Origin of the sequence: Streptomyces sp. NPDC057474 (assembly GCF_042802555.1) — a bacterium.
Classification (GTDB): domain Bacteria; phylum Actinomycetota; class Actinomycetes; order Streptomycetales; family Streptomycetaceae; genus Streptomyces.
The window spans coordinates 1-44,261 of sequence record NZ_JBHVDX010000059.1 but is presented as its reverse complement, the minus strand read 5'-3'; the positions used below and the strand labels follow the sequence as shown (position 1 = coordinate 44,261).

The window sequence follows — 44,261 nt, the reverse complement described above, 5'->3', positions numbered from 1 at the left end:
GCCCGGCGCGGGGGGGGGGGCGGGCGCGCCCGGGGGGGGGGGCGGCGGCGCTGGCGGGGCCGGGTGCGGGTAAGTGGGGCTTCTCGCGCAGTTCCCCGCGCCCCTGAAAGACCAGGCCCCGCGGGCCTGAAAGACCAGGCCCCGCGGGACTGAAGGACGACGGCGCTGCGGGCCGAAAAGCTCGGGGCGCAGCCCCTGCTTTTCAGAAGCGCGGGGAACTGCGCGAGCAACCACGAACCCTCCGCAGTCGCCCGATCGCAGTCACCCCCGAGCTATGAGGCGCCCGGTCACAAATTGCCCCTCTTCTCCTGCTCCCTCTCGATCGCCTCGAACAGCGCCTTGAAGTTGCCCTTGCCGAAGCCCATCGACCCGTGCCGCTCGATGATCTCGAAGAAGACCGTCGGCCGGTCCTGCACCGGCTTGGTGAAGATCTGCAGCAGATACCCGTCCTCGTCCCGGTCCGCGAGGATCTTGAGGTCGCGGAGGGTGTCGACGGGGACGCGGGTGTCGCCGACCCACTCCCCCAGCGTGTCGTAGTACGAGTCGGGCGTGTTCAGGAACTCGACGCCGGCCGCCCGCATCGTCCGTACGGTGCGGACGATGTCGTTCGTGTTGAGCGCGATGTGCTGGACTCCCGCGCCGCCGTAGAACTCCAGATACTCGTCGATCTGGGACTTCTTCTTGGCGATGGCGGGCTCGTTGATGGGGAACTTGACCTTCAGGGTGCCGTCCGCCACGACCTTCGACATCAGCGCGCTGTACTCGGTGGCGATGTCGTCGCCCACGAACTCCTTCATGTTCGTGAAGCCCATGACCCGGTTGTAGAACTCCACCCACTCGTTCATGCGCCCGAGCTCGACGTTGCCCACGCAGTGGTCGATGGCCTGGAAGGTGCGCTGCGCGGGCGGCTCGACGATGGGGTCGGCGGCGACGTAACCGGGGAGGTACGGGCCGTCGTAGCCGGTGCGCTCGACGAGGGTGTGCCGGGTCGTGCCGTACGTGGCGATCGAGGCCAGGACGACCGTGCCGTGCTCGTCCTTCACCTCGTACGGCTCGGCGACGGAACGCGCGCCGTGCTCGATGGCGTAGGCGTACGCGCGGCGGGTGTCCGGGACCTCGATGGCGAGGTCGACGACGCCGTCGCCGTGCTCGGCGACGTGCCCGGCGAGGAAGTGACCCCAGGTGGTGGCGGGTTTGACGACCGAGGTGAGGACGAACCGGGCCGAGCCGTTCTCCAGGACGTAGCTCGCCGTCTCGCGGCTGCCGGTCTCGGGACCGCAGTAGGCGACGAGGCGCATGCCGAACGCGGTGGAGTAGTAGTGGGCGGCCTGCTTGGCGTTGCCCACGGCGAAGACGACCGCGTCCATTCCCTTGACCGGGAAGGGGTCTGCCTGCCGTGCGGTGTCGGGGATGTGGCGTGTGTGCGCGGAGGTGGCTGCCATGGCCGCAGACTCCTCCCGTATCCACAAGCTGCGCAACAGTTGGCGCTTCTGCTGGACAATCTGACCAGTAGAGAACCCATACTCCGGCTTGTTCTGTACAGGGTGACCATCCCGGGAGGCCTCATGGCGATCGATCATCTGGACGGGCGGCTGATCGTCCTGCTCGCGCGCGAGCCGCGGATCGGGGTGCTGGAGATGTCGCGGCGGCTGGGGGTCGCGCGGGGCACGGTGCAGGCCCGGCTCGACCGGCTTCAGTCGAATGGAGTCATCCGCGGGTTCGGGCCCCAGGTGGATCCGACCGCACTCGGCTACCCGGTCACGGCGTTCGCGACGCTGCAGATCAGGCAGGGGCAAGGGGCGGACGTACGGGCGCATTTGGCGACCGTGCCGGAGGTGCTGGAGCTGCACACGACGACCGGCAGCGGGGACATGCTGTGCCGGCTCGTGGCCCGTTCGAACGCCGACCTCCAGCGGGTGATCGACCGGGTTGTCGGTTTTGATGGCATCGTCCGGGCCGCCACGGCGATCGTCATGGAGAACCCCGTTCCGCTGCGGATCATCCCGCTGGTGGAGCAGGCGGCGGCGGACCGGGAGACGACGATGTAGCCGACCCTGGGGGTACGTGCCGGTGAGCTTCTGGGAGTACGTGGGCAGCTACCACGAGAAGCTGCTGTTCGACGCGTATCAGCACGCCAGCGCGGTGTTCCAGTGCATGGTCGTGGCCACGGCCCTCGGGGTGCTGATCGGTGTCGCCACCTATCGGAGGGAGTGGGCCGCCGGGCTCGCCACGACCACCACCGCCACCCTTCTGACCATCCCCTCCCTCGCCATGCTCGGCCTGCTGATCCCGGTGGTGGGCCTCGGCGTGGCCCCGACCGTGATCGCACTGACGCTGTACGGGCTGCTGCCGGTCGTGCGGAACGCGATCGTGGGCCTGCGCGGGGTCGATCCGGCGCTGGTGGACGCCGCCAAGGGCATCGGGATGTCCCGGTCGCTGCGGATGTTGCGCGTCGAACTGCCGCTCGCCTGGCCGCCGATCCTCACCGGGATCCGGGTCTCCACGCAGATGCTGATGGGCATCGCCGCGATCGCCGCGTACGCCTCCGGGCCGGGCCTCGGCAACGAGATCTTCCGCGGTATCGCCTCACTGGGCAGCGCGAACGCGCTCAACCAGGTGCTCGCGGGCACGCTCGGCATCGTCGCCCTCGCACTGCTGTTCGACGCCGCGTATGTGCTGATCGGGCGGCTGACGATTCCCAGGGGGATCCGTGGCTGACACCGGCACGACGAGCACGACGAGAGCGACCGGGGCGACGGGGGCGACGATCGAGTTGGTCGACCTCAGCAAACGGTATCCGGGCAGTCGGCAACCGTCCGTCGACAGCGTCAACATGTGGATCAATGCCGGCGAGACCGTCGTCCTCGTCGGGCCCTCCGGGTGCGGCAAGTCGACGACGCTCAAGATGATCAACAGGTTGATCGAGCCGTCCAGTGGTTCCATCCGGATCAACGGTGAGGACGTCACCCGCATCGATCCGGTCAAGCTGCGGCGCAAGGTGGGCTACGCCATCCAGTCGTCCGGCCTCTTCCCGCACATGACCGTCGCCCAGAACATCGCGCTCGTGCCGAGAATGGTCGGCTGGTCCGCGTCCCGAATCAAGGCGCGGGTGGCGGAGATGCTGGACCTGGTGGGGCTCGACCCGGGCGAGTTCCGCGACCGGTATCCGCGTCAGCTCTCCGGGGGCCAGCAGCAACGCGTGGGCGTGGCACGGGCGTTGGCCGCCGATCCGCCCGTCCTGCTGATGGACGAGCCGTTCGGGGCGGTGGATCCGATCACCCGCGACCACCTCCAGGACGAGCTGCTCCGCCTCCAGCGTGAGCTGCACAAGACGATCGTGTTCGTCACCCATGACTTCGACGAGGCGATCAAGCTCGGCGACCGGATCGCGATCCTGCGGGAGCGGTCGCACATCGCGCAGTTCGACACCCCGGAGGCGATCCTCGCCGGCCCGGCCGACGACTTCGTCTCCGGCTTCGCGGGCGCGGGCGCCGCCCTGAAGCGGCTCAACGTGACGCGCTTACGGGATGCCGAGGTGACCGACTGCCCGACGGTCGACGTGGGCGACCCGCCGCAGCGGATCCTCGACCGGCTGCGGGCGAGCGGCACCGACGAGGTGCTGCTCCTCGACCGGCGCGGGCGGCCCTTCAAGTGGCTGCGGCGCGGCGACCTGACGGGCGCCAAGGGGTCGCTCGCGCGGGCCGGCACCCCGGTGGGCACCGTGACCGGGGGCGCCACCCTGCGGGACGCGCTGGAGGCCGTGCTGACCGACAGCGCGGGGCGGGTCGTCGTCACCGGGCGGCACGGGGAGTACACCGGCGTCGTGGACGTGGAGACCCTGCTCAACTCCGTCCGCGGGCTCCTGGAGGCCGATCGCCTGGACGCGGTGGAACACCAGCACGAGCTGGAGGAGGCCCGCACCGGGCAGACGCAAGCCGAGCAGGAGGGCGGCGGAGCGGAGGGGCCGGCGTGACGCCCGCCGAGATGGGCTCCACGACCGGGACGGACTCCACGGCCGGGGCGACCGCCCCCGGGGCGGATTCCGCGACCGGGGCAGCCACGGCCGCCGACACCGGATCCGCCGAGCGCGCCGAGGCGGGCTCCACGACGAGGGCCACCGCCACCTCCACCGAGACGGACGTCGCGACCACGCCGGTCGACGTCTCCGAGCCGGGCTGCACCTCCTCGTCGGCCGCCCCGCCCGCGCCGGGTACGGCCCCTCCCGCCGACGGGACCCCTCCGCCGGGCAGGCCCCCCGCCCCCAGGGTGACCTGGCAGAAGCTGACGCTGCTGCCCTCCGTCCTCGTGGTCGTCCTCCTCACCACCTGGATCTGGTTCCAGCAGGCCGAGCTGGACGCGATCTCCGCGAACGCCCTGTCGAACGGGCAGGTGTTGCAGGCCCTGTGGCAGCACATCCAGCTGACCGCGATCTCCACCTTCTTCGTACTGATCATCGCGATCCCGCTGGGCGTCCTGCTGACCCGGGAAGCGTTCCGGAAGGCCACTCCGGTGGCCATGACCGTCGCCAACATGGGCCAGGCCGCCCCGGCCATCGGCCTCCTGGCCCTGCTGGTGATCTGGCTCGGCATCGGGCGCACAGCGGCACTGATCGGCATCATCGTCTACGCCGTCCTGCCCGTCCTCTCCAACACGATCGCCGGCCTGAAGGCGAACGACCCGACCCTCCTCGAAGCCGCCCGGGGCATCGGCATGTCCCCGGCGGAGGCGCTCGCCCGCGTCGAACTCCCCCTGGCCGTACCGCTGATCCTCGCGGGTGTACGCACGGCCCTCGTCCTGAACGTGGGCACGGCGACCCTCGCCACCTTCGGCGGGGGCGGCGGCCTCGGCGTACTGATCACGACCGGGATCACCAACCAGCGCATGCCCGTCCTCGTGCTCGGCTCGATCCTCACCGTCGCCCTGGCCTTGCTGGTCGACTGGCTCGCCTCGCTGGCGGAACTGCTGCTGCGGCCGCGGGGGTCGGAGGCGGATTCGTGAGCCGGCGCACGCCTCTCCTCCTGGCGGGACTCCTGGTGGCCGGCTGCGGGCTGACCAGCGGCTCCCCGATGACCGACGACGTGCTGCCGGGCTCGGTCGGGCAGGGCCGCCCGCTCAGGGGCGCCGAGCTGACCGTCACCTCCAAGGACTTCACCGAGAACCTGATCCTCGGCGCCGTCATGGGCATCGCCTTCCAGGCGGCCGGCGCGGAGGTGCTCGACCGCACCGGCATCCAGGGGTCGTTCGGCGCCCGGGAGGCGGTGCGGAGCGGGGACGCGGACGCCATGTACGAGTACACGGGCACCGCCTGGATCACCTACCAGGGCAACAGCACCCCCATCACCGACCCGCGACGCCAGTGGGAGGAGGTGCGCGACGCCGACCTGAAGAACGGCCTGACCTGGCTGCCGCCCTCCGCGCTCAACAACACGTACGCCCTCGCCCTGAACCGCGCCAACTCCACCACGTACGCCACGAAGACCCTCTCCGACGTGGCCCTGCTGGCGGCGAAGGAGCCCAAGAAGGTCACCCTGTGCGTGGAGAGCGAGTTCGCCAACCGCGCGGACGGGCTGCCGGGCATGCAGAAGGCATACGGGATGAGCCTGCCCACCGGGAACATCACCCAGATGGACAGCGGGATCATCTACACCCAGGCAGCCAAGGGGAGTTGCCTGTACGGGGAGGTCTACACGACCGACGGGCGCATTGAGTCGATGAAGCTCGCGGTGATGGCCGACGACCGGAGGTTCTTTCCCAACTACAACGCGGCCCCCGAGATCAACTCCGCGACGCTGAGGGAGTGGCCGGAGATCGCCGACGTCCTCGCGCCCATCACGAAGAAGCTGAACAACGACGTGGCCCGCGAGCTGAACGCCAGGGTGGACGTGGCCGGCGAGGATCCGCACCGGGTGGCATTGGAGTGGATGGTGGCGGAAGGGTTCGTAGCTGCTCGCCAAGGAGTGCGCATGAGGCCGAATTAGCTCGATCGCGTGATGGTCGGCTTCCGGGCTGGCGCTGCCCTGGTCCGTTCGGGTTGGCGTGATCGTGCGATCTGGGACGCCGGGTACGGCGTCAGCGTGCGGGGCCCCTGTTTCACCGGTGTGATGGTTCAGGGCCTCCCCGTCGCCTCTGGCCATACCCATCTGGCCAGGTCGCGCAGGGCTGTGTCCATCAGCGCCTCCGGCCGCGGGGGCCTCCCGGGCCCGGGCCCGGACCACGCACAGGATGCGTGTCGCCACCCGCGGTCGAGTACGCCGGGGACCAGCTCGCCCAAGACCGTTCGGGGCGCGCGGCTGAACGGACTCACTCCCGCTCAGTCCACAGGAACGGTTCGTGAGGGAGGGCTGAGCGCCTGCCGACTCTGCCGGTCGGCGGCTGTCAGTCGGCGGCTGTCAGTCGGCGGCTGTCAGTCGGCGGCTGTCAGTCGGCGGCTGCCGATCAGCAGCCGGGTTCAGCAGCTGGGTACGGAACCCTTGCCCGTCTCCAGCGCCACGAGCGAGCCGACCGCGCCCTTCAGGGTCGTCACCGGGATGAGGCGCAGCCCCTTGGGCAGTTCGGTCTGTGCGTCGGAGCACTCGGCCTTGGGGACGAGGAAGACGGTGGCCCCGTCACGGCGGGCCGCCTGGGTCTTGAGAGCGACTCCGCCGACCGCGCCGACCTGGCCGGCCGTGTCGATGGTCCCCGTACCGGCGATGACGCGGCCGCCCGTGAGGTCGCCGCCGCTGCCGTCGCCGTCGAGTTTGTCGACGATGCCGAGGGAGAAGAGCAGACCCGCGCTGGGGCCGCCGACGTCGGCGAGACGCAGGGTGACCTCGATGTCGCCGGAGTCCTCGCCGAGGTAGGCGAGGGCCGCCTCGGTGGCCGTGTCCTGGGACTCCTTCATCTCGGCCTCGTTGTACTCCTGGATCTCCTCGCTGGTGTCGCCGCTTGGGTAGACCGCGTCGCGCGGCATGACGGCCTGGTCCGTGCGGAACCAGCCGTCGATCACATCTCCGAGCCCGACGCGGGCGGCAGGCCCCGTCGCCTCGATCGTCGTCATCCGCAACTGCCCGCTGGTCCTCCGGGCCTCCGCGCCGCTGATCGTGATCACCGGCTCCCCCTTGTTCTCGCCCAGGACGTTCGCCGTCATCCCCGGCTGCGCCACGGAGAACGGCAACGGCGCGAACACCGCCGTGGCGAGCAGCCCCACCACGGGCAGGGCGCATACGGCTACGGCCACGGGACGCGAAAGGCTGGAGAGACGAGAGAGCACGGGATCAATCTAACGTGAGGGGTACTTCCGGCCAGGGGCCGGTGGTACCCGGGCCGGTGCTGCCCAGAGGCGGAAGCCGGTGCGGTGGGCCGACGGGCCTCAGTTGACGTCCACGTCCTCGAAGAGTTCGAGGAGATGCGTCAGCACTCGTACGCAGGCGTCGACGTCGGCCCCCGTCAGGTCACCGCTCGCCCGCTTCAGCAGCACACTCTCCCGGGCGACCAGCGCGTCGATGGTCGCCCGGCCGGTATCGGTCAGCCGGATCAGGGAGGACCGCTGGTGCGCGGGGTTCGGGATGGCCTCGACGAGGTCCCGCCCCGCCGCCTCGTTGACCATCCGCTGCACGAACTGCCTGCTCAGCGCCAGCGTCCGGCCCATCTGCGGCACGGTCATGGGCTGCCCGCTCATGCTCAACAGCTCCAGGACCGCGCGTACGCCGACGGGGAACCCCTCCTTGCGTTCCTTCAGCTCCAGCGCGCGGGTCGTCCGCCGGTAGAGGGGACCGAGGACGGCGAACACCTCGGACAGCCGCCCGGCGAGCACGTCGGGCGGCAGCGGCTCCTTGTTCTCTGTCACGGGCTCATTCTCTTCCACACCCCGCTCCGGGGCAGAATGACAACCAGGTTGTCATTCCGCCCCCAATATGACACCTTAGTTGTCATGACTGATGCCTCGCAGGTACTCACGTTCACGTTCCAGTCCGACGACGGTCCGCTCACCTATCAGGACGTCGGTTCGGGCAGCCCGCTCGTGCTGCTGCACGGCGGCTTCACGGACCACCGCATGTGGCGCGACCTGGTGCCCGCACTGGCGGCCGGTCACCGCGTCATCGCACCGGACGCCCGAGGGCACGGCTCCTCCGCCAACGCGAGCAAGCCGTTCCGCCTCACCGACGACCTCGCCGCGCTGCTGCGCCACCTGGACACGGGCCCGGCGGCCCTGATCGGCATGTCGATGGGCGGAGGCACGGCCGTCGACACGGCACTGGAGCATCCCGAACTCGTACGCGCCCTCGTCGTCAGCGGCGTCGGGACCAGCGAGCCCGAGCACACGGACCCCTGGACCAAGGACAGCGTCGCCCGCTACTACGGCGCGCTGATGTCCGGCGACATCGAGGGCTGGCTCGAAGTGGTCGGCGAGGCCGTCGCCGGCCCGCACCGCACGGTCGACGACGTGGACCCCGACATCGTGCGGCGCGTACGGGAGATGAGCCGCGCCACCGCCGCCAAGCACACCGTCGGCGAGACGGACTGGCACGTCCCGGTGACCGACACCTGGGCCCGCGCCACGACCATCACCGTCCCCACCCTCGCCATCAACGGCGCCCTCGACGCCCCCGACCTCATCGCCATGGCCGAACGCCTGGTCACCACGGTCGCCGGCGAGGGCCAGTCCATCTCCATCGAGGGCACCGCCCACTACGCCAACATGGAACAGCCGGACACCTTCAACAAGCACTTGCTGGACTGGCTGAACACGCTGCCATAGCCGTCTCAGCTGCGGGCCGGGCAAGCGACACCAACCGGTGTCACCGCAGCACGCACCCGGCGTCACCGCAACGCGTCGGCCACCTCTCGGGCCGCGTCCATGACACGCGGCCCGACCCGCTCCGGCACGGCATCGGCCAGCATCACGACTCCCACACTGCCCTCGACCCCCGTCACCCCGAGCAGCGGCGCGGCGGCCCCGCTGGCCCCCGCCTCCAACTCCCCGTGCGTGAGCGCGTACCCGGGCCAGTCCCCCGGCTGCTGCCGACCCGACAGAATCGCCCGCCCCGCGGCCCCCCGCTCGAGGGAGTGCCGAAAGCCGGGCCGGTAGGCCACGTGATAGTCCGTCCACGTCGGCTCGACGACCGCGACGGCCAACGCCTCGGTTCCGTCGACGAGCGTGAGATGGGCGGTCGCCCCGATGTCCTCGGCCAACGACCGCAACGCGGGCAACGCGGCCTCCCGCACCAACGGATGCACCTGCCGCCCGAGCCGCAGCACACCCAGCCCGACCCGGGCACGTCCGCCCAGGTCACGTCGTACGAGGCAGTGCTGCTCCAGGGTGGCGAGCAGACGGTACACAACGGTCCGGTTGACCCCGAGCTTGTTGGACAGCTCGGTGACGGTCAGCCCGTGATCGGTATCGGCCAGCAGCTTGAGGACACGCAGTCCCCGATCAAGCGTCTGAGAGGTCTCCGCGGTCACGACGCCCACTCCTTCTTGGTGAGGGCGGCGACCCCTGTCCTGTCACGGCTGATGCGCCACCGGTCCCGTTCGGCGACGCGCTACAGAGGCCGCCGATCGGCTGAACCCGGATGATCCGGGCGGAGTCGCTTCACGGCTGCGCTCCGCGGCGGCGCTGCCACGGGGCGTGTGCGTAGCGGGACAGTAGACGAGCCGGTTCGCTGAGCGGAAGACTCCGTCCAGAATCCGGTCAATGACCGGTACGGACTACTTCGATTTGTCGCGAAAAGTGCAGGCGGGCCTCACCCGGCGCGCACAACCCCACACCCAGCGCATACGTGAACACGCGCGCCCATCCGTCCACCGGCCCCACGCCTGCGCACGCCCTGAACCCTTCGCCCGCGCACATCCTGACCCCACGCGCCTGCGCCTGCACCTGCACCTGCACCTGCGCGTTCTGCGCCTGTGCCTGTGCCTGTGCCTGTGCCTGTGCCTGCGATCGTCCCGAGCCGGACGTCACTTCATGCGGGTGGCCCACTCCTGCACCTTGGCGATCCGCTGCCGCAGCTGCCCCGCCGTGGCCTCGGCACTCGGTGGTCCGCCGCACACACGCCGCACCTCGGTGTGGATGACACCGTGCGGCTTGCCGCACTGATGGGAGTACGCGCCGACCATACCGTTGAGCTGTTTCCGCAGCTCAAGCAGCTCCTTGTGGGTGACGACCGGCCGCCGGTCGGCCGGAAGCTCCACCAGATCGGCCTCGGCGTCCGGCTTCTTGCGGCTGTGTGCGATCTGCCGCGCCTGCCGCTTCTGGAGCAGCAACTGCACCTGGTCGGGCTCCAGCAGCCCCGGAATCCCGAGGTAGTCCTGCTCCTCCTCGCTCCCGGGGTGGGCCTGCATGCCGAACTCGGCGCCGTTGTACATGACCCGGTCGAACACGGCGTCGGACTCGAGCGCCTCGAACGGCAGCATGTCCTGGTCGCCGGTGTCCTCGTCCTGCTCCCTCTCCGCCTCCGCGAGGAGCTTGTCCTCCTCGGCGTACGGGTCCTCCTCGCCCTCCTTCTTCGGCTTGTCGAGGGCGTGGTCCCGCTCCACCTCCATCTCGTTGGCGAAGGTGAGCAGGTCGGGGATGGTCGGCAGGAACACCGACGCGGTCTCGCCGCGCCGCCGGGACCGTACGAAGCGTCCGACGGCCTGGGCGAAGAAGAGCGGGGTGGAGATGGTGGTGGCGTAGACGCCCACGGCCAGCCGGGGCACGTCGACGCCCTCGGACACCATCCGCACGGCGACCATCCACCGGTCGGTGCCGGCGCTGAACTCGTCGATACGGTTCGAGGCGCCCGAATCGTCGGAGAGGACGACCGTCGCGCTCGTCCCCGTGATCTCGCGGATCAGCTTGGCGTAGGCACGGGCGGAGTCCTGGTCGGTGGCGATGACGAGGGCGCCGGCGTCCGGGATGCCCTTCCTGACCTCGGTGAGCCGCTGGTCGGCGGCGCGCAGCACGCTCGGCATCCACTCACCGCGCGGATCGAGGGCCGTACGCCAGGCCTGGCTGATCGCGTCCTTGGTCATGGGCTCGCCGAGGCGCGCCTCGATCTCGTCGCCCGCCTTGGTCCGCCAGCGCATGTTGCCGCTGTAGGAGAGGAAGATGACGGGCCGCACGACGTTGTCGGCGAGCGCGTTGCCGTAGCCGTAGGTGTAGTCGGCGGACGACCGCCGGATCCCGTCCGTCCCCTCCTCGTACGCCACGAAGGGGATGGGGTTGGTGTCGGACCGGAAGGGCGTACCGGTGAGCGCGAGCCGCCGGGTGGCGGGCTCGAAGGCCTCCAGGCACGCCTCGCCCCAGGACTTGCTGTCCCCGGCGTGGTGGATCTCATCCAGGATCACGAGGGTCTTGCGCTGCTCGCTGCGATTGCGATGCAGCATGGGCCGCACGCCCACACCCGCGTAGGTGACCGCGACCCCGTCGTACTCCTTGCTGAGCGGCCCCGCGCTGTACTCCGGGTCCAGCTTGATCCCTATCCGCGCAGCGGCCTCGGCCCACTGCTTCTTCAGGTGCTCGGTGGGCGCCACGACCGTCACCTGCTGCACGACGTGGTGGTGCAGCAGCCAGGACGCGAGCGTCAGCGCGAAGGTCGTCTTCCCGGCGCCCGGGGTCGCGACCGCGAGGAAGTCCCGCGGCTGCTCCTGGATATACCTCTCCATCGCCCTCTGCTGCCAGGCACGCAGCTTGCCGGCGGTACCCCATGGGGCACGACCCGGGAAGGCGGGCGAGAGGTGGTGGTTCGAGGAGGCGGCGGTGGTAGTCACGGTCTCCGGTCTGGGGGTCGAGCGGCTCGGCGGGTAGCCCCGGGCGACTCGCGCAGCGACTCGGACACCTCGGCTACGTATGACAACCGGGCCACCCTACCGGCGACCCGGTTCCGTCAACGCGCGAACGGGACCGGGTCACCCGCAGATGGGACTCAGCTCACATCGGCTGCTCGGCAAGCTCCCGCAGAGCCTCGGAGATGACCTTGACCTCATCCATGTCACCGGTGGCCACGGCGATCACAAGGCGTTCGGCGGCGTCGATGTCCGGTCGGAGCTGCACGTCGTTCATGGCGAGGAAGACGACACAGGAGGTCCAGGCCGTGCGCTTGTTCCCGTCGACCAGGGGACGGTTGATCACGAGCGACTGCAGGAGTGCCGCCGCCTTGCCGAACACGTCGTTGTACGCCTCCTGCCCGAACATCGAGGCAGAGGGGCGGTGTACGGCGGACTCCAGCAGACCCACGTCCCGTACCACCACGTTCTGGTCATCGACGGCAAGCTCGGCGATGGCCAGGGCGTCCTCGGCCGACAAGTAGACGCAGGTCACTTGAGCCGCTCCAGCAGCTCGGCCCACTTGACGGTCTGCTCCTTGGCGGCCTTGCGGACCAGAGCCTCGTGCGCTGTCCTGGCCAGATAGTCGTCCACGGCTTTCAGCAGTATGGCGTGCATGCTGGTGCCCTCCTCCTCGGCGCGCAGCTTCAGAGCTTCCGTCTGGTCGTCGCGGAGACGCAGGTTCATAGCCATACCAAAACGGCACCAGATGGTGGGGTCAAAGCAGTACCACTTAGGGAGTAGCGGCCCGCAACCGCGTAGTCACCCAAGCCCCCACCAACGCCACCCCCGCCATCGGCAGGAACACCGCGACGAAGGCGGCCGGGTGCGAACCGGCGCCGGAGGCCGTGGTGGTGGTCGTATGGGCGACCGCGCCGCCGCCCAGTGCGGCGAAGGCCGCGCCGCCCGCCGCGAGGAGGAGGGCGTTGGAGAGGCCGTCGGACATCTGGAGGGCGGCGGAGTTGGTGCCGGCCTGCTCGGGGGCGGAGAGCTGAAGCAGAAGGACGCTGGTGGAGGAGATGACGAGCCCCATCCCGAAGCACCCGAAGGCCCACGCGACGGCCACGGTCCACACCGGGACGGAGTCGATCAGCGCACCCGGCAGCGTGGTGATCGCCGCCGCGACCAGCACCATCCCCACCGTCATCAGCCGCTCCCGGTACGGCTCCACCCGCGCCCGCGCCTGCACCCACGACCCCAGCGCCCAGGTCCCCCCACCCGCCGCGAGCGAGAACCCGGCGAGCGTCGGCGACAACCCCCGCTGCGTCACCAGCATCAACGGCACGAAGGACTCGGCCGCCACGAACGACCCCGCCGCCACCCCGCGCAACAACACCACCGACGGCAGCCCCCGCACCGCCCGATACGTCCCCCGTGGCAACAGTCCCAACACGGCCGGCACCAGCAGCCCGACCCCCACGACCGCCGGCACGAGCGACCCCCACCGCAGGTCCTGAGCCGCGTACTGCAACAGCCCGGCCCCGAGCGATATCCCGAAGGCGAGCCGGATGCGCCGACGGTCGAAGGAGGAGCCACCCGGCGCCACCGCCCCCTCCGCACCCGCACCCTCCACCGGCCCGGAAGCCTTACGCCGTATCTGCGGCAGCGCCAGCCCCAACGGCAGCACCACCAGCACCGGAATCCCCACGAACACCCAGCGCCAGCCCAGCTGTTCCGTCACCGCGCCCGAGGCGAGCGGGCCGACCACGGACGGGATGACCCAGCTCGCCGCGAAGGCCGCCATGATCGACGGCCGCAACCGCTCCGGGTAGGCCCGCCCGACCACCACGTACAACGCGACGATCACCAGCCCGCCACCGAGCCCCTGCACGGCCCGCCCGAGGACGAAGAGCCACATGGTCCCGGCGGTCCCCGACAGCACCAGACCGGCGGCGAAGCCACCGATCCCCGCCGTCAGCGCCCCCAACGGCCCCCGCCGGTCCGCCCACTGCCCCGCCAGCACCATCCCGAACAAGCTCGTCGTGAAGTACGCCGAGAACGCGAACCCGTACGCCGAGATCCCGTCCAGCTCCCGTGCCGCGACCGGCATGGCCGTACCGACCGCCATGGCCTCGAACGCGATCAGCAGCACGACCGAGACGATCCCGATACTGAGCCCCCGGTAGGAGCGACTCAGCACGCTCTGCTCGCCATCGGCGACAGCGGACGGGGCAGGGCTCTGCGTGACGCCTGTGCCACGCGGTTCGGAGTCGGCCATGCCCGCCAGCGTAAGGGGCACCACCGACATTCGCCCCTGTCCGAAGTCCCCCACCACCCGGGACCTTCGTCGTACGCCCAGCCATTCATGAACGGCGTATGGCAGTCCCGTTGCAGCGCCCCCGCACCACTTGAGCCCCACCCGGGCCCCGCCTACGGTCTACACATCGAGTCCGAAACGACAGGCACCACAACCCTGACGCTTTCGACCCGGCCGTGTGCCCGAGTGGTTTAGGGACTCGCCTGCAAAGCGAGTTACGTGGGTTCGATTCCCGCCACGGCCTCCAGCACGGGGGGATGGCCGACCGCTTTTCAGTGGTCGGCCATCGTCGCGTGCCCGGCACTTTCAGAGCCCCGCGCAGGCCTTGTTGCGCAGTGTCTCCACCCAGCAGCCCGTGGCTGTTCCCTCGCGCTTCTCGCGGTGGAGGAGCCAGAGGGTGAAGGCGAGGGTGGAGATGTCGGCGTTGAGGGGGCAGAGGGTCGACTCGGGCTCGCTCCAGTTGAGGATCGCGCCGGTGGTGCCGTCGACGACGAGGCTGTTGCCCTCGACGAAGTGGCCGAGTCGGATCAAGTGGGCGGTTCTGGCCGGGAGTTGCTCGGGGGCGAACTCTCCGGGGCGTTCGTTCGCGTAGTACTCGGCGAGGGTCGGCAGCGGGATGTCCGTGTCGAGCCGGAAGAAGCCGTGGTCCTCGGGCAGGCCCATGTCCCGCAGAAAGCGGCGGGTCGGCTCGTGGGTGAGCGTGGCCGGGAAGTCGAAGTCCTCGAAGCGCCACACCGTGCTCTGGCCGAACTCCTCGTCCAGCAGCCGGGCGGGCAGGTCCAGCGCCAGTCCGGAGCGCGTGGCCGGTCCCCCGGACAGCACCGCCAGGTCGTTCAAGTGGTTCAGGTCCTTCAGGTCCGTCAGGCCCATTGTCCCCATCGTCATTGTGCTCATGGCTCCCCCCGGCACATGGTTCGCAGCGTGCTTCCCCCAGCGGGGATCCCGCACCGCCGAGCGGCCGTCCTCCCCACTGCCAAGAACCATACGCCGCCCCACTGACAACGCCCGACGTGCGGGCGAACACGCACCTCAGGGCTACGTCAGCAGCTGCGTCAGGGGCTGTCTACGCCCCCGTCACCACCGCCGCCTGCGGCCGGATCGGCAGGCGGTTCACGGGACGGCCCGTGGCCGCCCGGACGGCCGCCGCGACGGCCGCCGGAGACGTGACCACCGGCACCGCGCTGGCCGCCTTCGCGCCGAAGGGAGCGATGACGTCCCGTTCCTCCACCAGTGTGACGATCTGGATGTCGGGGACGTCGAGGGCGGTGGGCAGGGCGTAGCCGGTGAGGTCGGGGTGGCGGATCAGGCCTCGGGGGGTGCGCAGGTTCTCCGTGAGGGCCACGCCCACACCCTGGGTGACGCCCGCCTCGATACGCGCGGCGAGTTGCGTCGGGTGGAGGATCCGGCCGACGTCCTGGGCGACGGCCAGTTCCACGACCCGTACGGAGCCGAGTTCGATGTCGACGTCCACGACCGCGCGGATCGCGCAGAACGCCAGGCCCACGAAGGCGTCGCCCTGGCCGGCGCCGTCCAGCGGCTCGGTGGGGTGCGGGCGGCACTGGGCCGTGGCCCAGAGTTCCTTGCCGTCCATCGCCTCCGCGACCGTGGTCGACAGGACACCGTCGTACGACGTGATCTTGCCGTCGGTGATCTGCAACAGCTCCGTGGACATGCCGAACTTGTGCGCGAGCGGTTGCAGCAGTTGCGTGCGGACCATCTTGGCCGCTCGTTCCACCGCGCCGCCCGAGACCCACGTGTGGCGGCCGCGGCAGCTCGGGCCCGCCGGCGGCTGGTCGGTGTCGACCTGGGCGATGTGGACCTCGTCGATGCCGAGGGTCTCCTGGACGATCTGCCGGGCGAGGGTGGAGAAGCCCTGGCCGGTGTCGACGGCCGCGCACAGCACGGTCGCGATGCCGTCGTGGACCTTCACGGTGGCGGTCGAGACCTCGTCCGCGCCCTCGGCGCCGAGCATGTGGACCATGCCGAGGCCGTAGCCGACGCCTCGGCGGACAGCCCCCGGCTCGCCCGCGCCCTCGGGGCCGCCCGGAAGGAGCCACTCCTCCTCGGGGGTGTCCTTGGGGAGGGCGGGGAGCGGGAACTCCTGGACGGCCTGGAGGAGTTCGGCGACCGGGGCCGGGCAGGTCACGGACTGGCCCGTGGGCAGCACGTCACCCGTGGACATCACGTTGCGCATACGCAGTTCCGCCGGGTCGATGCCCAGCTTCTTCGCCAGCTTGTCCATCTGGGCCTCGTACGCGGCGCAGACCTGCATGGCGCCCTCGCCGCGCACATGGCCGGAGGGCGGGTTGTTGGTGCGGACCGCCCAGCCCTCGATGAAGGCGTTCGGGACGACGTACGGGCCGCAGGCGAACGAGACGGCGGCGGCCAGCGCCTCCGACGACGTGTCGGCGTACGCGCCCGCGTCGAGCAGGATCTGCGCCTCGACCTTGATCAACTTGCCCTCGGCGTCCGCGTGGTGGCGGTAGCGCAACAGGGTGGGGTGCCGGTGGGCGTGGCCCAGGAAGGATTCCTCGCGGGTCGCCGTCAGCTTGACCGGGCAGCCCGTCTTCAGGGCCAGCAGACCGAGCGGGAGCTGGAAGCCCTGGTCCTCGCGGTCGGCGGTGGCGCCGGGGACACCGGTGACGACGATCTTGACGCGGTCGGGGGCCAGGCCGTAGCAGGCGGCGGCCGCGTCGCGGTCGGTGTGCGGGTCGGTGGAGGCCACGTACAGCTCGACGCCGCCGTCGGGGCGGGGCACGGCGAGGCCGGCCTCGGCGCCGATGGGGGCCGGGTCCGCGCGGCCGATGCGGTACTGGCCCTCGACGACGATCTCGCCGGCCGCGTTCGGGTCGCCGTGGCGCAGCGGGATGTGGCGGATCAGGTTGCCGTCGGGGTGCAGGGGCTCGGCCTCGAAGGCCTGTTCCGGGTCGATCACCGGGTCGAGTACCTCGTACTCGACGATGACGGCGGCGGCGGCCATCCGCGCGGTGTCGGGGTGGTCGGCGGCGACGGCCGCGATGGGCTCGCCGTGGTGGCGGACGACCTCGGAGGCGAACAGCGGCCGGTCGGCCTTGCCGCGGCCGTGCAGGGAGACGCCCGGCACGTCCTCGTGGGTGACGACGGCCCGTACGCCGGGCATCTCGCGCGCGTGGGACGTGTCGATGGACACGATGCGCGCGTGCGGGTGCGGCGAGCGGAGCACGGCGGCCCACAGCAGGCCCTCGGCCCACAGGTCGGCCGCGTACGGGAAGGTGCCCTCCGACTTGGCCCGGGCGTCGGCGGACGGCAGGGACACTCCCAGGCCGTGCGGCAGCTGCTCGGGGGCGGGCGCGGCCTCGCCGGGGCCCGCGGGCGTCGCGATGACGGTTTCGTTGCTCACGCCTGGCCTCCGTCCTGGCCGAACGACCGGCCCTGACCGCCGTACGAGTCGTCCTGACCGGCGAACGACTGACCTTGACCGCCGTAGGTGTCGCCCTGGCCGGCGAACGACTGACCTTGACCGCCGTACGAGTCGTCCTGACCGCCGAACGACTGGCCCTGGCCACCGTAGGTGTCGCCCTGGCCGGCGAACGACTGGCCCTGGCCACCGTACGAGTCGTCCTGACCGCCGAACGACTGGCCCTGGCCACCGTACGTGTCGTCCGGGCCGGTGAACGACAACCCCTGGCCGCCGTAGGACCGGTCGGGGTCGTGCGGTGCCGGTGGGGGTGCTCCCCGGGAGTCGTACGCCGCCGTGTTGACGCCGCCCGCGCCGGGGCCCGCCTGGTGCGGGATGCGGGCCTCGTCGGGATCCGCGGCGGCCTCGTTCTCGGCCGCCGTGTGCGCCTCGCGTCCGGCGACGACGTCGCGGACGGCCGCCAGGACGCCCCGGTAGCCGGAGCAGCGGCAGAGGTTGCCGCAGAGCGCCTGGCGGGTCTCCAAATCGGTGGGGGCGGGGTTGCCCTCGAGGAGGTCGTGCACGGTCATCGCCATACCGGGCACGCAGAAACCGCACTGCACGGCACCGCACTTGGCGAGGGCCCGCTGTACGTCCGAGGGCTGCCCGTCGGCGGCAAGGCCCTCGACGGTGCGCACCTCGCTGCCCGCGGCGGTGACGGCGGGCACCAGGCAGGACGCCACGAGCCGGCCGTCGACCTGGATGTTGCAGGCGCCGCACTCGCCCTGCGAGCAGCCGTCCTTGGCGCCCGCGAGGCCGAGCCGCTCGCGCAGCACGTAGAGCAGCGACTCGCCGATCCAGGCGTCGCTGACGGGCCGGTCGGTGCCGTTGACGCGCAGGACGTACGAGGCGAGGGGGTGGTCGTCGTGCGGGGGCGGGGTCGGGGCGGGCTCGTCGGCCGGGGCCGGGTCGTCCTCGGTGTCGGTCCCGTCGGTCGCGGCGACCGTCTCCGGCTCCTCCGGCCGCTCGGGGCCCGCGGCCTCCGCGTCGGCCTCGCCGATCGCCTCAGCGGGCTCCTGGGCGGCTTCCGGGGCCTCCCCGGGGGTCTCTGAGGCCGGATCCGCGTACGCCTCTCCAGAGGCCGCGGAGGGCTCCCCGGGGGCCTCCGCGGCCCCGCCTGCCGCGCTCTCCCCTGCCGTACGGTCCTCGGCCGTGTGCTCCTCGGCCCGGTCCGGGGGCGGCGGCGCGGTCCACGCCGTGCCGATCTGCTCGGTCGCCCAGGGCGCGGCGGCGCCGCCGGGAAGCGTGGCGGGCGGGTTGCCGCCCCACTGCTCGACGAGGGCCGACGTGCTGAACTCACCGGATTCGTCCGGAAGATCGCCTCCGGCGACCGGAATCGACCACTCGCCGGTCACATCGTGACCGGGAGCGACGCCCTCCTGCGCGGCCGGCTCCTCGAACGTCCACTGCCCGGTCGAGCCGGGGTTGTACGTGAAACCGTCCTGCGTCGGGGGCTGCGGCTGCCCGGCGTTCGGGTCGTGCCACTGGGCGCCCCCGGCCGGCATCGCCCAGTCGCCCGGGGCGGACGGGTCGGTTCCGGCGGTGTTGGCCGTGTCGGTGTTGTTGGCCGCTATCTGCGGCGGCACATAGCCGTGGCCGGGCGCGGCGAGCGGGCTGTCGGCGGCGAGGAGCGCGTCGATGCCCCCCTCGGGGAGCTGTACGAACGTGGTGGCGCCGTCGTCGTAGTCGCCCTGCGGCAGCCGCTCCCAGCCGCTCTGGCCCCCCTGCTGCGGGGTGCCCTCTCCGTGCTGGTCGTCGGTCACGACAGTGCCCTCCCCAGTGCTCGTCGGGCCAGCGCGGCGACGGTGCGCCGCAGATGCAGTACGGCGGGCGGAAGCGGTGGTACGGAGCCGTCGACCTCGGGGGCCGGGTCGGGGATGCAGGCGGCGGCGACGTACTCGCCGAAGGCCTGCAGTGCCTCGGGGACGAGGGTGCGCTCGCCGTCCCAGTCGATCAGCTGACCGACCCAGGTCTCGGCGTCCAGGGGCCGCAGCGGCATCGGCGCTATGGCTCCGACGGCGCACCGCACCCCGCGCCGGGCGGGATCGAGGACGAGGGCGACGGAGGCGGTCGCGCGGCCGGGGCCGGTGCGGCCGGTGGCCTTCAGGAAGACCTGGGGCGCGTGCAGCAACGGCACGCGCACGAAGCCGATGAGTTCGCCGGGGCGCAGCATCTCCATGCCGGCCAGCAGATGCGAGACGGGCATCTCACGGCGGGCCCCGCCCGGGCCCGCGATGATCAGTGTGGCCTCCAGGGCGGCCAGCACGGGCAGCGCGTCCCCGGTGGGGGCGGCCGTCGCGATGTTGCCGCCGAGGGTGCCGGCGTTGCGGATCTGTGGTGGTCCGGCGGCGCGCGCGGCGGCGGCGAGCGCCGGGATGAGCGCCGCGAAGTCCGGGCGCCCCATCCGGGCGTGCGTCAGTCCGGCGCCCAGCAGGGCGTGTCCGTCCTGGTACTGCCAGCCGCGGATCTCGCTGATCTTGCCGAGCCCGACCAGCGCGGCGGGCCTGAGCTGCCCGGAGTTGACCGCGGCCATGAGGTCCGTGCCGCCCGCCACCGGAACCGCCCAGGGCATGGCGGCGAGGGCCGCCACGGCCTCGTCCAGCGAGCCGGGCAGAGTCACGGCCTGCGCCGCCTGCGGTGCGTGCGTGGTCAAACCGGATGCCCCTTCCCGCTGCCCCACCTGGTCCGCCTGTGTTGCCGTACGGTACGTGCTGACAGGGCGGACGTGGCAACTCTGGCACATTCTCGCGAGGCCCGAACGCGGGGGTCCGCTAGGAGGCATTCGCCCACCTCACCCGAGAGATGGTCCGTTTTGGCGCGACATCACCAATAGGTACCGATTGCCACTTCCGGCGTCACGTGCCCCCTTGTGTCTCTTGTGTCTCTTGTTCCTCTGAGGCCACCGTCGCAGAACACGCGCTTCGGTCCTACGGGTTCGCCGTCGCCTCACACGTTCGGGGGCGTCCCCTCGATCGGACGTCCGAGCACGCCGGGTCGCCGCTGCCACGGGCGCGGCCCCGAAGGCGGCCGATAACCGACCCCCAAGGCGTCAAGTCGTGGGTAATGGGCCGCCATCCGGCGCTCGAAGTCGGCGAAGTCACGCTCGGCGGGGGCCGGCAGCCGGCTCCAGGCCACCTCGGCGAAGGCCACCAGACGCGGGAACGTCTGGTAATCCACGCGCGCGGGGTCCTCCATCACCTCGGTCCACACATTGGCCTGGGTACCCAGCACGTGCCGTGCCTCGTCGGGCGTCAACTCCGGTGGAACCGGCTCGAACCGGAAGACGTCCTGCAGGGTGCGTACGTAGCCGATGGGCACCGGCTCGTCGGGGCCGCCGTCCTGACGGTGGTCCAGATACACCTGCTGCTCGGGGCACATGACCACGTCGTGGCCCGCGCGGGCCGCTGTCACGCCGCCCGCGTAGCCCCGCCAGGACGACACGGCCGCCCCCGGCGCGAGGCTGCTGTTCGTCGCCTCGCCTCCGGGCGCTCCGATCCGCCCTTCGGCTCGGCTCCCGCCCTCCAGGATCTCGTCCCATCCGATCAGGCGACGCCCCCGCGCGGTCAGCCAGTTGCCGAAGTGCCGGATGAACCACGACTGCAACTCGTCCTCGTCCGCGAGCCCCAGCTCCCGGATGCGCGCCTGCGCGGTGGCCGACTCCTTCCACTGGTCCTTGGCGCACTCGTCGCCGCCGATGTGCACGAAGGCCGAAGGGAACAACTCCAGGACTTCCTCGAACACCCCCTCGTAGAAGCACAGGGTGTTGTCAGTGGGGGCGAGTACGTTCTTGTTGATGCCCCAGGTGTCCCAGACGGTGAGGGAGGTCGTGTCGATGACATCGGTGTTGCCCAGTTCCGGATACGCGGCGATGGCGGCCTGGCTGTGTCCCGGGATGTCGATCTCGGGGACCACGGTGATATGCCGCTCGGCCGCGTAGGCGACGATCTCACGGATGTCGTCCTTCGTGTAGTAACCGCCGTGCGGCTTCTCCTCCCAGAGGGGTGACGCGCGATGGCCGAATTTCGTGCGCGCCCGCCAGGAACCGACCTCCGTCAGCCTCGGGTATCGCTCGATCTCGATCCGCCAGCCCTGGTCGTCCGTCAAGTGGAAGTGGAGGACGTTGAGTTTGTGCGCGGCCATCAGGTCCAGGTAGCGGAGGACTCCGTCCTTGGGCATGAAGTGGCGGGCGACGTCCAGCATGAGGCCGCGCCAGCCGAAGCGGGGGGCGTCCTCGATCGTGACGTGCGGCACGGCCCAGGTGCGGTCGCGACCGAGCGGGGCCCTGCGGTACGCGTCGGGGCCGAGGAGCTGCCGCAGTGTCTGGGCGCCCCAGAAGACACCGGCCGCGCTGCCGCCCTCGATGAGGACGCCGGACGAATCGCTGACCAGGCGGTACTCCTCGGGACCGAGCCCGGGGTCGAGCTGGAGCCCGATGCCGTCCTCGTCGGTGTCGTCGAGCTCCCGCCCCTCGCGCAGAGGCAGGCCGGTGGCCTCCCGCAGGACGGTGCGCAGCCAGTGGCCGACGCCCTCCGTCGCGGTGTCGGCGTAGAGCTGGGAGTACTCCGTCAGCCGCACCTCGCCGGAGCCGGCGTCGACGCTGCGGGGCGCGGGAATCAGTTCACTCACGTCAGTCCTTGACCGCGCCGCCCAGTCCGGAGACCAGCCGTCGCTGTACGAGTACGAAGAAGATCAGCACCGGAACGGTCATCACCGTGGACGCCGCCATCACGCCGCCCCAGTCCGGCTCTTCGGGCTTGTAGAACACCAGGAGGGCCATCGGCAGGGTCGACTGCGACGTGTCGCTGATGATGAACGACTTGGCGAACAGGAAGTCGTTCCAGGCCGAGATGAAGGAGAAGACGCTGGTGGCCACCAACCCCGGGAAGACGAGCGGGAAAAGGATCTGCCAGAGGAATCGGGAACGGCTCGCCCCGTCGAGGTAGGCCGCCTCCTCCAGCGCTTCCGGTACCGCCTTCACAAAGCCGCGCAGCATCCAGATCGCGAACGGCAGCGAGAAGGCGATGTGAGGCAGGATCAGCGAACCCAGGGTGTTCAGTTGGCCGAAGTCCCGCATCTGGAAGAAGAGGGGGATGGTCAGCGCCTCCACGGGCACCATCTGGGCCACCAGGAACATGATCAGCAAGGTGGTCCGGAAGCGGAAGCGGAATCGGGTGACCGCCGTCGCCGCGAGAAACGCGATGAGCGCGGAGACAACCACCACGGTGCAGGCGACGACAAGGCTGTTGACGAAGTAGCGGCCGAATTCCTCCTGCCCGAAGACGCGGCGGAACGAATCCAGGGTCGGCGCGAGGGTCCAGGGCCGGGGCTCGGTCGACTCGATCTCCCCCGCCGGCTTGAAGGCGCTCAGCGCCATCCAGTAAAGCGGGAACGCCACCACGACGGCGATGACCAGGGCCGATGCCTCCGCGGCGAGCCGCCAGGGCCGCCGCGGGAAACCCGACGAATTCACAGCTCCTCCCCTTGCCTGCGCAGCAGTCGCAAATACACCAGGGTGACCGCCAGCAGCATGACCAGCATCACCACACCGATCGCCGAACCGAGGCTGTACTGCGAGGACGCGAAGGCCTTCTGGTAGGCGTACACGTTCAGTACGAGGTTCTGGCCCGCGATACCGCCGCCGCCCGTCATCACATAGATCTGGGTGAAGACCTTGAAGTCCCAGATGATCGACTGAATGGTGACGACGACGAGGATCGGGCGGAGTATCGGCGCGAGGACCGACCGCCAGATCCGCCACTGCGAGGCGCCGTCCAGGGCCGCGGCCTCCAGGACCTCGGAGGGCACGGAGCGGATGCCCGCGTAGACGGTCACCATCACGAACGGGAAGGAGCACCACACCACTTCGAGCAGGACGAGGAAGAAGGCGCTGTAACGCCCGTACGTCCAGGAGTGGTCCCCCAGTCCCAGGATCCGGTTGACCGGGCCGAAGTCCGGGTCGAACAGGAGCAGCCAGACCGTGGAGCCGGTGATCGCGGGGGTCGCCCACGCCCCGAGCGCCGCCAGCATCAGCGCGAGGCGCGGCACGGCCCGTACTCGTGTCAGCAGCACGGCCAGCGCGCACCCGACGGCGAGCGTGGACACCACACAGGCCCCCGCGAAGACGACCGTGGCCAGCAGAACCTGCCAGAACTCGGGGTCCCCGAAGAGCTCCGCGTAGTTCGCGAAGCCCTGGAAGCGGGTCGGTTCGCCGCCGCTGACCTGTGCCTGGGTGTACTCCAGGAGCGAGATCAGGCCGAGTTGGTAGACGGGGTAGACGAGGAGCCCGCCGAGGACGACGAGCGCGGGGGCGAGATAGACCCAGGGGGCCCATTCGCGTTTGCGGGGCGGGCGGGTCGCGGCTCTGGTGAGCGCGACCCGTCCGGCGGTCTTCTCGACCGTGTCGTGCGCCGCCATCGGTTCAGCCGGCGGAGCTGAACGCGTCGTTCATCTGCGTCGCCGCGTCCTTCGACGCCTCCGCCACGTCCTTCTTGCCGCTGACGACCTCCTGGAACATCGTCGGCAGCACCAGCGAGGCGTCGATCTGCGCCCACGCCGGGGAGGCGGGCACGAACTTCGTCCCGGACGACAGCGTCGTCACGAACGGCTCGATGAACGGCTCCTCCTTGGCAGCCTCGGCCCGTACGTCGGTGTACGTCGGCAGGAAGCCCATCGCGTCGAAGAGTTCGCCCTGGGTCTCCTTGGACGCCAGCCGCTTCATCAGGTCGACGGCGAGGGTGCGGTGCGTGGTGCTCTTCAGGACGCCGACGTTGTTGCCGCCCGCGAACGCCGGGGCCACCGAACCGGACTTCACGCCAGGCAGCGGTACCACCGCGTATTTGCCCTTGACCTTGCCGGCCTCCACGGCCGCGTGGCTGAAGTCGCCGCCGATCGCCATGCCCGCCTTGCCGGCGGCGAACGCGGTGACCGTGTCGTTGCCGCCCATGCCCGCGCACTTGGCGGCGGGGCAGTTGTCGTCGCCGAAGAGCGAGGTGTACGCCTCGATGCCCTTCTGGGCGGCCGCGCTGTCGATCGTGGAGGCGTACGAGCCGCCCTTGCCCTCGGCTATCTCGCCGCCGTTGGCCCAGACGAAGGGCATCGCGCCGTAGGTGTAGGCGCCGCCGACGACGAGCCCGTACAGGTCGGGCTTGGCCGCGCGGATCTTCTTCGCGGTGGCCGTCAACTCGTCCAGGGACTTCGGGGCTTGGAGACCGAGTTCCTCGAAGACATCGGTGCGGTAGTACAGCGCGCGCACGCCCACGAAGAAGGGCGCCCCGTAGATCTTGCCGTCGACCGTCACGGAGGTCTTGGCGGTCGGGTCGGAGTCCTTGGACTCGGACCAGTCGTTGAACGCCGTGGTGACGTCGGCGAGTCCGCCGTCCTTCACATAGCCGGCCGTGTCGGTGTTGCCGAACTCCATGAGGTCCGGGGCGCTCTTCGGGTCGTTGAAGGCGGCCTTGATGCGCTGGGCGCGGGTCTCGACGGGGATGTACTCGATCTTCACCTTCGCGCCGTCGTGCGCCTTCTCGAAGGCGTCGACCACCTTGTCGACGACCTTCTGCTTCGGCTCGTTGCTCACCTCCTGGAAGAGCCAGACACGGAGCGTGCCGGTCTTCTCGTCCTCCCCGGAGGAGGAGTTGTCGGAGGTCTGCGGGGCACAGGCGGTCAGCCCCGCGAGGGCTAGGGCCGCTACGGGCGCGGCGAGTCTGGCGGCGAGCTTCATGGAACGTCCTCCGAGGGGGGAGCGGAGCGTTGCAACATGCGCAACGAGCGTTTTGCTCTCTACAACACCCCGGAGGCTAGGGAGTACATGACAATGCCCACAAGAGGTCTCAACCACCTTGTGACCGGCAGAAGCACTCCGTGCAACGCAACCATGGCGGCCAGGGGCCGGGAATGCGGGAGTTCGGCGATCAACGGCCGAAATCGTTCTCTCTCGACCGCCGTCTGCGGCGAGCCTCGCGCCAGGACATGCCCGCCGGCCACGGCCGCACGACGCCGGCCAGGGAGACCAGGAACACCAGCCACAGGATCGCCTGGAACAGCAGACGCAGGTCCTCCGGGACGATCAGGGTGAGCACCCCGAAGGCCATCACCACGGCGGGCCACACCCATCCCACGACGGGCCGCGGCGCCCCCGGTGGACGCAACCGCTTCCTGCCCGTCCCGCCCGCCAGCTCCTTGGCCCGCTCGTACGCCGCCCGGCTCTCGGCGGACTTGGGTCCGTCCCGCTTGACCAACGCGTACCCGAGCGCCGCGTACGGCTCGGGCTCGTCCGGCGCCAGCCGTACGGCCATGCGAGCCGCCACGACGCCCTCCTGGTGCGTCGCCCTGCCCCGCAGGTGGGCGAAGGCGATCACCACATACGCACGCCAGAGCCCCTCCTCAAGAGCCAGCGCCCTGCGCGCGAGCGGCAACGCCACATACGGATCGCGGAGTTCCAGCAGCACCCGCGCGGCGAGCACCAGCTCGGCCGGGCTCTCCGGCTCGGTCTTCTCGACGAGCGCGCGGGCCTCGCGGTACCGGTGTTTCCCGGCCAGCCGCCACGCCCGCTCCAACAGCTCGGCGGTCTTGGTGCTCTCCTCGCCCGCCATCCCCCACCCTCACGCACGACGAGACCGCGGCACCCGCCCAACAGGCACCGCGGCCATGCTCAGCGAGCCGGCATCCCGCACCCGGGGGTACGTCCGGCCGGCCGGCTACTGCTTGCCGTCGCCCTTGCCGCCCTGGTCGCCGCCGCCGGCGCCGAGGGACTCGAAGATCTCCTTGCACATGGGGCACACGGGGTACTTCTTCGGGTCACGGCCCGGGACCCACACCTTGCCGCACAACGCCACGACGGGCGTGCCGTCGAGGGCGCTCGCCATGATCTTGTCCTTCTGGACATAGTGGGCGAAGCGCTCGTGGTCACCATCGCCGTGCGACGTCTGCGGCGTCGGCTCGACGAGGGTCCCCGTACCAGTACCGCGCTCGGGCTCAAGAGTGCTCATGACGCCAAGGGTACTGAAGCTCACAGGCATCAGTTGAGCGAAGGGTCGTCCGGGTACGTGGCCACCATCGCGAGATCGTTGCGCTGGCGGCGCAGGACCTCGCGCCAGAGTCTCTCCGGGCAGGGTGAGGAGACGTCGCCGGGTTCGGACTCGACGACGTACCAGGCCCCCTCAACCAGTTCGTCCTCCAACTGGCCGGGCCCCCAGCCCGCGTACCCGGCGAAGATACGCAGCGAGCCGAGCGCGGAGGCCAGCAGCTCCGGCGGGGCCTCGAGGTCGACGAGGCCGATCGCGCCGTGCACGCGCCGCCAGCCGAGCGGGGTCCGGTCCACGGAGCCGCCACCGGGTATCACCGCGATTCCGAGCGCCGAGTCCAGTTGCACCGGGCCCCCCTGGAAGACGACTCCGGGTTCGCCGGCGAGTTCCGCCCAGCCCTCCAGGATGTCGCCGACGCCCACCGGGGTCGGCCGGTTGAGGACCACGCCGAGCGAGCCCTTCTCGTCGTGGTCGAGGAGCAGCACGACAGCGCGGTCGAAGTTCGGGTCCGCCAGGGCGGGCGTGGCCACGAGCAGCCGCCCTGTGAGCGAGGACACCTCGGTCATGCCAGACATGATCCCGCATCCTGCCCGCGTGCGGGGAGCCAATGCCGGTAGCGGTGTGAATGCAGCTCACGCCACGGGGAAGCGACCGGGGCGCACGGCCGTGACGGTGACGGCGTGTTGCCGGTGGTGAACGGTTCGTGTTGTGGCAAACCCATGACGTGGCTGAGAGGCACTTGGGCTTACGGAAGGGGGGTGGGCGGCGATTACGCTAGCTCTCCGGCCCACGGCGCGCCGGTCCCGCACAACGGGTCCGCCGGCCGTCCGTCCACGCCGGAAAGCCTCTGCCCAACTCCACGGAACGCGAGATCCATGACCGTCAACGGCTCTGACGACGTACTGCTTGTACACGGCGGCACCCCGCTCAGTGGCGAGATCCGTGTCCGCGGTGCGAAGAACCTCGTACCCAAGGCCATGGTCGCCGCGCTGCTCGGCAGCGGTCCGAGCCGGCTGCGCAACGTGCCCGACATCCGCGATGTGCGGGTCGTACGCGGGCTGCTGCAGCTGCATGGCGTAACGGTCCGCCCGGGTGACGAGCCGGGCGAGCTGGTGATGGACCCGACGAACGTGGAGAGCGCGAACGTCGCCGACATCGACGCCCACGCGGGCTCGTCGCGCATCCCGATCCTGTTCTGCGGTCCGCTGCTGCACCGGCTCGGCCACGCCTTCATCCCCGGTCTCGGCGGCTGCGACATCGGCGGCCGACCGATCGACTTCCACTTCGAGGTGCTGCGGCAGTTCGGCGCGAAGATCGAGAAGCGGGACGACGGCCAGTACCTGGAGGCGCCGCGGCGGCTGCGCGGCACGAAGATCCAGCTGCCGTACCCGTCGGTGGGCGCGACCGAGCAGGTGCTGCTCACGGCCGTCCTCGCGGAGGGTGTCACGGAGCTCGCGAACGCGGCGATCGAGCCGGAGATCGAAGACCTCATCTGCGTCCTGCAGAAGATGGGCGCCATCATCGCGATGGACACCGACCGCACGATCCGCATCACCGGTGTGGACTCGCTCGGCGGCTACAACCACAAAGCCCTCCCGGACCGCCTGGAGGCCGCCTCCTGGGCGTCCGCCGCGCTGGCGACCGAAGGCGACATCTACGTCCGGGGCGCCCAGCAGCGCTCGATGATGACGTTCCTGAACACCTACCGGAAGGTGGGCGGCGCCTTCGAGATCGACGACGAGGGCATCCGCTTCTGGCACCCCGGCGGCCATCTGAAGTCGATCGCGCTGGAGACGGACGTCCACCCCGGCTTCCAGACCGACTGGCAGCAGCCTCTGGTCGTCGCCCTGACACAGGCCACCGGCCTCTCGATCGTCCACGAGACGGTCTACGAGTCCCGGCTGGGCTTCACCTCGGCGCTGAACCAGATGGGCGCGCACATCCAGCTCTACCGCGAGTGCCTCGGCGGCTCCGTCTGCCGCTTCGGCCAGCGCAACTTCCTGCACTCCGCCGTCGTGTCCGGCCCCACCCGGCTCCAGGGCGCCGACCTGGTCATCCCCGACCTCCGCGGCGGCTTCTCCTACCTCATCGCCGCCCTCGCCGCCCAGGGCACCTCCCGGGTCCACGGCATCGAACTCATCAACCGCGGCTACGAGAACTTCATGGAAAAGCTCATGGAACTGGGCGCGAAGGTCGAACTGCCGGGCAAGGCGCTCGGCTGAGGCCGAGAGCAACCACACAACCACCGCAGAAGGCCACCGCTGCTCCCGGCCGGGGTCCGGGGGTCACCCCCCGGATGAACACAGCATGGAACAGCTCATGGAACTGGGCGCCAAGGCCGAACTGCCGGGCAAGGCGCTCGGCCAGAGGCACAGCCGTACAGTCCGTACACACGCCGATGGGGCGGTTTCCCGACCGGGAGACCGCCCCACTGGCGTTACTGCGCCTCGCACGCCGGACGGCGTACGGGCGGCGGCGTCACTTGCCCTTGGCCGCTTCCTTGAGCTTGCTGCCCGCGGAGACCTTCACGCTGTAGCCGGCCGGGATCTGGATCGGGTCGCCGGTCTGCGGGTTGCGAGCGGTGCGAGCGGCCCGGTGGGTGCGCTCGAAGGTCAGGAAGCCGGGGATGGTGACCTTCTCGTCGCCCTTGGCGACGATGTCGCCGACGACCTCGGCGAACGCGGCCAGCACGGCGTCGGCGTCCTTGCGGGTCACCTCGGCGCGGTCGGCCAGCGCGGCCACCAGCTCACTGCGGTTCATGTTGTTACTCCCGTGTTCTTCTTGCCGTTGAGGCGGACCCGGGTCCGTCGTCAGACCCTCGCGCCCAGAAACGCATCCTGCACTCACCTGCGGCGGGAAAGCCAATCCGGCACCCCTGGGAGTCACACGAACACCCTTGGGAGTCACACGGAAAGCGCCACCATCGCCACGGTGGCGCGGCGTCCGCCCGCGGAGCGGACCGCAGGGCCCGGCAGGCCTGAGCTTGGCCGCCACACTAAAGGGCGGCAGAAGCCGTCCGGCCCCGCGACGCGCCGGTGACGCGGCGCCGTGGCAACCGTCACAGCGGGGCTCAGACCGACGCCGCCGCCTTCGCGGCCTCGCGCACCGCCCCGGCGACCGCGCCCGCGACCTTGTCGTTGAAGACGCTCGGGATGATGTAGTTCGCGTTCAGCTCGTCCTCGGTGACGACGTCCGCGAGAGCGGTCGCCGCGGCGAGCATCATCTCCGTGTTGACGGTGCGGGACTGGGCGTCGAGGAGACCGCGGAAGACACCGGGGAAGACCAGCACGTTGTTGATCTGGTTCGGGAAGTCGGAGCGGCCGGTGGCCACGACGGCCGCCGTCTGCCGGGCGATCGCGGGGTCGACCTCGGGGTCCGGGTTCGCGAGCGCGAACACGATCGCGTCGTCGGCCATGGCAGCCACGTCGTCGCCGTCGAGGACGTTCGGGGCCGAGACGCCGATGAACACGTCGGCGCCGCGCACGGCCTCCTTGAGCGTGCCCGTGAGGCCCTCGGGGTTGGTGTTGTCGGCGATCCAGCGCAGCGGCGAGTCGGTGGCGGCGTCGACGAGGTCGGCGCGGTCGCAGTGCACGACACCGTGGATGTCGGCCACGACGGCGTTCTTCACCCCGGCGGCGATGAGCAGCTTGAGGATGGCCGTACCGGCCGCGCCGGCGCCCGACATGACGACGCGGATGTCCCCGATCGCCTTGCCGGCGACGCGAAGTGCGTTCGTCAGGGCGGCGAGGACGACGATCGCGGTGCCGTGCTGGTCGTCGTGGAAGACGGGGATGTCGAGGGCCTCGCGCAGGCGGGCCTCGATCTCGAAGCAGCGGGGCGCGGAGATGTCCTCCAGGTTGATGCCCGCGAAGCCGGGGGCGATGGCCTTGACGATCTCGACGATCGCGTCGGTGTCCTGGGTGTCCAGGCAGAGCGGCCAGGCGTCGATGCCGGCGAACCGCTTGAAGAGGGCCGCCTTGCCCTCCATGACGGGCAGCGCGGCCTTGGGGCCGATGTTGCCGAGGCCCAGCACGGCGGAGCCGTCCGTCACGACCGCAACGGAGTTGCGCTTGATGGTGAGGCGACGGGCGTCCTCGGGGTTCTCGGCGATCGCCATGCAGACGCGGGCCACGCCCGGCGTGTAGATCATCGAGAGGTCGTCACGGTTGCGGATGGGGTGCTTGGACTGCATCTCGATCTTGCCGCCGAGGTGCATCAGGAACGTACGGTCGGAGACCTTGCCGAGCGTGACGCCCTCGATGTGGCGCAGCTGCTCGACGATCTCGTCGGCGTGGGCCGTGGAGGTCGCGGCGATGGTGACGTCGATGCGGAGCTTCTCGTGGCCGGAGGCGGTCACGTCGAGGCCGGTCACCGAGCCTCCGTGGGACTCGACGGCTCCGGTGAGCTGGGAGACCGCGGTTCCGCTCGCGGGCACCTCCAGCCGGACCGTCATCGAGTAGGAGACGCTGGGCGCCGTTGCCATGGCCGACTTCCTCTGCTTTCGCTGCTACTGCGTTTGCTGCGTTTTGCGGTCCGATCGTCGCACCTACCGCCGAGTAGGCGTTAGCCGTCCGGAGTTGCGAACGTTTTGTTCTCAACGAGAAGAGGTCCACGTCACATTCGACGTGGACCTCTCCCGTGTTCAGTGGCACCGACCCGCCATGCTCGCCTCGCGGCAAGTGGTCGCTCTGAGCGACGAAGGTTGGGCCCGGGGGCTTGGATCGAGCCGGTGCCACACCCAGGCTAACAAACAGATCCCGTAAGGCCATTCCGTACGGGAGTTGTTTTCGGGGCACCTTCGAACTCGGGGGGTCGGGGTGGTTCGGCGGGTGCGGGTGGCGTGTGGTTGCTCGCGCCACCCGCCACCCGCAGCCGACCGACTCTCCGGGTCAGTCCCTCAACAGGTCGGGTACACCCGTCTCGTCCGGCTCGTCCCGCTCCCCCGACACCAGGGTCAGCTGCTGGGTCGCCCGGGTGAGGGCGACGTACAGCACCCTCAGCCCCGCCGGGGACTCGTCGGCGATCTCCGCCGGTGAGACGACCACCGTCGCGTCGTACTCCAGGCCCTTGGCCTCCAGGCTGCCGAGAGCCACGACACGGTCTCCGAGCCCGGCCAGCCACCGGCGGGCCTCCTCGCGGCGGTTCATCGCGACGACGACGCCGACGGTGCCGTCGACGAGGTCCAGGAGGCGGGCGGCCTCCGAGCGGACCGTGCGGGAGAGGGTGTCGCGGGCGGCGGCGACGAAGCGGGGCTCGACGCCGGTGGAACGGACCGCCGAGGGGGACTCGGAGCCCGGCATGGCCAGCGCCAGCACCTTCGCCGCCAGTGCGGCGATCTCGGCGGGGTTGCGGTAGTTGACGGTGAGGGTGAAGCGGCGGCGGGGGCGGGTGCCCAGGGCCTCGTCGCGGGCCTCGGCCGCCTCGTCCGGGTCGGACCAGGACGACTGGGCGGGGTCCCCCACGACCGTCCAGGTCGCGTGTCGGCCGCGACGGCCCACCATCCGCCACTGCATCGGGGTCAGGTCCTGCGCCTCGTCGACGATGACGTGCGCGTACTCGGTCCGCTCCTGCGCCAGCCGCTCGGCCCGCTCCCGCTGGGTCTCCTCGCGTACGGGCATCAGCTCCTCCAGGCCCGTGAGCTGGTCCAGCGGGTCGAGGTCGCGCCTCTTCCTGGGGCGGGCCGGGAGGCCGAGGACGGCCTGGAGTTCGTCCAGCACGGCGACGTCGTGGACCGAGAGGCCCTCCCGTTTCAGGGAACGGGCGACACGGCGGACCTCACCCGGGTTGAGGATGCGCCGGGCCCAGCGGCCGAGGCAGCGCTCGTCGGCCATGGCCGCCAGCACTCCGCGCGGCGTCAGCTCGGGCCACCAGGCGTCGAGGAAGGCGATGAAGTCGTCCTCGCTCGTGATGTCCTCGTCGAAGGAGGAACGCAGCTCCGCGGCCAGCTCCGGGTCGCTGTGACGGCCGGCCGCCCCCGACCGGGCCCACAGGGCGTCGAGGAGGAGCTTTCGGGCGCGGGGGCGCAGGAGGTTGACGGGGGCCGTGCCGCCGAGCGCGTTGCGGCGGATGCGGTCGAGTTCGGGGGCCTCCAGTTCGAGGCGGCGGCCGAAGGCGACGACCCGGAGGCGGGTGGGCGCCTCACTCGACTCCAGCGCGCCCCGGGCGGCCTTCCGCAGCACCTTGAGCATGCGGTACGAGCCCTTGGCCCGGGCCACGGCCGGGGAGTCGTACAGCGTGGCCTCTACGCCGCCCGTGTCCTCGGCCAGTGAGCCGATCGCGCGGATGGCGACCTGGCCCTCCTCACCGAGGGACGGCAGGACTCCCTCGGTGTACGCCACCAGCAGCGGGGTCGGGGAGACGATCAGGATGCCGCCCGCGTACCGGCGCCGGTCCTGGTAGAGGAGGTAGGCGGCCCGGTGCAGGGCGACGGCCGTCTTGCCCGTGCCCGGGCCGCCCTCGACGTACGTCACCGAGGCGGCGGGGGCACGGATGACCATGTCCTGTTCGGCCTGGATGGAGGCGACGATGTCGCGCATGGTGTGGCTGCGGGCCTGGCCGAGGGCGGCCATGAGGGCGCCGTCGCCGATGACGGACAGTTCGCCGCCGTCGAGGAAGGCTTTCAGCTCGGGGCGCATCAGGTCGTCCTCGACGCCGAGCACCTGGCGGCCCTTGGAGCGGATGACCCGGCGGCGTACGACCCGGCCCGGGTCGACCGGGGTCGACCGGTAGAAGGGAGCGGCCGCCGGGGCCCGCCAGTCGATGACCAGTGGCGCGTACTCCGAGTCCAGGACGCCGATGCGGCCGATGTGGAGGGTCTCGGCGATGTCGGCGGTGCTGTCGGGGCGGACGGCGCCCTCCGCCGGCTCGAGGGCGGTGTACGCGCCGTCCGGGCCCTTCTTGCCGTCCTTGCCGAGGAGCAGGTCGATACGGCCGAAGAGGAAGTCCTCGAACTCGTTGTTCAGGCGATTCAGATGGACGCCTGCGCGGAAGACCTGGGCGTCCCGCTCGGCGAGCGCGCCTGGAGTGCCGACCTGACCACGCTGGGCCGCGTCGTTCATCAGGAACTCGGCCTCATGGATCTTCTCCTCGAGGCGCCGGTACACCCGGTCCAGATGTTCCTGTTCGACGCCGATCTCCTTCTCACGCACCGAGTCGTGAGCGGAGTCGAGCGTTTCCTGCTGAACCTGAGCGGCCACCCGGGCCCCCTTCTGACGTGCTGGGCAGCCGTCTACCGTACGCGAAAAGGACCCCGACAGGCTATGCGCCCGACCGGGGTCCGTTCACCACTCGCCTCGACGTGTCATGCCTTGACCGAAACGAGCTTCTTCCCGCTGAAGGTCAGGACCTCGAAGTGATCGATCTGGTCCGGGGTGAAGGCGGCGCCGCCGTGGACGTAGAGCGGGTTCCTGGCCTGCTCCGTCTTGGCGTTCTTGATGCCGTAGCCCCACTCCGGGACGGACCAGGAGGTGACGGTCTCGCGCTCGCCGTTCTTGCCGACGGCGATGAGCGAGCACTTCTCCGGGCCCTTGACGTTCTTCAGCTCCAGGACCGCGTGCGTGCCCCAGGCCTTGGACTCCGTGCCGACCGTGGCGGTGACCGCGGTGGACGCGTCGGTGGACGAGACCTTGTCCTTGGCCTCCATGTGCATGAAGGAATCCTGCGCCGGACTGGAGAGCACGTTGTTCTGTGGGTCCTCGTCGCCGCCGCCCGTCGTCGCGAACACCGCGGTCGGGCCGCCGACGATCAGGGCGACACCGGCCGCCAGCATGAAGAAGTTGCGTCGGCTCTTCTTCGCGCGGTGCTGGACGACCTCGCCGACCAGTCGGTCCGCGAGTCCGGTGGTCGGTTTCGCGGACAGGGACTCGCCGATCGCCGGTGTGCCCTGGGCTGCGGGCAGGTCCGCGAGCGCGGCCAGCATCGGTTCCATACCGGCCAGCTCGTCGAGCTGCTGGCCGCACCACTCGCACGTGGCGAGATGCATCTCGAACTGGGTGGCCTCGGCGTCGTCCAGTATCCCGAGGGCGTACGCGCCGACGGTTTCATGGACGTTGTCACCGGAACCTTGGGCTCCTTGTACAGACCCGGGCATTCCCGGTCCATACCCCCCGTAGATGTTGCTCATGCCGTCACCCCGCGCTCCTCTAGAGCCAGCTTCATCGACCGCAGGGCGTAGAACACCCGGGAGCGAACGGTGCCACTGGGGATGCCAAGCGTCTCGGCCGCCTCATTGACCGTACGCCCTTTGAAATAGGTTTCGACCAGGACTTCCCTGTGGGCAGGGGTCAGGTCGTCCAGCGCGTCCGACAGTGTCATCAGCCACAACGCCTTGTCGATCTCGTCCTCCGCGGGGATGACCTCCAGCGGCGACGGGTCGACCTCTTGCGGCCGGGCCTGCCGGCTGCGGTGGCCGTCGATGACGATGCGGCGTGCGACCGTCACCAGCCAGGGGCGTACCGATCCGGTCGCTCGATTGAGCTGACCGGCGTTCTTCCAGGCCCGGATGAGAGTTTCCTGCACAACGTCCTCGGCGCGTTGGCGGTCGCCCGCGACCAGACGCAGCACGTACGCGAGCAAGGGTCCAGCGTGCTCGCGGTACAGCGCGCGCATCAGCTCCTCGTCTGGCTCTGAGGGCTGTGATGCGCGATGTCGTGCCCTGTGCGGGCGTTCATCGGCCACAGCAGAATCCTTGCGCACGGCTACCTCCGGTGTCCGGGGGTTCCCCCAGTCGGTCGCTCACATCGGGATACGTAGGTAATCAGTTGTGTGTTCAGAGTTGAGCCACAACTTTCTCGATTCAACTCGGTGCGGGTGGGGCAACTGGGGGACAAGTGTGTCCATATCCGTTGTTAAACCGGCACGTATGGACGGGAATCGTGAAGACACCCAAGTCATGATGTGAAAAACAGCACTGCTGCTTCTTTACGGGGACATGGGGTTTGACCAACTGGCGCGCCGGGTAAGGCGGATGGGCAATTCCGCGCCAACAGGAGGAAGTAGGGCGCGAGCGGCGTGCGTTGAGGCGGCTAGGCGCGGGCCAGGGCCGCTCGGCGGCGGTGGCGGGCCACGCGTTCGCGGTTGCCGCAGATCTCGCTGGAGCACCAGCGGCGGCGCCGGCCGCGGGACGTGTCGACGTACACGATGGGGCAGTTGTCGCCCGCGCACTGCCGCAGGCCCGCGCAGGCCACCGGGTCGGTGAGCAGCTCCACGGTGTCGCGGGCGATCAGGGCGAGCAGGGCCGCGCAGTCGGGGGTCCGGTCCAGGGCACGGGCGAGGACGCCGTCGTCCGTGCGGACGGCCCGGGGGGCCGGGGTGGCCGCGCAGGCCAGTTCGTTGACCCTCGCCAGGGAGATGTCGAAGGGGCGGGAGTCGGGCTTGCGGTCCGGTTCGCCGCGGACCAACTGGCCGATATGTCCGCGCAGTTCTCGGAAGCCGACGAGCCAGGGCGGGGCGATGTGGTCGAGGGGGGTGCCCTCGGGGACCAGGCCGGCCGCGGTGATCCAGGTGCGCAGTCTGTCCGCCGAGTCGAGTTGTTCCTCGGGGTGGGTGGTCGCGAGGAAGTCCAGGCAGAGGTGGCCGCAGTCGAAGCGGGGGTCTTGTGCCATGTGCCTGTCACCGCCTTGGGTGCCGACTGGCAGGGGCGCGCCTTTAGGGGTACGTACCCCCTACAGTGCCTGGCCGCACCCTGTGCTGGAACCCTCTGGGGTCCGGCCGGATGTGCTCGCCCCCGCCGCCCCCTACCCGACCCGTCCCGTCCCCCAGGGGCTGTGTCCCTTCGACCCCCGGCCGTGGGTTCGTCGTGGTTGCTCGCGCAGTTCCCCGCGCCCCTGAAGGACGACGGCCTGCGGGCCGAAAAGCGCGGGGCGCAGCCCCTGCTTTTCAGTGGCGCGGGGAACTGCGCGGCCAGCCCCCACCGGCCCGCAGCCGAACAAGACGCCGCACCCTCCCCCTCACGCGTCGTACTTCGTGTCCGCCGCCGGGTCCAGCGCCAGGCGGTAGCCGCGTTTGACCACCGTCTGGATCAGTTTCGGGGCGCCGAGGGCCGTGCGGAGGCGGGCCATGGCTGTTTCCACCGCGTGTTCGTCGCGGCCGGCACCGGGGAGGGCTCGGAGGAGGTCCGAGCGGGGGACGACCCAGCCCGGCCTGCGACAGAGCGCGCGCAGCAACGACATGCCGGCCGGGGGGACGGGGCGGAGGGCGCCGTCGACCAGGACCGCGTGGCCGCGGATCTCCACGCGGTGGCCGGCGATGGGCAGGGTGCGGGCGCGGCCGGGGAGTTCCTGGCAGAGGAGCTGGACGAGGGGGCCTAGACGGAAACGCTCGGGCTGGACCGTGTCCACGCCGTGGGCCTGGAGGGGGAGGGCCGTCACCGGGCCCACGCAGGCGGGGAGGACGTCGTGGTTCAGGGCGTTCAGCAGCTCCGGGAGCAGGCCCCGGCCTTCGGCACGGGAGAGCAGGGACGCCGCCGCCGGGGCGCTGGTGAAGGTGAGGGCGTCGAGGCCGCGGCCGACCGTCGAGTCGAGGAGGCGGTCCACGGGGGTGATGTCCTCGGGGGGCATCCAGCGGTAGACGGGGACGCCCACGACCTCCGCTCCGGCGGCGCGCAGGGACTCCACGAAGCCGGGGAGCGGTTCGCCGTGCAACTGGATGGCGATACGGCTTCCTTCGACACCCTGCTCCAGCAGCCGGTCGAGCACTTCGGCCATCGATTCGGAGGAGGGGGACCACTCCTCGGTGAGGCCTGCGGCCCGGATCGCACCCTTCACCTTCGGTCCGCGTGCCAGGACTTCGACGCCCCGCAGCCGGTCCAGGAGTGCCTCGCCCAGGCCCCAGCCGTCCGCCGCCTCGACCCAGCCGCGGAAACCGATGGCCGTCGTCGCCACCACGATGTCGGGCGCCTGGTCGAGCAGGTCCTTGGTCGCGGCGAGCAGCTCGCTGTCGTCGGCGAGCTGCACGATACGCAGGGCGGGAGCGTGGATGACCGCGGCTCCGCGGCGCTGGAGGAGTGTCCCGAGTTCGTCGGCCCGGCGGGCGGCCGTGACCCCCACGGTGAACCCCGCGAGCGGCCCGTGTTCCGGCTGCGCTGTCCGATCCATCCGATCCATCAGATGCGTCCTGTCTGGTCGATCGGCTCGATCTGATCGCTCGGGTCGCTGCTGTTCGTCGTACATGGCTCTCGTCCCGCAGTCGAGTTCGTTGCACTCAGTCGATGCTCTCGGGCGATGCACCGATTGGTGCGCCTCCCATGCCGAACGAGCCTGTCAACGGTGCGTGACAGGCTCGGTTCGGGTGGATGTCGCTGGTGTTACGTCACGCGTGTCACCGCATGGGCGATGTCACACCTCGACGTAGCTGAGCTGCGGCTTCGACTCCGTCGTGGTCGTCGTCGCAGAGGCGTTCGAGGCCGGGCGGCGAAGGTATACGGCCCAGGTCACCACGAAGCAGAGCCCGTAGAAGGCGAGGAAGGTGACGAAGGCGCCGGTGCCGGAGCCGACCGTGAGGAAGGACTGCCGGAAGGCCAGGTTGATGCCGAGGCCGCCGAGCGCACCCACCGCGCCGATGATGCCCATGGAGGCACCGGAGAGGCGGCGTCCGTAGGCCGCGGCCTCCTCGCCCTCCAGTCCCTTGGCGAGGGCCTTGGCCTGGAAGATGCCCGGGATCATCTTGAAGGTGGAGCCGTTGCCGAGGCCGCTGAGGACGAAGAGCACGATGAACGCGGTGGTGAACAGCGGCAGCGACTTCTGCATGGAGGCGATGACGATGACGGTGGTGGCGGCGGCCATGCCGACGTAGTTCCACAGGGTGATCTTGGCGCCGCCGTACTTGTCGGCGAGCGCGCCGCCCACCGGCCGGATCAGCGAGCCGAGCAGGGGGCCGATGAAGGTGACGTACGCGGACTCCAGGGGCGTACGGCCGAACTGGGTCTGCAGGACGAGGCCGAAGGCGAAGCTGTAGCCGATGAAGGAACCGAAGGTGCCGATGTAGAGGAAGGACATGATCCAGGTGTGGGCCTCCTTAACGGAGTCCTTGGCGGCACCGGTGTCGTTCTTCACGGACGAGATGTTGTCCATGTAGACCGCGGCGAGGACGGCGGCGATGACGATGAAGGGGATGTAGATCCCGAGCAGCACGCGCGGACCGCCGCTGGCCCCGATGACGGCGAGACCGATGAGCTGAACGACCGGGACACCGATGTTGCCGCCGCCCGCGTTGAGGCCGAGCGCCCAGCCCTTCTTCCGCAGCGGGAAGAAGGCGTTGATGTTGGTCATGGAGGAGGCGAAGTTGCCGCCGCCGATGCCGGCGAGCATCGCGCAGATCAGGAACGTGTTGAACGACGTCCCCGGCTCCATCACGACGAAGGCCGCGACGGTCGGGATGAGCAGCAGGCTCGCGGAGACGATCGTCCAGTTGCGTCCGCCGAAGATCGCCACCGAGAAGGTGTACGGGATGCGGACGATGGCGCCGACCAGCGTGGCCATCGAGACGATGAAGAACTTGTCGGCCGGGGTGAGCCCGTATTCGGGGCCCATGAACAGCACCATCACCGACCAGACGGTCCAGATGGAGAAGCCGATGTGCTCCGAGAGCACCGAGAAGATGAGGTTGCGGCGGGCGACCTTCTCGCCGGTCTCGTTCCAGAAGGCCTCGTTCTCCGGATCCCAGTGCTCGATCCAGCGGCCTCCCCTGCTTGCAGCGGGGGCAGTACTCGGGGCTGTCATGACGCCTCCACGGTTCTCCGGCTCGGGTGTTGCGATGCGGTGATGAGGGGTGATGAGTCCCGAAGGTAGGGAGAGCGCGTTTCCTGCCTGTGGCACCGAGTGACCGGAAAGGAACTTTGCTCTCACGAGCGCGCGGCCCGGTCGGTGAGGAATCGGTGAGCAGAGCGTCATACCGTGCGGTCACGCCACCTTGGGCGCGGCCCGCATGCCAATGTAGGCGCACCGCGTGCCGTCGCTCAGCGTGGCGAAGACCACAGGCATCCAGTCCTCCGCGAACGAGGCGCCGCCGCCCGACCCGGCGAAGACCGTGTCCGACAGGGGGACGAGCTCCATCTCCAGGTCCGGCGAGTAGCCCACCATGCCGTCGACGAAGGCGTAGGTGAGGTGCGGTGTGCCGTTCCTCTCGCCGATCGTGATGACGACGCCCTCCCTCTTGTACGTACCGGTCCAGGGCGTGATGTCGACGGCGGGCGGCCGCTCGGCGGGGGCGAACGGCGCGGGCATCGTGATCCCGGCCAGCTCTGCCATCAGCTCGCGCAGCAGGTCGGCGTAGAGGAGGCGCGAGGAGCCGCCGTTGGTGAGCAGCGCGACGGCGACACCCTCGGTCGGCACCACCCGGAGGAAGGCGTACTGCCCGGTCGCGGCACCATCGTGCCCGTACCCCGGGACGCCGTCCCAGTCGTACAGCGTCCAGCCGAGGCCCCAGCCGTCGGCGCTGACCGTCCACTTGTCGGGTACGTCGGTCTCGCGGGCCCGCATGGCCGTCACGGTCTCGGGGCGGAGGATCTGGCCCCCGCCGTCGAGGTGGGCCTTCGCGTACCGGACCACGTCGCCGGCGGTGGCGAGCACCCGGGCGCCCGGTCCGGCCGCGCGCGGCATCAGGTCCCAGGCCGGGGCCGGGACCTGCGTCCCGTCCTCCCCCGCCATGTGCCCCATGGCCGCGCGGAACGGCAGCGCCTCCTCCGGCAGCGTCATCGTGTGCGCCAGCCCGAGCGGCGCCAACACCCGCTCCCTGAGCGCCTGGTCCCAGGTCAGGCCGGTCAGCACCTCGACGATCCGGCCGAGTACGACGTATCCGATCCCGCTGTACGACACCGCCGTACCCGGCGGGCAGTCCATCGCCACGCCCTTCGCGGCCTCGACGTACTTGGCGATCGCGTCGTCACCACGCCCCGTGTCGATATGGAAGTCGCAGGTCAGGCCGCTGGTGTGGGACAGCAGCATGCGGGGCGTGATGACCTCGGTGGCCGCCGGGTCGACGGTCGCGAACTCCGGCAGCACCTTCACCACCGGAACGTCCAGGTCGAGTTCGCCGGACTCCACCAGTTGCATGACGAGGGCGGCCGTGTAGACCTTCGCGATCGAGCCGAGCTGGAAGACGGAGTCCGTGGTGGCCTCGACGCCGGTCGCCCTGCTCAGCACACCGCTCGCCAGCTCGTGGACCTCACCGTCGACGAGGAAGGCGAGGGTCGCGCCGGGGACGTCGTGGGCGGCGCGGAGGGCGTCGAGGCGGTGCTGCCAGTGGGCGAGGTCGAGGGTGCGGGCGGGGGTGGGGGTGGTCTGCGACATGGCTTGTCCCTTCGAGGGGCGGGCGATTCGGGCCCGCCGCACACTGTGCGGCGACAAGGAACACTGTACGCATTGCGAACAGTGTGCGCAAGGGCGTACGTCGTTTCGAGGAAGGACGCACGTCGTTTCGAGGTGGGCTTGGAGAGGCAGAAGCAGAAGCAGACCTGAGGCCGGCGCGGAAAAGGGCCGCCCACGGCGGATGCCATGGGCGGCCCTGGGTGCGGGGAGACGTCAGAGGCGGGTCGCCAGGCCGTCCAGGACCCGCTGGAGGTCGTGGTCGAAGTTGTCCTGGACCGGGCCGGGTCGGTCAGTTGCCGTCGGTCAGTTGCCCGCCTGGCCGTCCGCGCCCGCCTCCGGGATCGCCGGGCCGGTGGTGGTGCCGAGCCTGAGCTGTTCGGTGATCTGCACGAAGGCCGCCCGGAGGTGTTCCGGGATGCCGAGCGCGGTCGCCGCCTGCTCGGCGGAGAGCGCGTGGTCGCCGGGGACCGCGCCGGTCTCGGGTGGCGCCGAGGCCTGCGGCAGGTCCTGCTCGGTCAGCTTGCCCGATCGGATCAGGACATCCCGGACCGGGATGCCGAGCGCACGGGACAGGCCCCGCATCGTCTCCAGGTCAGGCATGCTCTGGCGTTGCAGCAGCCGGGTGATGGCCGCCCGGTGCACCCCCGCGTCCTCGGCGAGCTTGGTCTTGCCGCCGCCGCGCGGGCTGTCGATGTCGTACCCGCGCGCTCGCATCACGCCTTCTATCCAGGCTGCGAACTCGTTGATGTGTTCGGCATCGCTCTTCATGTGTGGACGCTCCCCTCGGCTACCCCCACCTTAACGGTCGTGCGCACGCGAACTATGCAGTTGCGCGCACGCACGAGTAAAGATTCAGTGAGGCCATTCGTCAATCCGGCCTTGTTCTGACCTCGATCCGCCCCGAACCGGCCTATGGCCGATTTTCGGCGCAACCCCATTCCGCTTGCCCGTGTGATCCTCGATCTCTGTTGCGCGCGAGATCGCAACATGTGAAGCTGTGTGCGGGCTCGCAACAACAGGAGACTCTCCTTTCCCCTCAGTTGCCGCCGCCCCAGCTCTTGGTTGCCGTCGATCGGCTCTTGCCGTCGAAGGGCTCCTGGTTGCCCTAGATCGGAGTGTGTCCACCATGACCTCAGTCCTCGCCGCCCAGCACACCGCCCGCGCCGCCCGCTGGATCGACATCCTGCGGCGCCAATTCCCCGAGCTGTTGCGCGAGTTGGCACCGGGCCGCCCGGGCGCCGGGACCCGTTCCCGCCCGCCACTGGGCCCCGCAGCGCTTCACGCCCTGGGCCGGCGGGACACCGCGGAGCGCGCCGAGGCCCTGCTCGGCGCGCAGCACGGTCTCGCCCCGCTGGGCACCAGCGCCGCCCCGATTCGCCTCCATGTCTCCGACGCCGTACGGGACATCACCGACGGGGTGGTCGAACTGGAGGAGGCGGTGTGGGAGAAACTCGGGCTAGGCCGGCCCCCGCGCGCGGACGTGCCACAGCGGCTGGGCCGGATCGTCGCCCTGCTCGACGGCGTCGCCGGGCATCCCGTACTCGCCCGGCACGTCCTCGACGAGAGCCGTCGGATGGCCCGCCGCTGCGGGCGTACGCTCGGCGACCCCGAGACCCTGGTGCGCGTCAACGGCCGTTGCCCGTGGTGCGATTCGGTCTCCCTGCGGGCCATGCCGGCCTGGCGCACGGTCCTGTGCGTCAACCCCGGGTGCCGTTGCACCGACGAGGAGTGCCCATGCGCGGACAACACCGCCCACCGGCACAGCTGGACGGAGACCGGCTGGGCGCAGCTCGCGGCGGAGGCAGGGGCCGACGCGGGCGAGATCGCCGCGCTGATCGACGGCGCGGACGAGTTCGAGGGTATGGCCGAGGCGGGGGCCGCCTGATGGGCAACTCCCTTGCCGGGCCGACCGGTTCATCGCACACGCTGGTGACCGGAGCGGCCGCCGCGGCGGAGGCGGGGGTGGCCCCCGCGACCGTACGGAAATGGGTTCAGCTGGGCCATCTGGAGGCCGCCGGACGGCAGGGGCGGACCCACCTCTTCCGGCTGGAGGACGTGTTCGCGGCCGAGCGGGCCACGCGGGGGCGGGTCCGACGCGGCTGAGAGGACGTCGGCAGAACCGATCTTCGTTGCCCCGTCACACCTCTGGGTGTGACGGGGCAACGTGCGTTTCGGGGCGTTCGGCAGGTGTGCGAAAAACAAATGTTGCGCGCGCGCTCGCAACGTGTCACAGTTGGTGCAGCGGCGGAGCTGTGCCCCAGGGGGCACGGCCCCGCCGTTTCGCATACCTCCGACACAAGAGAAGGGAGGTCTCACCGTGGCCGATCCGACGGTCACCTTCCCGGATGTCGAACGACTCGTCGTCGACTTCCTGACCGACCGCGCCGAACTCTCCACCGCGACCGTGGACAACGTTCCGCCCAGCGGGTTCGACGGCACCCAGCAGGTAGTCCTGGTCTCCCGCGCCGGCGGGGCCTGGGTGGACGACCTGCATCTGGACCAGCCGCTCGTGGACTTCGAGGTCTACGGGCCCACCAAGACGGCGGCGCACGCGCTGGCCCTGACGGTTCGTTCCGCGCTGATCGCGTTGCGGGGGACGTCGTACGGGACGGCGTACGTCGCGGATGTGGTCGAGGCCGACGGGCCCCGCTGGCTGCCGGACTGGAATCGGGCCGCCGCCAATCGCTACTACGCGACTGTCCGGCTGCACATTCGTCCCGCCTGAGTGCTCGGTCCGCCATGACGGTTCGCGAGTGCGGGCCGGGTGTGGCTGATCGCGCCCACGCGGCGGAGCCGCATATCAAACACAGCCTCGCGCCGCTGAAGGGGCGCGGCAAGCACAACCCCTCTGTATTCACCTCTCTGAAGGAGTTACGCATGGCAGGCAGCAACGCCAACGAGATCCGTGTCGCCGGTACCGGTCGCATCCTGGTCGCTCCGGTCGGGACGACCGTGCCGACCGATGTCACCTCCGCGTGGGCGGCCGACTGGAAGGACCTCGGCTACACCTCCCAGGACGGCATCAAGCTGGCGAAGAAGGACAAGCTCGACCCGGTCGAGACCTGGCAGTCCGTGTCCCCGGCCCGGTTCATCTACTCGGACCGCGACCTGACGGTGAAGTTCCAGCTGCTCCAGCTGAACGAGGACACCCTGCCGTTCTTCATGGGCGGTGACGCCGTCGCCGAGACCGCCGCCAACTCCGGCGTCTACAAGTACGACCTGGCCGCCGACCCGAAGTTCAACGAGAAGGCCCTGGGCATCGAGTTCAGCGACGGGACGGACATCACATACCGCTTCGTCGTCGCCCGCGGCCAGGTCACCGAGACCGAGGAGCTGTCGCTGACCCGCACCGCCTCCATCAAGCTCGGTGTCACCTTCACCGCGCTGGCCGTAGACAACACCAAGCCGCTGGCCACCTTCCTGATGAAGGACCCGGCGTACGGCACGGCCTCCTGAGC

At 70.4% G+C, this 44,261-nt stretch carries 40 protein-coding genes and 1 tRNA gene; 12 read left to right on the top strand and 29 right to left on the bottom strand.

Translation table 11 applies throughout. The features are described from left to right. Positions 1-287 precede the first annotated feature (287 nt). The gene (gene hppD / locus ACFU53_RS18980) at positions 288-1,442 is read right to left on the bottom strand and encodes a 4-hydroxyphenylpyruvate dioxygenase (protein WP_383993253.1); all 1,155 of its coding nucleotides are present in this window, start codon (positions 1,440-1,442) and stop codon (positions 288-290) included. A 123-nt stretch (positions 1,443-1,565) separates the two neighbouring features. Between hppD and ACFU53_RS18975 the strand changes: the two genes are divergently transcribed. The 5 genes from ACFU53_RS18975 to ACFU53_RS18955 all read left to right on the top strand — a co-directional run bounded on the left by ACFU53_RS18975 (position 1,566) and on the right by ACFU53_RS18955 (position 5,978). Beyond that, complete coding sequence (locus ACFU53_RS18975; RefSeq protein WP_383993250.1) at positions 1,566-2,048, top strand: Lrp/AsnC family transcriptional regulator; 483 nt, start codon at positions 1,566-1,568, stop codon at positions 2,046-2,048. Positions 2,049-2,070: 22 nt separating this feature from the next. After that, complete coding sequence (locus ACFU53_RS18970) at positions 2,071-2,718, top strand: ABC transporter permease (protein ID WP_383993259.1); 648 nt, start codon at positions 2,071-2,073, stop codon at positions 2,716-2,718. After that, the gene (locus ACFU53_RS18965; RefSeq protein WP_383993247.1) at positions 2,711-3,973 is read left to right on the top strand and encodes an ABC transporter ATP-binding protein; all 1,263 of its coding nucleotides are present in this window, start codon (positions 2,711-2,713) and stop codon (positions 3,971-3,973) included. The genes ACFU53_RS18970 and ACFU53_RS18965 overlap by 8 nt, the downstream gene beginning before the upstream one ends. Then, on the top strand, positions 3,970-4,998 hold the full coding sequence (locus tag ACFU53_RS18960) for an ABC transporter permease (RefSeq protein ID WP_383993244.1): 1,029 nt from the start codon (positions 3,970-3,972) through the stop codon (positions 4,996-4,998). Before ACFU53_RS18965 ends, ACFU53_RS18960 begins: the two co-directional genes overlap by 4 nt. 68 nt (positions 4,999-5,066) lie before the next feature. After that, positions 5,067-5,978 (top strand): glycine betaine ABC transporter substrate-binding protein, encoded by a 912-nt coding sequence (locus tag ACFU53_RS18955; protein ID WP_383993256.1) that lies wholly within the window; start codon positions 5,067-5,069, stop codon positions 5,976-5,978. Between the two features lie 470 nt (positions 5,979-6,448). On the opposite strand, the gene ACFU53_RS18950 is transcribed toward ACFU53_RS18955, so the two are convergent. After that, positions 6,449-7,216 carry a S16 family serine protease gene (locus tag ACFU53_RS18950; protein ID WP_383993241.1) on the bottom strand — a complete coding sequence of 256 codons (768 nt, stop codon included), beginning with the start codon at positions 7,214-7,216 and terminating at the stop codon, positions 6,449-6,451. Between the two features lie 132 nt (positions 7,217-7,348). Further along, the gene (locus ACFU53_RS18945; protein ID WP_383993238.1) at positions 7,349-7,825 is read right to left on the bottom strand and encodes a MarR family winged helix-turn-helix transcriptional regulator; all 477 of its coding nucleotides are present in this window, start codon (positions 7,823-7,825) and stop codon (positions 7,349-7,351) included. Positions 7,826-7,909: 84 nt separating this feature from the next. Here ACFU53_RS18945 and ACFU53_RS18940 point away from each other — a divergent pair, with 84 nt between their 5' ends. Continuing rightward, positions 7,910-8,737, top strand: coding sequence for an alpha/beta fold hydrolase (locus ACFU53_RS18940; RefSeq protein WP_383993235.1), 828 nt, complete (start codon positions 7,910-7,912; stop codon positions 8,735-8,737). Positions 8,738-8,799: 62 nt separating this feature from the next. Here ACFU53_RS18940 and ACFU53_RS18935 read toward each other — a convergent pair whose 3' ends face one another. The 5 genes from ACFU53_RS18935 to ACFU53_RS18915 form a co-directional block, all read right to left on the bottom strand. Further along, a complete protein-coding gene (locus ACFU53_RS18935) occupies positions 8,800-9,441 on the bottom strand; it encodes an IclR family transcriptional regulator (protein ID WP_383993232.1) in 642 nt (213 codons plus the stop codon). Between the two features lie 495 nt (positions 9,442-9,936). Next, a complete protein-coding gene (locus tag ACFU53_RS18930; protein ID WP_383993229.1) occupies positions 9,937-11,730 on the bottom strand; it encodes a DEAD/DEAH box helicase in 1,794 nt (597 codons plus the stop codon). A gap of 160 nt (positions 11,731-11,890) precedes the next feature. Continuing rightward, positions 11,891-12,280, bottom strand: a complete 390-nt coding sequence (locus ACFU53_RS18925; protein ID WP_383993226.1) for a type II toxin-antitoxin system death-on-curing family toxin — start codon at positions 12,278-12,280, stop codon at positions 11,891-11,893. Then, a complete protein-coding gene (locus ACFU53_RS18920) occupies positions 12,277-12,477 on the bottom strand; it encodes a ribbon-helix-helix protein, CopG family (protein WP_037703578.1) in 201 nt (66 codons plus the stop codon). Before ACFU53_RS18920 ends, ACFU53_RS18925 begins: the two co-directional genes overlap by 4 nt. A gap of 40 nt (positions 12,478-12,517) precedes the next feature. Further along, positions 12,518-14,002, bottom strand: a complete 1,485-nt coding sequence (locus tag ACFU53_RS18915; RefSeq protein WP_383993222.1) for an MFS transporter — start codon at positions 14,000-14,002, stop codon at positions 12,518-12,520. A 211-nt stretch (positions 14,003-14,213) separates the two neighbouring features. On the opposite strand from ACFU53_RS18915, the gene ACFU53_RS18910 reads away from it, so the two are divergent. After that, positions 14,214-14,288: transfer RNA gene (locus ACFU53_RS18910), tRNA-Cys, on the top strand. Between the two features lie 59 nt (positions 14,289-14,347). Here ACFU53_RS18910 and ACFU53_RS18905 read toward each other — a convergent pair. From ACFU53_RS18905 to ACFU53_RS18855, 11 genes are all read right to left on the bottom strand, one after another. After that, the gene (locus tag ACFU53_RS18905; RefSeq protein ID WP_383993219.1) at positions 14,348-14,935 is read right to left on the bottom strand and encodes an SUKH-4 family immunity protein; all 588 of its coding nucleotides are present in this window, start codon (positions 14,933-14,935) and stop codon (positions 14,348-14,350) included. Positions 14,936-15,104: 169 nt separating this feature from the next. Beyond that, positions 15,105-17,420, bottom strand: coding sequence for a xanthine dehydrogenase family protein molybdopterin-binding subunit (locus tag ACFU53_RS18900; protein ID WP_383993217.1), 2,316 nt, complete (start codon positions 17,418-17,420; stop codon positions 15,105-15,107). Beyond that, a complete protein-coding gene (locus ACFU53_RS18895; RefSeq protein WP_383993214.1) occupies positions 17,417-19,240 on the bottom strand; it encodes a 2Fe-2S iron-sulfur cluster-binding protein in 1,824 nt (607 codons plus the stop codon). Before ACFU53_RS18895 ends, ACFU53_RS18900 begins: the two co-directional genes overlap by 4 nt. Further along, positions 19,237-20,130 (bottom strand): FAD binding domain-containing protein, encoded by an 894-nt coding sequence (locus tag ACFU53_RS18890; protein WP_383993211.1) that lies wholly within the window; start codon positions 20,128-20,130, stop codon positions 19,237-19,239. Before ACFU53_RS18890 ends, ACFU53_RS18895 begins: the two co-directional genes overlap by 4 nt. 293 nt (positions 20,131-20,423) lie before the next feature. Then, a complete protein-coding gene (locus tag ACFU53_RS18885) occupies positions 20,424-22,103 on the bottom strand; it encodes a beta-N-acetylhexosaminidase (RefSeq protein ID WP_383993208.1) in 1,680 nt (559 codons plus the stop codon). 1 nt (position 22,104) lies between these two features. Then, positions 22,105-22,947 carry a carbohydrate ABC transporter permease gene (locus ACFU53_RS18880; RefSeq protein ID WP_383993205.1) on the bottom strand — a complete coding sequence of 281 codons (843 nt, stop codon included), beginning with the start codon at positions 22,945-22,947 and terminating at the stop codon, positions 22,105-22,107. Further along, positions 22,944-23,891: a carbohydrate ABC transporter permease gene (locus tag ACFU53_RS18875; protein ID WP_383993202.1), complete on the bottom strand. Its 948-nt coding sequence runs from the start codon at positions 23,889-23,891 to the stop codon at positions 22,944-22,946. The genes ACFU53_RS18880 and ACFU53_RS18875 overlap by 4 nt, the downstream gene beginning before the upstream one ends. A 4-nt stretch (positions 23,892-23,895) precedes the next feature. Continuing rightward, positions 23,896-25,197: an extracellular solute-binding protein gene (locus tag ACFU53_RS18870; protein WP_383993199.1), complete on the bottom strand. Its 1,302-nt coding sequence runs from the start codon at positions 25,195-25,197 to the stop codon at positions 23,896-23,898. A 190-nt stretch (positions 25,198-25,387) separates the two neighbouring features. Beyond that, positions 25,388-26,068, bottom strand: a complete 681-nt coding sequence (locus tag ACFU53_RS18865) for a hypothetical protein (RefSeq protein ID WP_383993196.1) — start codon at positions 26,066-26,068, stop codon at positions 25,388-25,390. 105 nt (positions 26,069-26,173) lie between these two features. Further along, positions 26,174-26,464, bottom strand: a complete 291-nt coding sequence (locus ACFU53_RS18860; RefSeq protein ID WP_326582432.1) for a DUF3039 domain-containing protein — start codon at positions 26,462-26,464, stop codon at positions 26,174-26,176. Between the two features lie 29 nt (positions 26,465-26,493). Continuing rightward, positions 26,494-27,066: a YqgE/AlgH family protein gene (locus ACFU53_RS18855; RefSeq protein WP_383993193.1), complete on the bottom strand. Its 573-nt coding sequence runs from the start codon at positions 27,064-27,066 to the stop codon at positions 26,494-26,496. 309 nt (positions 27,067-27,375) lie between these two features. Between ACFU53_RS18855 and murA the strand changes: the two genes are divergently transcribed. Then, positions 27,376-28,722 carry a UDP-N-acetylglucosamine 1-carboxyvinyltransferase gene (murA, locus tag ACFU53_RS18850; protein WP_383993190.1) on the top strand — a complete coding sequence of 449 codons (1,347 nt, stop codon included), beginning with the start codon at positions 27,376-27,378 and terminating at the stop codon, positions 28,720-28,722. Between the two features lie 256 nt (positions 28,723-28,978). Here the strand turns inward: murA and ACFU53_RS18845 are convergent, their stop codons facing one another. The 10 genes from ACFU53_RS18845 to ACFU53_RS18800 form a co-directional block, all read right to left on the bottom strand. After that, positions 28,979-29,260, bottom strand: coding sequence for an HU family DNA-binding protein (locus ACFU53_RS18845; RefSeq protein ID WP_005486790.1), 282 nt, complete (start codon positions 29,258-29,260; stop codon positions 28,979-28,981). A 310-nt stretch (positions 29,261-29,570) separates the two neighbouring features. Continuing rightward, on the bottom strand, positions 29,571-30,983 hold the full coding sequence (locus tag ACFU53_RS18840; protein ID WP_383993187.1) for an NAD-dependent malic enzyme: 1,413 nt from the start codon (positions 30,981-30,983) through the stop codon (positions 29,571-29,573). 406 nt (positions 30,984-31,389) lie between these two features. Further along, complete coding sequence (locus tag ACFU53_RS18835) at positions 31,390-33,696, bottom strand: HelD family protein (RefSeq protein ID WP_383993184.1); 2,307 nt, start codon at positions 33,694-33,696, stop codon at positions 31,390-31,392. Positions 33,697-33,800: 104 nt separating this feature from the next. Beyond that, positions 33,801-34,589: an anti-sigma factor family protein gene (locus tag ACFU53_RS18830; protein WP_383993181.1), complete on the bottom strand. Its 789-nt coding sequence runs from the start codon at positions 34,587-34,589 to the stop codon at positions 33,801-33,803. A gap of 29 nt (positions 34,590-34,618) precedes the next feature. Next, complete coding sequence (locus ACFU53_RS18825; RefSeq protein ID WP_013003188.1) at positions 34,619-35,194, bottom strand: sigma-70 family RNA polymerase sigma factor; 576 nt, start codon at positions 35,192-35,194, stop codon at positions 34,619-34,621. 329 nt (positions 35,195-35,523) lie between these two features. Further along, positions 35,524-36,102 (bottom strand): CGNR zinc finger domain-containing protein, encoded by a 579-nt coding sequence (locus tag ACFU53_RS18820; RefSeq protein ID WP_383993179.1) that lies wholly within the window; start codon positions 36,100-36,102, stop codon positions 35,524-35,526. A 345-nt stretch (positions 36,103-36,447) separates the two neighbouring features. Next, on the bottom strand, positions 36,448-37,602 hold the full coding sequence (locus ACFU53_RS18815; RefSeq protein ID WP_383993177.1) for a uroporphyrinogen-III synthase: 1,155 nt from the start codon (positions 37,600-37,602) through the stop codon (positions 36,448-36,450). 231 nt (positions 37,603-37,833) lie between these two features. Then, positions 37,834-39,216 (bottom strand): nitrate/nitrite transporter, encoded by a 1,383-nt coding sequence (locus ACFU53_RS18810; RefSeq protein WP_383993174.1) that lies wholly within the window; start codon positions 39,214-39,216, stop codon positions 37,834-37,836. 180 nt (positions 39,217-39,396) lie between these two features. Next, entirely contained in the window at positions 39,397-40,785 is a 1,389-nt protein-coding gene (locus ACFU53_RS18805; protein WP_383993171.1) for a serine hydrolase domain-containing protein, read from the bottom strand. Between the two features lie 321 nt (positions 40,786-41,106). After that, on the bottom strand, positions 41,107-41,571 hold the full coding sequence (locus ACFU53_RS18800) for a helix-turn-helix domain-containing protein (protein ID WP_383993168.1): 465 nt from the start codon (positions 41,569-41,571) through the stop codon (positions 41,107-41,109). A gap of 358 nt (positions 41,572-41,929) precedes the next feature. Between ACFU53_RS18800 and ACFU53_RS18795 the strand changes: the two genes are divergently transcribed. From ACFU53_RS18795 to ACFU53_RS18780, 4 genes are all read left to right on the top strand, one after another. After that, on the top strand, positions 41,930-42,688 hold the full coding sequence (locus ACFU53_RS18795) for a hypothetical protein (protein ID WP_383993165.1): 759 nt from the start codon (positions 41,930-41,932) through the stop codon (positions 42,686-42,688). Continuing rightward, positions 42,688-42,906 (top strand): hypothetical protein, encoded by a 219-nt coding sequence (locus tag ACFU53_RS18790; RefSeq protein WP_383993162.1) that lies wholly within the window; start codon positions 42,688-42,690, stop codon positions 42,904-42,906. Before ACFU53_RS18795 ends, ACFU53_RS18790 begins: the two co-directional genes overlap by 1 nt. Before the next feature lie 214 nt (positions 42,907-43,120). Continuing rightward, positions 43,121-43,528, top strand: coding sequence for a hypothetical protein (locus ACFU53_RS18785; RefSeq protein ID WP_383993159.1), 408 nt, complete (start codon positions 43,121-43,123; stop codon positions 43,526-43,528). Positions 43,529-43,680: 152 nt separating this feature from the next. Next, complete coding sequence (locus ACFU53_RS18780; protein ID WP_383993158.1) at positions 43,681-44,259, top strand: phage tail protein; 579 nt, start codon at positions 43,681-43,683, stop codon at positions 44,257-44,259. Positions 44,260-44,261 lie beyond the last annotated feature (2 nt).

Bases quoted from the DNA above. Each gene is read 5' to 3' on its own strand.
- hppD (WP_383993253.1), bottom strand. From the start codon at position 1,442: ATGGCAGCCACCTCCGCGCACACACGCCACATCCCCGACACCGCACGG.
- ACFU53_RS18975 (WP_383993250.1), top strand. From the start codon at position 1,566: ATGGCGATCGATCATCTGGACGGGCGGCTGATCGTCCTGCTCGCGCGC.
- ACFU53_RS18955 (WP_383993256.1), top strand. From the start codon at position 5,067: ATGACCGACGACGTGCTGCCGGGCTCGGTCGGGCAGGGCCGCCCGCTC.
- ACFU53_RS18940 (WP_383993235.1), top strand. From the start codon at position 7,910: ATGACTGATGCCTCGCAGGTACTCACGTTCACGTTCCAGTCCGACGAC.
- ACFU53_RS18920 (WP_037703578.1), bottom strand. From the start codon at position 12,477: ATGGCTATGAACCTGCGTCTCCGCGACGACCAGACGGAAGCTCTGAAG.
- ACFU53_RS18915 (WP_383993222.1), bottom strand. From the start codon at position 14,002: ATGGCCGACTCCGAACCGCGTGGCACAGGCGTCACGCAGAGCCCTGCC.
- ACFU53_RS18905 (WP_383993219.1), bottom strand. From the start codon at position 14,935: ATGAGCACAATGACGATGGGGACAATGGGCCTGACGGACCTGAAGGAC.
- ACFU53_RS18875 (WP_383993202.1), bottom strand. From the start codon at position 23,891: ATGGCGGCGCACGACACGGTCGAGAAGACCGCCGGACGGGTCGCGCTC.
- ACFU53_RS18870 (WP_383993199.1), bottom strand. From the start codon at position 25,197: ATGAAGCTCGCCGCCAGACTCGCCGCGCCCGTAGCGGCCCTAGCCCTC.
- ACFU53_RS18865 (WP_383993196.1), bottom strand. From the start codon at position 26,068: ATGGCGGGCGAGGAGAGCACCAAGACCGCCGAGCTGTTGGAGCGGGCG.
- ACFU53_RS18860 (WP_326582432.1), bottom strand. From the start codon at position 26,464: ATGAGCACTCTTGAGCCCGAGCGCGGTACTGGTACGGGGACCCTCGTC.
- ACFU53_RS18855 (WP_383993193.1), bottom strand. From the start codon at position 27,066: ATGACCGAGGTGTCCTCGCTCACAGGGCGGCTGCTCGTGGCCACGCCC.
- murA (WP_383993190.1), top strand. From the start codon at position 27,376: ATGACCGTCAACGGCTCTGACGACGTACTGCTTGTACACGGCGGCACC.
- ACFU53_RS18845 (WP_005486790.1), bottom strand. From the start codon at position 29,260: ATGAACCGCAGTGAGCTGGTGGCCGCGCTGGCCGACCGCGCCGAGGTG.
- ACFU53_RS18840 (WP_383993187.1), bottom strand. From the start codon at position 30,983: ATGGCAACGGCGCCCAGCGTCTCCTACTCGATGACGGTCCGGCTGGAG.
- ACFU53_RS18830 (WP_383993181.1), bottom strand. From the start codon at position 34,589: ATGCCCGGGTCTGTACAAGGAGCCCAAGGTTCCGGTGACAACGTCCAT.
- ACFU53_RS18820 (WP_383993179.1), bottom strand. From the start codon at position 36,102: ATGGCACAAGACCCCCGCTTCGACTGCGGCCACCTCTGCCTGGACTTC.
- ACFU53_RS18815 (WP_383993177.1), bottom strand. From the start codon at position 37,602: ATGGATCGGATGGATCGGACAGCGCAGCCGGAACACGGGCCGCTCGCG.
- ACFU53_RS18810 (WP_383993174.1), bottom strand. From the start codon at position 39,216: ATGACAGCCCCGAGTACTGCCCCCGCTGCAAGCAGGGGAGGCCGCTGG.
- ACFU53_RS18805 (WP_383993171.1), bottom strand. From the start codon at position 40,785: ATGTCGCAGACCACCCCCACCCCCGCCCGCACCCTCGACCTCGCCCAC.
- ACFU53_RS18800 (WP_383993168.1), bottom strand. From the start codon at position 41,571: ATGAAGAGCGATGCCGAACACATCAACGAGTTCGCAGCCTGGATAGAA.
- ACFU53_RS18795 (WP_383993165.1), top strand. From the start codon at position 41,930: ATGACCTCAGTCCTCGCCGCCCAGCACACCGCCCGCGCCGCCCGCTGG.
- ACFU53_RS18790 (WP_383993162.1), top strand. From the start codon at position 42,688: ATGGGCAACTCCCTTGCCGGGCCGACCGGTTCATCGCACACGCTGGTG.
- ACFU53_RS18780 (WP_383993158.1), top strand. From the start codon at position 43,681: ATGGCAGGCAGCAACGCCAACGAGATCCGTGTCGCCGGTACCGGTCGC.